Source organism: Streptomyces maremycinicus (genome assembly GCF_001184025.1).
In the GTDB taxonomy this organism is placed as follows: domain Bacteria; phylum Actinomycetota; class Actinomycetes; order Streptomycetales; family Streptomycetaceae; genus Streptomyces; species Streptomyces maremycinicus.
Window position 1 is genome coordinate 112,322 of sequence record NZ_BBYG01000015.1, and the last position, 54,446, is coordinate 166,767.

Sequence of the window (54,446 nt, forward strand, 5' to 3'; positions counted from 1 at the left end):
GCGGCGCGGCTACGAGGCCACGTCGATGGCGGACCTCGTCGAGCACCTGGGGATCGGCCGGGCCAGTCTCTACGCGACCTTCGGCAACAAGCACGACCTGTACCTGAAGGCGCTGGACCGCTACGGCGAGACGTACCAGCCACTGCTCCTGGCCGAGTTGTCGCAGCCGGGACCCGCCCTGCCCGCGGTGCGCGCGGTGGTGCGGCGGTTCGCGGCGGAGGCCACGGAGGACGCGAGCCGCGCGTACGGGTGCCTCGTCACCAACACGGCCGCGGAACTGGCCCCGCACGACCCCGCGGCGGCCCGTCGGGTCGAGCGGAGCTGGGAGCACCTGGAGACGTTGCTGGAGTCGGCGCTGGTGCGCGCGCGGGCGCAGGGCGAACTGCCCGCCGGGCGCGATCCGCGCGGGCTGGCGCGCATGCTGCTGGTCCTGCTCCAGGGAGTGCGGGTGGTCGGCAAGGCCTCGCCCGATCCCGCGCGGGTGCGGGACGCGGCGGAACAGGCACTCACCCTGCTGGACTGACCGCTGGACCTACCGCACCCCGGCCCACGGGAACCGCCCGGGGCGCTTCGCCCGCCCTCATTCTGGAATGAACGGTCTGGAAAGGACTGCCATGTCTCGGAACCGCTTCTCCGGCCGCACCGCCCTCGTCACGGGTGGCGGTTCCGGCATCGGACGCGCCCTCGCCCTGGCCTTCGCCGCCGAGGGGGCCCGGGTCGTCGTGGCCGGGCGCACCCGCGCCTCGCTCGACGAGACGGTCGGCCTCGTCGAACGGGACGGCGGGACCGCGCTCGCCCGGGTCGCCGACGTCTCGCGCGCCGCCGATCTGGACGCGCTCGTCCGGGCGGCCGTCGACCGGTTCGGCTCGCTCGACGTCGCCGTCAACAACGCGGGGATCCTGCGGGCGGGACGGCCCCTCGCGGACGTCGACGAGGCGGACTGGCGGTCCCTGGTCGACACCAACCTGACCGGTGTCTTCCTCGCCCTGCGGGCCGAGATCCGGCAGATGCGGACGCAGCCGGGCGGCGGCGCGATCGTCAACGTCTCGTCCGACATCGGTGTGCACCGGCAGGTTCAGGGACTGACCGCGTACGCCACGAGCAAGGCGGCCGTGACCGCGCTGACCCGTGGTGCCGCGCTGGAACACCTGAGGGACGGCGTCCGCATCAACGCCGTCAGCCCCGGCCCCTCCGGGACGGCCATGTCACTGCGGCCCGGCGAGTCCGAGGCCGAGCGCGCCCTGCGGATGAAGGAGCAGTCCCCGCTGGGCCGGGTGTCGTCGACCGAGGAGGTGGCCCAGGCGGTGCTGTATCTCGCGTCGGACGACGCGGCGTCCGTCGTGGGCGCCGACCTGGTGATCGACGGCGGGGCCGCGCTGTAGGCCGGGCAGCGGCGGGAGGGCGAGCGCCGCGCTCACACGGGGCCCAGCGCTCCCAGCGGATCGTCCAGGACCGGTTGCCAGGCCAACTCGGCCGCGCCGACCAGGCTGTTGTGGTCGAGGGAGCAGGCGAGGATGGGAACTCCGCCGCTGCGGCCCCACAGGCTCCGGTCGGCGACGACGGCCCGCAGCCGGTCGGGGTCGGCGTCCAGGAGGGTGCGGTGCAGCCCGCCGAGGATGATGCGGTCCGGGTTGAGGATGTTCACCAGACCGGCCAGGCCCAGGCCGAGCCGGTCGATCAGGGCCTCGGCGGCCATGCGGACCACCGGGTCCTCGTGCTCCTCGCGGATCAGCTCGTTGGCCTGCTGGAGCAGGGAGCCCTCGGGGCCGGGTTCGCGGCCGGCGGTGGTGAGCAGGGCGAGCGGGTCCGCCTCGACGTCGAGGCAGCCCCGGCTGCCGCAGTAGCAGGGGCGGCCCTCGGGATTGACGGTGAGGTGGCCCACCTCCAGGGCGAGACCCGAACTGCCCGTGTGCAGACGGCCGTCCAGCACCAGCGCGCCACCGACGCCCCGGTGCCCGGTGGCCACGCACAACAGGTCGCGGGCGCCACGTCCGGCGCCGTGCCGGTGTTCGGCGAGCGCGGCGAGATTGACGTCGTTGCCCACGAAGCCGGGGCCGGTGAGACCGGCGGCGCGGATCCGCTCGGCGAAGATCTCCCGCACGGGCGCGCCCACCGGCCACGCCAGGTGCAGCGGGTTCAGCGCCAGCCCCTCGGGCTCGGTGACCGCGGAGGGTACGGCGAGCCCGGCGCCCACACAGGTCCGGCCGGTCTGCCGCAGCAGTTCGGCCCCGGCGTCCACGGCGGCGCCGAGCACCTTGGCGGGGTCGGCGTCGACGGTCTCGCAGCTGGGCGTGGTGGCGACGATGCGGCCGCCGAGACCGACCAACGCGGCCCGGAACCCGTCGGCGTGGACCTGGGCGGCGAGGGCTACCGGGCCTTCTTCGGCGACCTCGAGCCGGTGCGAGGGGCGGCCCTGCGAACCGGCGGCGGCGCCCGGCCGCGCGTCGACCCGGATCAGGCCCAGCGCCTCCAGCTCCGCCGCGACCGCACCGGCCGTCGCACGGGTGACGCCGAGTTCGGCGGTGAGGACCGCGCGGGTGGGCGCCCGCCCGGTGTGCACGAGCTCCAACGCGGGCCCGAGCGCACCGCGCCCCCGGTCCAGCCGCGCTCTCGAGGTGGTCCCATCCCCCGCCGGCCGGGGGTCCGCCTTGCCGCTCATGAGGGCGAGTCTCCCATGATCCGTTCCTCAGGTGGCGTCGGGGAAGCCGCTCACCCGCAGCGTGATGTTCAGCCGTCCCGTCAGGCCGAGGCCGGCCGGCGCCGTGCCCGGCAGGACCCGCGGCACCCCGTGGTACGCGAGCCGCGACGGACCCCCGAAGACGAACAGGTCGCCGCTGCGCAGCTCGACATCGGTGTAGGGCCGGGTCCGGGTCCGCGGGTTGCCGAAGCGGAACACGCAGGTGTCGCCGAGGCTGAGGGAGACCACCGGCGCGTCGGACTTCTCGTCGGCGTCCCGGTGCATGCCCATCCGGGCGTCGCCGTCGTAGAAGTTGATCAGTGCGATGTCGTACGCGGCCGCCGCCGACCGCGCCGGCCTCAGCGCGTCGGCCACCGCGCGCCGGCCCAGCTCGCCCAGCCAGCCGGGGAAGGGCTTGACGGGCGCGCCGTCGCCGTCGCTGACCGTGCGGGCGTAGGCGTACGGATACCAGTGCCAGCCCAGGCACACCTGGCGGGCGGTCATCGTGCCGCCGCCGGGCGTACGGACCGTGCGCAGGCCGGCCGGCGGACGGGCCCAGTCGCGGCAGGCCCCGAGCAGCTCCCGCTGGTGTGCCGGGTCCAGCCAGTCGGGCACGTGCACCGCGCCCGGCGCGACCTGCGCACGTTCGCGCGGAAACAGCTCCGAGTCCATGGGTCCATCATCCGCCATGGGTCCGACACCGGGTCTGAGCTGCTGCTCGGTTAGCCTTGACGCACGATGAACGACCGTATGACGACGCCGTGGGGCGAGGTCACGCTGGCCCGCCACCCCGAGGATCCTCGCGAGACACTGCGCGCCTGGGACGCGTCCGACGCGTATCTGCTCAGACACCTCGCGGAGCAGGACGTCCCGCTGACCGGCACGGTGGTGGTGCTCGGCGACCGCTGGGGCGCCCTGGTCACGGCGCTCGCGGCGCACCGCCCGACGCAGATCACCGACTCCTGGCTGGGGCAGGAGGCGACCCGGGCGAACCTGGCGCGGGCGGGCGTCGAGACCGGTGCGGTCCGGCTGCTCACCACCCAGGACCCGGTGCCGGAGCGGATCGACGTGCTGCTGATCCGGGTGCCGAAGAGCCTGGCGCTGCTGGAGGACCAGCTGCTGCGGCTGGCCCCCGCCGTGCACACGGGGACGGTCGTCGTCGGCACCGGCATGGTGAAGGAGATCCACACCTCGACGCTGCGGCTGTTCGAGCGGATCCTGGGGCCGACCCGGACCTCGCTCGCCGAACAGAAGGCCCGGCTCGTCTTCTGCACCCCGGCCCCGGCCCCGCGAAGGCCCGCGAACCCGTGGCCGTACACCTACGACCTTCCCGACGACGTCGGCGGCGCCCTCTCCGGCCGTCCGGTCGTCAACCATGCCGGGGTGTTCTGCGCCGACCGGCTCGACATCGGTACCCGGTTCCTCCTGAAGCACCTGCCGACGACCAGCGGCACCCGCCGGGTCGTCGACCTGGGCTGCGGCAACGGCGTCGTCGGTACGGCGGTGGCGCTGGCCAACCCGGAGGCCGAGGTGCTGTTCACCGACGAGTCGTTCCAGGCGGTGGCGTCGGCGGAGGCCACGTACAAGGCGAACGGGGTGCCGGGGCACGCCGAGTTCCGGGTCGGGGACGGGCTGGCGGGGGTGGCCGACGGCAGCGTGGACATCGTGCTGAACAACCCGCCGTTCCACTCCCACCAGGCGACGACGGACGCCACCGCGTGGCGGATGTTCACGGGCGCCGAGCGCGCGCTGCGGCCGGGTGGCGAGCTGTGGGTGGTGGGCAACCGGCACCTGGGCTACCACGTGAAGCTGAAGCGGCTGTTCGGCAACAGTGAACTGATCGCCGGTGACCGGAAGTTCGTGGTGCTGAGGGCGGTCAGGCGAGGCTGAGCCCGCCCTCTCGACGTGGCGGTGCTCGGTGTCGTGAGGTGGTGGCCGCCGCCTCCAGCGAGCAGGGGCGGCGGGGGTTCGGCCGGGGCCGCGCGGCCGCCACGGTGGACGCCCTGGTCGCAGGCTCGGCCGCCGACACGGCGACGGTGGCGCGCTGCGAGGAGGCCGGCATCAGGGTCCTCCTCGTCCGGGCCGCGGGCAGCACTCGCGACCGTCGCACGGGGTCGCGCCCACCTTCCACCGCCGCCCGCCGCCAGCCGCCCGCCGGAGCCCGGCGTGTCGCGGTCGGCCGGAGCCAGGCGGCCGGGCGGCCGTCACGCGTTCGCGGCCCGGGCGGCAGAACTAGTCGCCGACGTGGGCGAGTTCGATGTCGTGGTCGTCCACGTCACCGCCGCCGAGGCTGACGCCGGTCGCGCGGGGCGGGTAGCCGGTCGCGATGACCGTGTACTGGCCGCCGTCCAGGTCGGAGAAGGCGTACGCGCCGTCGGTGCCGGTCGTGGCGGTCGCCACGACGTTTCCGGCGGCGTCCACCAGGGTCACCCGCGCGTCCGCCAGCGGAGCGCCCCCGCCGCGTATGGTGCCCCGCACCAGCGCGCCGGGCCGCAGCTCGACATCGACCCGGGTGACACCGCTGACGCCGATCTCGACCGGCAGTGCCAGCGGCCGGTGCTTGGGCGAGCTGACCGCGAGGGTCACCGGGCCCGGCACCAGTTCGGCGACCGAGAACGCGCCGGTACCGTCGGTCCGAGCGGTGGCCAGCACATCGCCGCGCACGTCGGTGAGGATGACCACCGCCCCCGCGACCGGCGACCCGTCGTCCACGGACCGCACCGTGCCGACGAGCCCGCTGGTGCCGCTGAGCAGCACGTCGTACGTCACCGGTGTCGCTGCCACCACCACGGTCGTCGCCTGTGGCTGGTGCCCGTCGGCGGAGGCGATGAGCACATAGGTGCCCTCCCCCGGCGCCTCGACCGCGTAGGAGCCGTCCGTCCCGGCGACCGCGCGGCCCAACTGCCGCCCGCCCAGCGAGATCAGGGTGACCGCCGCGCCGCCCACCGGCACGCCCTCCGCGCCCCGCACGTGCCCGCGCACCGGACGCCCGCCTCCGGCCGGTCCGGAGTCCGCCAGCCCGGGGACGACCGCGACGAGTTCCGCGACCGCGCGGGCCAGCGGCACGGCGACCGCCGCACCCACGACCCGCTCGTCCGGTACGGCGGCGGGCGGTGGAGCGGCGAGCGATACGGCGGGCGCGGGCGCCGGGTCGGCAGGGGCGGGTCCCGCGGCCGACGCGGCCGTATCGGCCGTCCGCCGCCCCGGGATGAACGCGGCGACGACGAACGCCAGGAGGGCCGCTCCGGAGCCGACGGCCATGACCACCTTGAAGCCGTTCTCCGAGGGCAGCGCGGTGCCGTCGAAGGTGGTGGTCAGCCGGGCCAGGAGCACACCGGCGACCGCGCCGGCGGTGGAGGTGCCGATGGACCGCATCAGCGTGTTGAGGCTGTTCGCGGCGGCCGTCTCGGAAGGATCCACGGCGCCCATGATGAGCGCGGGCATGGCCCCGTAGGCGAAGCCGATACCGGCGCCGATGACACAGGAGACCAGGACGAGCTGCCACACCGCGTCCATCAGCACGATGTTGAGGCCGTACCCGGCGGCGACGACGACGGCGCCGAGCATCAGGGTCACCTTCGGACCGCGCGCCTTGGACAGCAGCGCGGAGAGCGGCGCGGTGGCCATCATCACCAGGCCCGTGGGGGCCATCACGAGGCCGGCGACCAGCAGTGACCTGCCGAGGCCGTAGCCCGTCGCCTCGGGCAGCCGGAGCAGCTGCGGGAGCACCAGGGACATGGCGAACATGGAGAAACCGAAGGCCGTCGAGGCGAGGTCGGTCATCAGTACCTGGCGGCGGGCGGTGGTCCGCAGGTCCACCAGGGGTTCCCCGACGCGCAGTTCGAACACGCCCCACAGCAGCAGGACGACGACCGCGGCGGCGAAGAGCCCGAGGGTGGTGCCGCTCCCCCAGCCCCAGTCGGCGCCCTTGGAGGTCGCGAGCAGCAGACACACCAGCCCGGCCGCCATGCCGAGGGCGCCGACCAGGTCGAAGCGTCCGCCGGTGCGCACCGGGGACTCGGGCACGAAGACCGGGACGAGCACGGCGGCGACCGCACCGAGGGCGGCCGACGTCCAGAACAGCGCGTGCCAGTCGAGGTGGTCCGCGATGAGCGCGGCGGCGGGCAGTCCGAGGGCGCCGCCGATGCCGAGGGAGGCACTCATGAGCGCGGTGGCCGAGCCGAGCCGCTCGGCGGGCAGTTCGTCCCGCATGATGCTGATGCCGAGCGGGATGACACCGGAGGCGAGGCCCTGGAGAGCCCGGCCGACGATCATCGGGACGAGCCCGTCGCTGAGGGCGGCCGTGACCGATCCCGCGATCAGCAGGAGCAGGCTGACCAGCAGCATGCGGCGCTTGCCGTGCATGTCGCCGAGCCTGCCCATGACGGGGGTGGCGACGGCGGCCGCGAGCAGGGTGGCGGTGACCGCCCAGGCCGTGTCGGAGGCCGGGGCGTCCAGGAGTTCCGGCAGCTCCGGGACGATCGGGATCACCAGGGTCTGCATCAGCGAGACCACGATCCCGCCGAAGGCCAGCACCACCACGACGAGGCCGGCCCGCGGCGCGGCGGACCCCTCCCCCGGCTCCGCTGAACTGGATTGCGCAGGGGACATGGCCGAGCCTCCGTGGGGCGATGCGGTTCCGCACGACTGCGCAGCATCGTAAGCCCACTTGATTGACTCAAGCAACTAGCATTTTCGGTGTGCGGCACGTGAAGAAACCGGGCAGAGGACTCTGCCCGGCCTCCTCGCGGCACGCTCTACCGCGCGCTCCAGCCGCACGCTCTACGGCGCGAGTCCTACAGCGCGCGCTCCAGCTGGTCGGCCACCAGCTTCACGAACCGTCCGGGCTCCTTCGGCCGACCGCCCTCGGCGAGGACCGCGAGTCCGTGCAGCAGTTCGGCGGTGTCGGCCAGCCCCGTACGGTCCTCCCGCTCGTTGTAGGCCTGGTTCAGACCCTTCACGAGCGCGTGATCGGGGTTGAGTTCGAGGATCCGCAGGGCGCGCGGCACCTCCTGCCCCATCGCCCGGTACATGTTCTCCAGCGCCGGAGTGAGGTCGTGCGCGTCGGAGACGATGCAGGCCGGGGACACGGTGAGCCGGGACGACAGGCGTACCTCCTTGACGTCCTCCCCCAGTTGCTCCTTCATCCAGCCGAGCAGACCGGCGTACTCCTCGCCCTGCTTCTCGCGCTCGCCGTCGGCCTTCTCGTCGTCCTCCCCGCCGAGGTCGACCTCGCCCTTGGCGACGGACCGCAGCGGCTTGCCCTCGAACTCGCCCACCGCGTCGACCCACACCTCGTCGACCGGGTCGGTGAGCAGAAGGACCTCGATGCCCTTCGCCCGGAACGCCTCCATGTGCGGGGAGTTCTCGATGCTCTGCCGGGACTCGCCGGTCAGGTAGTAGACGGCGTCCTGACCGTCCTTCATCCGCTCCAGGTAGCTCTTCAGCGTGGTCGGTTCGTCCGCGCTGTGCGTGGACGCGAACGACGAGACGGCGAGGAGGGTGTCCCGGTTGTCGGAGTCGGTCAGCAGGCCTTCCTTCAGGACGGCGCCGAACTCCCGCCAGAAGGTGGCGTAGCGGTCGGGGGCCGCGGTCATCATGTCCTTGACCGTGGCGACGACCTTCTTGGTGAGCCGGCGCTGCATCATCCGGATGTGCCGGTCCTGCTGGAGGATCTCGCGGGAGACGTTCAGCGAGAGGTCCGCCGCGTCGACGACGCCCTTGACGAAGCGCAGGTAGGACGGCAGCAGTTCCTCGCAGTCGTCCATGATGAAGACGCGCTTCACGTACAGCTGCACACCGCGCTGGTAGTTCTGGTTGTACAGGTCGTGCGGGGCGTGCGAGGGGAGGAACAGCAGCGCCTGGTACTCGAAGGTGCCCTCCGCCTGGAGCCGGACCGTCTCCAGCGGTTCGCGCCAGTCGTGGCTGATGTGCTTGTACAGCTCGTGGTACTCGTCGTCGGACACCTCGTCGCGCGAGCGCGCCCACAGGGCCTTCATCGAGTTCAGCGTCTCGGGCTCGGACGCGGTGCCGGCTTCCCCGTCGCTGTCGGTGGACTCGCCGGTGGCGCCGTCCTCGGTGGTGTCGCCGTCGGCCGCCTTCGGGACCAGCCTGATGGGCCAGGTGATGAAGTCCGAGTACCGCTTGACGATCGCCTTGATCGTCCGCTCCGCGGTGTAGTCGTGCAGCTGGTCGTCGGCGTCGGCCGGCTTCAGGTGCAGCGTGACCGTGGTGCCCTGCGGCGCGTCGTCCACCCTCGCCAGCGTGTAGGTGCCTTCCCCGCGTGACGACCAGCGGGTGCCATGGCTCTCGCCGGCCCGCCGGGTCAGCAGCGTCATCTCGTCGGCCACCATGAAGCCGGAGTAGAAACCGACGCCGAACTGCCCGATGAGCCCTTCGGCCCCGGCCTCCTCCTGGGCCTCGCGCAGCTCCTGCGCGAACTTCGCCGTGCCCGAGTTGGCGATCGTGCCGATGAGCCGGCCGACCTCGTCGTACGACATCCCGATGCCGTTGTCCCGCACGGTCAGGGTGCGGTCGGCCGCGTCGATCTCGATCTCGATGTGCGGGTCGGAGACGTCCACGTCGAGCGTGTCGTCCCGCAGGGCGGCGAGACGCAGTTTGTCCAGCGCGTCGGAGGCGTTGGAGACGAGCTCGCGGAGAAAGACGTCCTTGTTCGAGTAGACCGAATGGATCATCAGCTGCAAGAGCTGACGGGCCTCTACCTGGAACTCAAACGTTTCGGTGGACATGATGGGCGTGTACCTCACAGGTTCCGGTGTCTCCTGGACTGGCGAGAGCCACTGTAAAACACCAAGTCAGCCCGCGACGCTCGCTGTTCGTGATCGGCCGGATGCGGAGATCGACGCGGGGATCGGCGACGGGGATCGGCCGCAGGGATGGGCACGCCGATCAACGCGGCGATCGGCCCGGCGACCAGCCCCGTCGTCAGCACGACCGTCGGCACGGCGGCGTCGCCACGGCCGTCAGCGCGGGATGTCCTCGACTTCCGCGAAGCCGTCCGCGCCCCACCGGAGCCGGGTCAGCCGCTCGGTGGAGGGGCGGGTGAAGACGAGATCGCCCGAGCCTCCCTCGGGAGCGACCTCCGTCCAGCCGTCGAAGCTCGTGGTGAGTTTCGTGTCCCAGCGGGTGAGGTCCCCCGTGCCGACGGCGGCGAGCGACTCCATGGGCGGTTCGCCGTCGTAGCAGTAGTCACCCCAGTCCGCGATGACCGCGACCGTCCTGTCGAACACCTCGAGCGTGAGGCTCTCGCACCGGTCGGTCGCGGTCGCGTACACCAGGCGCGGCGCGCTCCACACGCCCTTGTCCGCGCCCCGGTGCCGCTCCACCAGCCCGCGCCCCTCGACGTACGCCATCCCCACCCGTCGGCCGTCGGGCAGCCCGACCTCCTGGTCGAACCGGGGGGCCGGGGCGGCCGACGAAGCCGGTGCGGCCGCCGACGCGCCGCGGTCCCCCGGTCCGCCGCAGGCCACCGCGACCCCCGCCATCGACAACGCGCCCGCCAGGGCCCACAGCCGCCGCTCTCCGTGCCTCCGCATGCCCTTGTGTTCCCCCGCGTTCTCGCCTGTGACCCGTCCGTGATCCCGTTCCGTGATTTCCTCCGTCGTCTCCTCTGTGCTCCCCTTGTTCCCCTCGCCCGGATCGCGGCAGGCCGGGTCAGGTCCGGTCACGCGCCGTGGGTGACGCGGATCTTGGACTGGCCGTGCGGGAGCTTCTCCCAGTCGTCCATGAAGTCGGCCCGCAGACCGTGCTTGTGGGCCAGGGCCACGAGGGTGTCGGTGCGGTAGTAGAAGTCCTCGCGCAGCACGTGGTGTTCCTCGCCCTCGGTGCGGTCGAAGGTGAAGTCGAACCAACCACCGGGCGCGAGCACCCGGCCCACGTGGGCCAGACACTCCTCGATGACCGGGATCGGCGAGTGTGAGAAGACGCTGTGTGCGTGCACCACATCGAAATGGGCGTCGGGCAGGAACCGCAGCGTCAGATCACGCACCGGCGTCAGCGCGGGCAGCCGCTGCTGGAGTCCCATCTCCACGATCGTGTCCTGTGCGGCCACGAGGATGTCGGGTGAGATGTCGACCCCGTAGTAGTGGCCGGGTTCCAGGTGCCGGATGAACCGCCAGCCGCCCCGCAGGTTGCCGCAGCCGATCTCCAGCATGCGGTGCTCCGGGCGCAGACCGTGCCCGAGCAGGTAGTCGAACTGCATGGCGCCGAGGGCGAGCCACCGTTCGCGGTTGCGGCTGCCGACCGCCGCGTCCGGATCGACGCGGGTGTCGGAGCGCATCACCGCGCGGTAGTACGAGACGTGATCCTGGTGCCGGCGGCTCAGCCACAGGTCCCGGGCGGTGCGGGCGACATGGCGGGGCACACGGTCCGGGTGGCGGAGGGCGTACCCGATGCGGTGACCGAGGGCCGCGCGGTTGACGGTGAGCTTCTTGGCGGGCATGAGGTGACCGGCCTTTCCGAGCGAGGTTCTCGAGATGCGTGACGCCCGCGGGGATCCCGGCGATCGCATCGCGTGTTCCCGGCGATCGCGAGGTTCCCGAACGGCGTCTCCCGCACGCTGCGGGATCCGGTTCCAGCCTCGGGGTGCTCGGGCGTGAGCGCCTCGTCCGACCGTCTCGGTCCATCGGCCGGTTCGGGTGATCCGGATGTCAGCCGATCGGTTGATGCGTCCGGGCGTCCGTCGCGTTAGACACGGAGGATGAGACACACCGATCCGGACGAGCGCTGGCTGGGCACCGTCGTCCACCTCGCGTTCCTCGTGCTGCTCGGCTCGTCCTTCGTCCGCTTCCTGAGCCGCGACCGGGGCGGAACGCACACCGGATGGGTCGTGGCGCTGTACGCGGCCTTCTGCCTGCTCTACGTCCTCGGGCGGTTCCTGGCGCCGGCGCCGCGGCCCGGTTCCGCGCCGACCCCGCGACATTTGGCGTGGCTCGGCTCGGCTTCGGCCGTCTGGGTGATTCTCCTGGCGCTCGCGCCGAGCGCGACCTGGTGTGCCATGCCGCTGCTGTTCGCCGGCCTGCACGCGTTGCCGCCCCGGATCGCGGTGCCGCTCGCGGCCGTGCTCACCGCGCTGGTCGTGGTCTCGGAGGTGCGTGTGGCGGACGGCGCGATCAATCCGAACATGGTCGTGGCCCCGCCGGCCGTCGCCGCGGTGGCCACGGCCGTGCTGGTCCATCTGCACCGGCAGGGGGCCCGGCAGCGCGTACTGATCGACGATCTGGTGCGCACCCGGCGCGATCTCGCGGCCTCCGAGCGCCAGGCGGGTGTCCTCGCGGAGCGTCAGCGGCTGTCCACGGAGATCCACGACACCCTCGCACAGGGCCTGTCCAGCCAGCGGATGCTGCTGCACGCGGCCGAGCGCGTCTGGGAGACGGATCGGGCCGCCGCGCGCGAGCACGTGCGCGAGGCCGCCGAGATCTCCTCCCGGGGCCTGGCCGAGGCCCGCCGTTTCGTGCACGACCTGGCTCCGGCCGACCTCGCCGCGCACTCGCTGCCCGAGGCGCTCACCGTGCTCGCCGCACGGGAGAGCGGGCCCGGCCTGGCGGTGGAGTTCCGGCTCGACGGCGACCCTGGTCCGCTGCCCGAACGGGTCGAAGCGGCGCTCCTGCGCATCGCCCAGGGTGCGCTGGCCAACGTCCGCGAACACGCCGCGGCGACCCGTGGTGTGCTGACGCTGACCTGCCTGGACGACCTCGTCTCCCTGGACGTCGCCGACAACGGGCGCGGATTCACGGCGGAGCGGGGGCGGCCACTGCCGGAGCGGCGACCGGGGCCCGGACCAGGGCCGGGCCCGGAAGCGGACCCTGAACCGGAAGCGGAAGCGGAAGCATGCGGATCGACCCCGCCGGAACGGGACCGCACCCGCGGTCATGGGCTGCCCGCCATGCGGATCCGGGCCCGGCAGGCCGGCGGCACGCTCAGCGTCGAGTCCACCCCGGGCGAGGGCACCGTCGTCACCGTCGCCGTACCCCTGGTCCCGTTCGTCGCCGCCCCTCTCAAGGAGCCCGTGTCGTGAGCACGTCCGTGTCCCCGCCGCCCGTCCGGCTGCTGCTGTGCGACGACCACGCCGTCGTCCGGGCCGGCCTGCGCGCCCTGCTGGCCAGCGCCGACGGCATCGACGTGGTGGGCGAGGCGGGCACCGGCGAGGAGGCGCTCGCCCTGGCCGCCCGGCTCTCTCCCGACGTGGTACTGATGGATCTTCAGCTCGACGGCGGGATGGACGGCGTGACGGCCACGCGGCGGCTGACCGGCGGACCCGAGGCCGGCCCCCGGGTCCTGGTCCTCACGATGTTCGACACCGACGCCGACATCACCCGCGCCATCGAGGCGGGCGCCACCGGCTACCTGCTCAAAGCGGAACGGCCGGACGAACTCTTCGCGGCGATCCGCACCGCGGCGGCCGGCCGCACCGCGCTGTCCGCTCCCGTCGCCGACCGCCTGCTGACCAGGCTGCGCAGCCCACGCCCCACCCTGTCCGCCCGAGAGCACGAGATCCTCGCGCAACTGGCCCGCGGTCTGGGCAACCGGGAGATCGCCCGGGCACTGTTCATCAGCGAAGCGACGGTCAAGACCCATCTCGGGCGGATCTACGGCAAGCTGGGGGTGGAGACACGCTCGGGCGCGGTGGCGGCCGCCAAGGAGGGACGACTGCTGCCGTGACGACGCGGTACGAGGGCGCCGGGAGCGCGGACGGAGACCCCACGACGGCCTTGTTCAGCTCTGGACGACCGCCTAGCCTGATTTTGTGCCGCAAATAAACAAAACCCGAACACAGGATGCGGTGCCGGGTCAGGCCGATGACCTCACCCGGCTCCGTATCGCCCTGACCACGTTCTTCGCCCTCGACGGCTTCATCTTCGCCGGATGGGTCGTCCGGATCCCGGCCATCAAGGAACAGACCGGCGCCTCCCCCAGCACCCTCGGTCTCGCCCTCCTCGGCGTCTCCGCGGGCGCGGTGATCACGATGATGTTCACCGGGCGGCTGTGCAATCGCTACGGCAGCCACCCGGTCACCGTGGTCTGCGCGGTCCTGCTCTCCCTCAGCGTCACCCTGCCCCCGCTCACCCACTCCGCCGCCGCCCTCGGCGCCGTGCTGCTGTTGTTCGGCGCGGCGTACGGCAGCATCAACGTCGCCTTCAACAGCGCCGCCGTCGATCTGGTGGCCGCTCTGCGCAGGCCGGTCATGCCCACCTTCCACGCGGCTTTCAGCCTGGGCGGCATGATCGGCGCCGGTCTCGGCGGGCTGGTCGCGGGATCCCTGTCCCCCACCCGCCACTTGCTGGGCCTCGGGATCATCGGCCTGCTCGTCACCGCGCTCACGGCACCCACCCTGCTCCGGCAGGAACCGCCGCGGCCGCCCGAGCAGGCGAGTGCCGGGACGGTGCAGGCGAGTGCCGGGGCCGGGCAAGCGGCCTCTCCCTCCGGGCCCGCCACGGCCGGTCCCGGGGACCGGGCGCCCGCGAGGACGGCTCCGCATCGGCCGACGCCCCGCACCCGCCGTCTCGTCGTCGTCTTCGGTCTGATCGCCCTGTGCACCGCCTACGGCGAAGGCGCGCTCGCCGACTGGGGCGCCCTGCACCTGCGCCAGGACCTGGGTTCTTCCGCCGGGACCGCAGCGGCCGGGTACTCGTGCTTCGCGCTCGCCATGACGATCGGCCGGCTCACCGGCACCACGCTGCTGGAACGGCTCGGCCGCACCCGTACGGTGGTGATCGGCGGCGGGGTCGCGGCGGCGGGGATGCTGCTCGGCGCGCTCGCCCCGACCCTGTGGGCGGCACTCCTCGGCTACTCGGTCGCGGGGCTCGGGCTGGCCAACCTCTTCCCGGTGGCCGTCGAACGCGCGGGCGCGCTGGCCGGCCCGAGCGGCGTCGCGACCGCCTCGACGCTCGGTTACGGCGGCATGCTCCTGGGACCGCCCGCCATCGGCTTCATGGCCGACTGGTTCTCCCTGCCCGCCGCCCTCACCAGCGTGGCCGTGCTGGCCGGAGTGGCCGCGGCGATCGGCTTCGCCACCCGCCGGGCGACGACCGACCGACTCCTGAGAGATGACACGTGACACCGCACGCCGGAGCCTCACGCTGACGGCTGACGGGCACCCCTCCCTCCCCTCGACCGCACCCCATCCGGCACACTCCCCCCATGAAGACTGCCGAGTTCATCCGCGTCCTGGACCGGGAAGGCCGGTCGCTGGCCTCCGCGGCCGCCGCGGCGGGTCCCGACGCGAAGGTGCCGACCTGCCCGGGCTGGCAGGTCAGGGACCTGCTGCGGCACACGGGAACGGTGCACCGCTGGGCGACGGGGTTCGTGGTCGAGAACAACCCTTCGTTCCGCCCGTTCGGCGAACCGCCGGAGCTCGACGGCGACCCGCTGCTGGACTGGTTCCGCGCGGGCCACCTGCGACTCGTCGACACCCTGTCCGGCGCCCCGGCCGACCTGGAGTGCTGGCACTTCCTGCCCGCACCGTCAGCGCTGGCGTTCTGGGCCAGACGGCAGGCGCACGAGACGGCCGTGCACCGCGTGGACGCGGAATCGGCCCGCGGCCGTACTCCCGAGGAGACCGCCCGCGAGTTCGCCGCCGATTTCGCGGCGGACGGCATCGACGAGTTGCTGCGCGGGTTCCACGCGCGCGCCAAGAGCCGGGTGCGCACCGAGGAGCCCCGGGTCCTGCGGGTGCGGGCGACGGACACGGCCGACGCCGTGTGGACCGTACGTCTGTCGCCGGAGCCGCCCGTGACCGTGCGGAACGCGGAGGGCGACGCCGACTGCGAGGTGTCCGGCCCCGCGGCCCTGCTCTATCTGTCGTTGTGGAACCGGTTGCCGCTCCCGAGCGTCAGCGGGGACGCCGCACTGGCGACACTGTGGCGGGAGACGTCCGCGGTGGGCTGACGACACGTCATGGTCCGACAACCCACTTGGGCCCAGCAACCCGTCCGCAATCTGATGGGCTGTCACGTTCCGCTGACAAGCACGGACTTGATGAGCCGTCACGACTCATTATACCGACAGGCACTGACGGCCCGTCACGACTCGGCGGGCCCGAGACATGCCGACGACCTCCCCGGTCAGTCGGCCAGCATCCGGGTCAACACCGCGCGCTGCACCGGCCGTACGTCGCCGTGCAGCGCGCGCCCCTTCCCGGTGAGCGCGACCCGGACGCCTCGGCGGTCATCCGCGCACATGCCGCGTTCGACCAGGCCGTCCTTCTCCAGACGGGCGACCAACCGGGACAGCGCGCTCTGGCTGAGATGGACCCGCTCGGCGATCTCCTGGACGCGATAACTGCACGAGCCGTCCGGCGCCGCCGACTCCGCGAGGACGTCGAGAACCTCGAAGTCGCTGCCGCACAGGCCATGCCGGTGCAGCGCCCGGTCGAGTTCGCACTGGGTCCGCGCATGCAGCGCCAGCATGTCCCGCCACTGTTCCACGAGTGCCTCTTCGGCCTCGGCCTCGACCTCGGCCTCGGCTCCCGCCTCGCCCTTCTTCGCCGCCATGGGGCGCACCGTAGCAGAGAGCGGCAATTATTGCATCGGAATTAAATGCACTTGCATTCGATGCATACGCATGTACTGTCTGCGTCATGACCTCTCCGCTCCCCTCCCCCGCGTCCCCTCTCGCCGAGGGCCGCTGGACCTCGCGGCTGTGGGGCACCCTGCTGGTGCTGTGCGCCGCGATGTTCCTGGACGCGCTGGACGTGTCGATGGTCGGCGTCGCCCTGCCGTCCATCGGCTCCGACCTCGGCCTGTCCACCTCGACCCTGCAATGGATCGTCAGCGGCTACATCCTTGGCTACGGCGGCCTGCTCCTGCTCGGCGGCCGCGCGGCCGACCTGCTCGGCCGGCGCCAGGTCTTCCTGATCGCCCTCGGTGTCTTCGCGCTGGCCTCACTGCTCGGCGGGCTGGTGGACTCGGGTCCGCTGCTGATCGCGAGCCGGTTCATCAAGGGCCTGAGCGCCGCCTTCACCGCCCCGGCCGGCCTGTCCATCATCACCACGACGTTCCCGGAGGGCCCGCTGCGCAACCGGGCGCTCTCCATCTACACCACCTGCGCCGCCACCGGCTTCTCGATGGGACTCGTTCTCTCCGGCCTGCTCACCGAGGCCAGTTGGCGCCTCACCATGCTGCTGCCCGCGCCGATCGCCCTGCTCGCGCTGGCGGCCGGTCTGAAGCTGCTGCCGCGCAGCGAACGCGAGAAGGACCACAACGGCTACGACGTCCCCGGCGCCGTCCTCGGCACCGCGTCGATGCTGCTGCTGGTCTTCACGGTGGTCCAGGCCCCGGAGTCCGGCTGGACCTCCGCGCGCACCCTGCTGTCGTTCCTCGCCGTGGCCGCCCTGCTGACCGTCTTCGTCCTCGTCGAGCGCCGTTCGGCCGGCCCGCTGATCCGGCTCGGCGTGCTGCGTTCCGGCAGCCAGATCCGGGCCCAGCTCGGCGCGATGGCCTTCTTCGGCTCGTACGTCGGCTTCCAGTTCCTGGCCACCCTCTACATGCAGACCCTGCTCGGCTGGTCGGCGCTGCACACCGCACTCGCCTTCCTGCCCGCCGGCGCGCTGGTCGCGGTGTCCTCGACCAAGATGGGCTCGATCGTCGACCGCTTCGGCACGCCGCGGCTGATCGCGGCGGGCTTCGCCTTCATGGTCGCCGGGTACGCGCTGTTCCTGCGCGTCGATCTCGACCCGGTGTACGCGGCGGTGATCCTGCCCAGCATGCTGCTGATCGGCGCGGCCTGCGCGCTGGTCTTCCCCTCGCTCAACATCCAGGCCACCAACGGGGTGGCGGACCACGAGCAGGGCATGGTCTCCGGACTGCTCAACACCTCGGTGCAGGTGGGCGGCGCGATCTTCCTCGCGGTGGTGACGGCGGTGATCACCGCGGGCGCCCCGGCCGACCCCACCCCGCAGGCCGTCCTCGACAGCTACCGGCCCGGGCTGACGGTGGTGACGGCGATCGCCGCCGTGGGCCTGCTCATCACCCTCCCCGGACTGCGCACCCGGCGCGCCCGGGGCTCGGTCCTCGTCGCCAAGTCCCCCGCCCCGCAGACGTCGTCGGCAGCGGACGCGGCGGCGGACGCGGAGCCCGTGGGAGCCCGCGACTAGGGGGAGACCGTCTCCGGGTGTGCGCCCGGTGGGGCCGATTGCCTCGCCGGGCGTACACCTGTGAGACTCGCCGTATGAGCGGGTACGGGGGCCGGCGCACACAGGCCGAGCGGGATGTGATCACCGTCGAGATCGGCTACGCGCTGTGCAGTGCGGTGTTCGCGGCGGCGGTGCTCTTCGGGGCGGTCGCCGGTCCGGCGCTGCTGTTCGAACTGCCGGACCTCGCGGAGAAGTCGCTGCGGTGGGCGGGCCTGGCGCTCGCTCCCGTGGTGTTCGGGGTCCGGGTGGTCAGCGTGCTCCTGCGTACGCGCAGCGGCGCTCAGCCCAGCCAGCCCGGCCGGACCAGCCCCGACTCGTAGGCCAGGACGACCAGTTGGGCCCGGTCCCGGGCGCCCAGCTTCACCATCGTGCGACTCACATGGGTCTTGGCGGTGAGCGGGCTGACCACCAGCCTTCGGGCGATCTCCTCGTTGGACAGACCGATCCCGACCAGGGCCATCACCTCCCGTTCCCGCTCGGTGAGCCGGCTCAGCGCGTCGGCCGCCGCGGGCTCCTTGGAGCGGGCGGCGAACTCGGCGATCAGCCGACGGGTGACTCCCGGCGAGAGCAGCGCGTCCCCGGCGACCACCGCCCGTACGGCGCGCAGGAGTTCCTCCGGTTCGGTGTCCTTGACCAGGAAGCCGGAAGCGCCCGAGCGGATCGCCTCGAAGACGTACTCGTCCAGTTCGAAGGTGGTGAGCATGATGACCTTGACCTCGGAGAGCGTCTCGTCGTCGGTGACCCGGCGGGTGGCGGTCAGACCGTCGAGGAGGGGCATCCGGATGTCCATCAGGACGACGTCGGGCCGCAGTTCACGCACCGCGCGCACCGCTTCCTCCCCGTCGGCGGCCTCGGCCGCCACCTCGATGTCCGGCTGAGCGTCCAGCAGGGCCCGGAACCCCGCACGGACCAACGACTGGTCGTCGGCGAGCAGTACGCGGATCACCGCGCCGTTCTCGTTCACTGGTTCTCTCCGGCCGTCGTGGGCAGTACGGCGAGGACCCGGAAGCCGCCGTCGGACCGCGGTCCCGCCTCGATCGTGCCACCGAGGGCGGCGGCCCGCTCCCGCATCCCGGCGAGCCCGTTGCCGCTGCCACCCGCGTCGGCACCGGTCGCCGGACCGTCGTCGTCGATACACAGCCGCAGCGTTCCGCCGGCATGTTCAAGCCGCACGCGCGCGTGGCGCGAACCCGAGTGCCGTACGACGTTGGTGAGGGCCTCCTGGACGATACGGAAGGCGGCGAGATCCGTGTGCGGCGACAACCCGGGCGGGCGGCCGGCCACCTCGACCGTGAGGCCCGCGCGCGCCGCCTGTTCCACCAGCTCGGGCAGCCGGTCCAGGCCGGGTGCGGGGGCGCGCGGCGCGTCCCCCGGCGCGCGGAGGCTGGCCAGCACCTGGCGTACCTCGCCCAGCGCTTCCTTGCTGGCGGACTTGATGGTGGTCAGCGCGGTGCGCGCCTGCTCCGGGTCGGAGTCGAGGAGCGCGAGGCCCACGCCCGACTGCACGTTGATCACCGAGAGGCTGTGCGCGAGGACGTCGTGCAGTTCGCGGGCGATCCGCAGCCGCTCCTCGTCGGCCCGTCGGCGGGCGGCCTGGGCGCGCTCGGCCCGCTCACGCGCCCACTGCTCGCGCCGGATCCGCGCCAGTTCCGCGATCGCCACGATCGCCACGGCCCATCCCGCGACGACGATCTCCTGCCCGAAGGGGGCCGGATCGTCTCCCGTGGGCGGCAGCCACCGGTACAGCCAGTGCGCGACCAGCAGATGGACGGCCCACAGCAGGCCCAGAGCCGTCCAGGCGGCCCGCCGGTGCCCGGCGACGACCGCGGTGAAGCAGGCCACGGCCACGGTGAGGAAGACGGGCCCGTACGGATAACCGGCGCCCAGGTAGAGCGCGGCGGCGGACGCCGTGCCGAACGCGACGGCCACCGGGTGTCGCCGCCGCCACAGCAGCAGCGCGGAGGCGAGCACCAGCAGCACGCGCGCGAAGGTGTCGAGCGGCGCCCGCTCACCCTCCTGCGCGTGGGAGGCGAAGGTCGAGCCGACAAGGACGAAGGCCGTGATCAGCACGGTGGACGGCCAGGGCCACCGCGCCGCACCCGAACCCGGGTCCGCCCCGCCCTCCCGACGCTCCCGGGCTTCCCGGGCCTCGTGGCGGCCTGCCCGGTCGCGCAGCCGGGACGGCGGCCGGGGCGACCACCACCGTCCCGGGGCACCGGGCCCCCGCGTCCGCTCCTCTTCCATGTCCGCCACGCTAGACGCCGCCGGGCGCGCCGGACGTCCGCCGGGCGTGGTGACCGGCCGTACTCCCCTGGAAGTACGCCCCGCCCCGAGGCCCTCGACGACCCTCGCGGCCCGGCCCGCGCCGACCGCCATCGTGAACGACTGACCGACTGACCGGCTGACGGACTGACCGGCTGACCGACCGACTGACCGCATGGTCGGCGACGGGTCACGTGGTTCCGGCCGGGACGGGTATGCGCGTGCCCCGATCGGCGGCGCGCCCTAGCGGAGTCCCACCTCCTGGGCGAGGCGGGTGACCGCGAACCGGAAGAACGGTTCGCGCTCCTCCACCACCCGGTTGAACTGCCCGAACAGCTCGAACCCGACCAGCCCGAACAGCTGGGCCCAGGCCGCCACGAGCGCCGCGACGGCCCCCGGCGGAAGGTCGGGGGCGAGGTCGGCCCCGAGCCGGACCGCCTCGGGCACCAGCTCGTCCGTCAGGAGCGGCACCTCCAGCGCGTGGCCCTGGTGCGCGTCCCGCACGATGCCGATGAGGAGCAGGCCGACGCGGGCGGCGGCCGGGACGGTCGTCTGGGGCGCGCTGTAGCCGGGCACCGGCGAGCCGTAGATCAGCGCGTACTCCTGCGGATGCGCCAGCGCCCAGGCGCGCACCGCCTCACCGACCGCCACCCAGCGTTCGACGGGTGCGGCGCCGGCGTCCGTGACCCTCGCGTGCGCCGATTCGGCGGCCTCGCCGAGGGAGTCGTAGGCGTCGATGATGAGGGCGGTGAGCAGGTCGTCGCGGCTCGGGAAGTAGCGGTACAGCGCGGAGGAGACCATGCCGAGCTCACGGGCCACGGCTCGCAGCGAGAGCCTGGCCGCGCCCTCGGACGCGAGCTGTCTGCGGGCCTCCTCCTTGATGGCGGCGGTGACTTCGATCCTGGCGCGGGCGCGTGCCCCTCGAACGATGCTGCTCATACGTACCAGTGTCCCACGAAAGCAGAGCACCGCACCCAAGAGGAATCGGCGCACAAAAAAGAGAGCACTGCTCTTGCTATGGAGCAGCTGTCTGCGGCAGACTTCTCTCAAGCGAGAGCAGTGCTCACACTTTTCGCACCGCACCGCGCCGCACCGCACGATCCCGCGTCGCCCAGCACCACCCGGCATAACCCCATTCCGTCTCGTCCCGGTTCTCTTCAGGAGGCAGCAGCCATGTCCACCCACGTGCAGAAGCCCGGCTGGTTCACCGTCAACGTCTTCAACCGCGCCGTGGCCTGGCTGACCCGCCGGGGTCTGAGCGTGTGGGGATCCCGGGTGCTGGCGGTCCGCGGCCGCAAGAGCGGCGAATGGCGGAGCACCCCCGTCAACCTGCTGACCGTGGACGGCCGGCAGTACCTCGTCGCACCGCGCGGCCACGTCCAGTGGACGCACAACATGCGGGCGGCGGGCGGGGGCGAGCTGCGCCTCGGCAAGAACGTGGAGGAGTTCGCGGCGGTCGAGGTCGCCGACGACGACAAGACGCCGTTGCTGCGTGCCTATCTCAAGCGCTGGAAGGCCGAGGTCGGCGCCTTCTTCAACGGGGTGGGTCCGGACTCCCCGGACGCCGAGCTGCGCCGGATCGCGCCTGACCACCCGGTGTTCCGGATCACCGTCACGAACCGACGGTGATCCGTGCCCCTCGGGTCGGGGGGGGCAGGGGCAGGGTCAGGAGCCGCTCTCCTCGGCCACCGGCTCGGCCGTGGCCGCCTGCCGCCGGTCCACCGCGCTCAGTGCCCGCTGGGCCATCGGGTGGGAGCGGATGAGCTCCCCCAGGGTCGTCCGGCCGCGGGTGATGTCGGTGAACGCCCGCCAGGCGGGGCGGACACCGGTGAGGGCGGCGTGGAACAGTCCGGGGCGGCGCTCGAAGAGCGTGAGCAGCCGCTTGCCGACGCTCATCTCCACGCCGAGGCCGGCCTTGATGGCGAAGGCGTAGTTCAGGGCCTGCCGACGGGCGTCCACCGCGTCGTGCGCCTCGGAGATGCGCACCGCCCACTCGCCGGCGAGCCGGCCCGAGCGCAGGGCGAAGGAGATGCCCTCGCGGGTCCACGGCTCCAGCAGCCCCGCCGCGTCACCGCACACGACGACCCGGCCGCGTGACAGCGGGGAGTCGTCGGCCCGGCAGCGGGTCAGATGGCCGGAGGAGATGCTCGGCTCGAAACCGGCGAGGCCGAGCCGCCCGATGAAGTCCTCGAGGTAGCGCTTGGTCGCCGCGCCCTCGCCGCGCGCCGAGATGACACCGACCGTCAGCGTGTCGCCCTTGGGGAACACCCAGCCGTAGCTGCCGGGCATCGGACCCCAGTCGATGAGGACGCGGCCCTTCCAGTCCTCGGCGACCGTCTCCGGCACCGGGATCTCCGCCTCCAGACCGAGATCCACCTGGTCGAGCTTCACCCCGACATGAGCCCCTATGCGGCTCGCGCTGCCGTCCGCGCCGACCACCGCGCGCGCCAGGAGCGTCTCGCCGCCCTGGAGGACGACCGCGACCGTGCGCCGGTCCGGCACCGCCGAGCCGTGCTGCTCGACCCGCTGCACGGTGACGCCGGTGCGCAGCTCGGCGCCCGCCTTCTGGGCGTGCTCGACGAGCTGGTGGTCGAACTCCGGCCGGTTGATCAGCCCGAACAGCATCTGCCGGGAGCGCCGGGTGCGGGTGAAGCGCCCGTTGTTCGAGAAGGTCACCGCGTGCACCCGGTCGCGGAAGGGGAGTTCGAAGCCGGGTGGCAGCGCGTCACGGGAGGGGCCGATGATGCCGCCGCCGCACGTCTTGTAGCGGGGCAGCTCCGCCTTCTCCAGCAACAGCACCCGCCGTCCCGTGACCGCCGCCGCGTAGGCGGCCGAAGCCCCTGCGGGGCCCGCGCCCACCACGACGACGTCCCACACCTGCCGCGCGTCGTCCGCCGAAGAGTTCTCGTCGTCCGCCGGAGAGTTCTCGCTGCTCACGATGGTCTACTGCTCCTGATCAAGCCGCTTGCCGCACCTGTCCCCCGCATCCTACGGCGGAGATCGCCACGGTCCGCTGTGGGAGGATCGGCGGCGTGCGCGTCCCACATCCTGGCGGGCGCGTACGCTCGCACGGTCACCCGTACGGACCAGTACACACCAGTACAACGTCGCACCTACAAGGAGCGTGCCCATGTCGTCGAATCCGGTCGCCGAGACCGTCGCCTCGCTGCTGCCCAGGGCACGGGCGGAGCTCACCGAGCTGGTGGCCTTCAAGTCGGTGGCGGACTTCGACCACTTCCCCAAGAGCGAGAGCGAGGCCGCCGCGAACTGGATCGCGGACGCGCTGCGCGCCGAGGGCTTCCAGGACGTGGCCCTGCTCGACACCCCCGACGGCACGCAGTCGGTGTACGGATGTCTGCCGGGCCCCGCCGGTGCCCGGACGGTCCTTCTCTACGCCCACTACGACGTGCAGCCGCCGCTGGACGAGGCGGGCTGGGCCTCCCCGCCGTTCGAGCTGACGGAGCGGGACGGCCGCTGGTACGGCCGCGGCAGCGCCGACTGCAAGGGCGGCGTGATCATGCACCTGCTCGCGCTGCGCGCTCTGAAGGCGAACGGAGGCGTCCCGGTCGCCGTGAAGGTGATCGTGGAGGGCTCCGAGGAGCAGGGCACCGGCGGTCTGGAGCGGTACGCCGAAGAACACCCCGACCTGCTGGCGGCCGACACCATCGTCATCGGGGACGCGGGCAACTTCCGCAGGGGTCTGCCGACCGTCACCTCCACCCTGCGCGGTATGACCATGGTGCGGGTCCAGGTCGACACGCTCGAAGGCAATCTGCACTCCGGCCAGTTCGGCGGGGCCGCGCCGGACGCGCTGGCCGCGCTGATCCGGGTGCTGGACTCGCTGCGCGCCGAGGACGGCTCCACGACCGTCGACGGCCTCACCGACGACGCGCGCTGGGAAGGCCTCCAGTACGACGAGGCGCAGTTCCGCCAGGACGCCAAGGTCCTGGACGGTGTCGGTCTGATCGGCTCCGGCACGGTCTCCGACCGTATCTGGGCCCGCCCCGCCGTCACCGTCCTGGGCATCGACTGCCCGCCGGTCCTCGGCGCCACCCCGTCCGTGCAGGCGGGTGCCCGTGCGCTGGTCAGCCTCCGGGTGCCGCCGGGCGTGGACGCGGCCGAGGCGACGAAGCTGCTCCAGGCCCACCTGGAGGCCCACACGCCGTGGGGCGCGCGGGTGAGCACCGAACAGGTCGGTCAGGGCCAGGCGTTCAGCGCCGACACCTCCAGCCCGGCGTACGCGGCGATGGCCGACGCGATGTCGGTCGCCTACCCCGGTCAGGACATGCAGTACGCGGGTCAGGGTGGTTCCATCCCGCTGTGCAACACCCTGGCCTCGCTCTACCCGAAGGCGGAGATCCTCCTCATCGGCCTGAGCGAGCCGGAGGCGCAGATCCACGCGGTCAACGAGAGCGTGTCTCCTCAGGAGTTGGAGCGCCTGTCGGTGGCGGAAGCCCTGTTCCTGCGCAACTACGCGGCCGGCTGAGCCGCGATCGCCGTCACCGGAGGGCCTCACCCACCGGGCGGGGCCCTCTCGGCGTGTCCGGTCGGCCGACGCGGTGGACTCCCGGGAACACGGCCGGTGTCGGAGGACCCGAAGTACCCTCGCGCGCTGCCGAGCGCTCACTCGGTCGTCGGTACGCCCGCCTCCAGATACAGCGCCGCTCCGCGCTCGCGAGCTCGTAGCGCCCAGCGCAGCCGCTCGTAGCGGACCGGCGGCAGGAGACCGGCCGCCTCCTCCTCCGTGACGAAGCGCCAGGCCCGCAGCTCGGGGCCGGGCAGCAGCAGCCCCGCGACCGCGGTGGCGTCGAGGCGTCCGCCGTCGAAGAGGAGGCGCAGTCCCCCGTAGGCGGGGGGCGTCGGCCGTTCCCAGTCGACGACCAGGAGGCGGGGCAGGTCGTCGAGCCGGATCCCGGTCTCCTCCAGGACCTCGCGCACGCCCGCGCGCGCGGGCGCCTCGCCGGGCTCCACCACTCCGCCGGGGAACTCCCAGCCGGGCTTGTACGTCGGGTCGACGAGCAGTACCCGGTCGCGCTCGTCGAAGAGGAGCACCCCGGCGGCCACCGTCTCGGCGGTGGGCTCGGGCGTCTGCACGATGTCGCACACGGCCACGGCGCCGCTGCCCACGGCCTCGGCTATCCGGGCGGCCGTCTGCCGCGGGGTGAGGACTCCGTTGTCGACGGGGTGGGCGTCGGCGGTGAGCCAGGAGGCGAGGGCCACGTGGTACGGCTCGATGTGGTCGTACGACCACTGGCGGATCCGTATCTCGCCGTCGGGGAGGTCCGGGGGGACCTCGCGGGCGGCTATTCGCTCGCGCAGGATCGTTTCCCCCGGGGCGAGGAGCACATGCCGGACGGGGATCCGGCGGGCGGCGAGACCGCCGAAGATCTCGTCGCGGTACTCCTGGCGCAGCAGGGTCATGGGGACGACGAGGGTGCCGCCCAGCTCGGCGAGCAGCGCGGCCGCCGTGTCGATCACGAGCCGTCGCCAGATCGGCAGGTCCTGGAAGTCGCCGGCCTCGGCGAGACGTTTGGGCGGCAGCAGGTACGGAAGTGCTCCGCCGATGACCTCGGGGTCGAAGAGCGTGCTGTTCGGGATCAGGTCGATCAATTCCCGTGCGGTGGTGGTCTTCCCCGCACCGAACGCGCCGTTGATCCAGACGACGGTCACATGTCCCCCTCTTCTGTTGGCCCCCTGTGGCTTGCCCGCTCCACCCTGCCACGGAAACCAGTTCCCGTTGAGGGCGCACGGACGCCGTGGCGTCGGCCCCCTCGCGGTGGGGTGCCCGCGCCACGGCGTCCGTGGCCCTGGACCGGTCCGATCCGTTCCGATCCGATTCGGTCCGGTTCGGTTCGGTCAGATCCGGTCCGATGGGGTTCGGTTCGAACCGGTCCGAACCGGTCCGATCCGTTCGGTCAGTGGTCCTGCCCCAGGGCGTCCTCGTCGATGGCCAGGCTGTCGCTGGCGATGGTGTGGTCGAGCGTGCTGAGGGTGTCGCCCACGTTCAGTCCTTCGAGGTCCGCACCGCCGAGGCCGTGCGAGGGGGAGATCGCCGCGACGACGAAGCCGGTGGCGAGGGAGGCGATGGCGAGCATGCTGCGCTTCTTCATGCGGGGATCAACGCCGCCGACGGGGGCGGGGTCACGCGTCACCCGCGGGATCCACGCGCACGATCGACCGTCACGCGGCGAGAACGCCGTGGTCACCGACGGTTCGAAGGAGCTTCGCCATGCCCTGTGGTCGGCCGCGGGGCGCCCGGACGGCCTGTCCGAGGCGCTGTGGCGGACCGTGGGCAGGTGGGGCGACCGGGACACGGCCTGCGCCGTCGGGGGCCGGGGGGATGGTGTCCCGGACCGGCACGGACGGTGTCCCGGACCGGCACGGACGGTGTCCCGGACCGGCACGGACGGTGTCCCGGACCGGCACGGACGGTGTCCCCGCCCTCCGGCGGCGGTCCCGCGAGGCCGTCCCCGCCTGGAGCGGCTGGGCGGCCGGAACGTTCCTTCCGGGACAACCGCGGCCCCCGTCGCCACCGCCGTCGGTGTCAGACCCCCGCCGCCGTGGCCCCCGCGCTCGCCTCCAGGGCCGCCGCGGCCGCTCCCACCAGGCCCGCGTCCGTGCCCATCTGCGCGGGCGTCACCGTCAGGCGCTGGACGAAGGAGAGGGTGGCGTAGTCGCGGAGCGCCCGGCGCAGCGGGGCGAAGAGCACCTCGCCCGCCTTGCCGACGCCCCCGCCGATCACCGCGATGTCGATCTCGACCAGGGTCGCGGTGGCCGCGATACCTGCGGCCAGGGCCTGGGCGGCCCGTTCGAAGGAGGCCACGGCGACCGGATCGCCCGCGCGGGCGGCGGCGGCCACCGCGGCGGCGGAGGCGTCACCGTCGGGGCCGGCCGTCCAGCCCTTCTCCAGGGCCCGGCGGGCGATGTTGGGGCCGCTGGCGATGCGCTCCACACAGCCGCGCGCGCCGCACGGGCACGGGTCTCCGTCGAGTTCGACGCTGATGTGGCCGATGTGGCCGGCGTTGCCGGTGGGGCCGGGGTGCAGTCGGCCGCCCAGGACCAGACCGCCGCCCACGCCGGTCGAGACCACCATGCACAGCGCGTTGTCGTGGCCGCGGGCGGCGCCCTGCCAGTGTTCGGCCGCCGTGATGGCCACGCCGTCGCCGATGAGCTGGACCGGGAGGTTCCCCGTCGCCGCCCGGACCCGGTCGACCAGCGGGAAGTCACGCCAGCCGGGCACGTTCACCGGGCTGACCGTACCCGCCGAGGCGTCCACCGGCCCCGCGCTGCCGATGCCGACCGCCCGGACGCGCCCCCACAGCGGAGCCGCGGTCAGCTCCGCCAGCGTCTCCTCGACGGCCCGCATGACGGTGTCGCCGTGCTCCTGGGCGGGCGTGGGGCGCTGAGCGCGGGCCAGGATCGTGCCGTCGCCGTCCACCAGCGCTCCGGCGATCTTGGTGCCGCCGATGTCGAGCGCGGCCACGAGGTCGGTGTACATCAGTCTGGTTTCTCCCGGTCCACCATGAAAAGGGCTGGCCGGTCCAGCGATTGGGGGACGCGGGCCGGAAGTGCGGTGGACAGTGTCTCCCGCACTTGACAACGTTGTCCAGGCTCTATGCTCGACGCCACATCCTCATACACACCCTGGGACCCTCGCACCCCCGTGCGCAACATCTCGCGGACGGAGTGCAGGGCCGACCTCCCGTGGACGACAGGACAGGACACAGCATCGTGCCCGAGACGCAGCGCAGGCCCGAGAGCCGCTACGGCAACCGTCCCACCATGAAGGACGTCGCCGCTCGCGCCGGAGTGGGCCTCAAGACGGTCTCGCGCGTGGTGAACGGCGAGCCGGGGGTCACACCCGAGACGGAACGCCGGGTCCAGGAGGCCATCGACGCGCTCGGCTTCCGCCGCAACGACAGCGCCCGGGTGCTGCGCAAGGGCAGCACGGCCAGCATCGGCCTGGTCCTGGAGGACCTCGCCGACCCGTTCTACGGGCCGCTCAGCCGCGCGGTGGAGGAGGTGGCCCGCGCCCACGGCGCCCTGCTCATCAACGGCTCCAGCGCCGAGGACCCGGACCGGGAGCAGGAGCTGGCGCTGGCACTGTGCGCGCGCCGGGTGGACGGCCTGGTGGTGATCCCGGCAGGTGACGACCACCGGTATCTCGAGCCCGAGATCAAGGCGGGCGTCGCCACGGTGTTCGTGGACCGGCCGGCCGGACAGATCGACGCCGACTGCGTCCTGTCGGACAACTTCGGCGGCGCCCGCGAGGGCGTGACCCATCTGGTGTCGCACGGGCACCGCCGGATCGGCTTCATCGGCGACATGCCCCGCATCCACACCGCGGCCGAGCGGCTGCGCGGCTACCGGGCGGCGATGGAGGACGCCGGCATACCGGTCGAGGACGCCTGGATGTCGCTGGGCGCCACCGATCCGCTGCGGGTGCGCCGCGCGGCCGAGGAGATGCTGTCCGGTCCCGCGCCGGTCACGGCGATCTTCTCGGGCAACAACCGGGTGACGGTCACCGTGATCCGGGTGCTCGCCGAGCGGGCCCGGCCGGTCGCCCTGGTGGCCTTCGACGACCTGGAGCTCGCCGACCTGCTCCAGCCGGGGGTCACGGTGGTCGCGCAGGACGCGGCCGCGCTCGGCCGGACCGCCGCCGAGCGCCTGTTCGGGCAGCTGGACGGGACGCTGATCACCCCCGAGCGCATCGAACTGCCCACCCGGCTCGTCACCCGCGGCTCGGGCGAGCTGCCGCCGGCCGACTGAGACGGCCGTGGACGCCCCCGACGCACACCGCAGCCTTCGGGCGCTGGGCCTGGCCGACGCGCCGCGCGACCACCCGCTGAGCTATCCCGGCGCCTGGCCGGCCGGGTCCGGGCTGCTCCTGGGGGACGAGCTGCTGCCGCTGGACCGGCTGACGCATCCCGGCCGCACTCCGGTCGTAGCCGTCGGCTCCAACGCCAGTCCCGCCCAACTGCGCCACAAGATGGACGAGTTCGGGGTCACGTCGGCGGTCCCCATGGTGAAGGCGCGGGTGACGGGACTCGACATCGGCGTCTCCGCGCACGTCAGCCGCCTCGGCTATGTGTCCGCGTCCCCCGTCGCCGCCCCCGCCGTCACACGGGAGCTGTTCGTCATCTGGCTAGACCCGGAACAACTCGCCCTGATCGATGCCACGGAGCCGAACTACGACCGGGTCCTGCTGCCCGCGCCGGGCTTCCGGGTCGAGCTGGAGAACGGCGAGACCCTCCTCGACGCGTTCGCGTACGTGAACCACCATGGCGTGCTGCACGACGGTGACGGCGTCCCCCGCCGCCATCCGGGGCAGCGTGCGCTGATCACCGAACTCCTCGCACGGTCCAGGGCGTTGCGGCAGCTTTTCGGGACGACCCCGGAGGAGTTCTGCACCCGCGCGCGGGCCGACGCACGCCGCTGCGAGCAGGGCACCCGACTGTTCGCGGACGAGAAGTGGGTGACCGCGTCCGGCCTGGAGCACCTGCACGTCCGATAAAATGACCGGACGGCGTCGCGTGTCGGTCACCGACCGGGTGAGGCATGGAGGCGCCCGTGAGTTTGCCTTACGGAGGCATTCCACACATGTCAGTCGAGTTGAACCACACCATCGTCCATTCCCGCGACAACCGGGAGTCCGCCGAGTTCCTCGCCCACATCCTGGGACTCGAAGTCGGTCCCGAGTGGGGCCCGTTCGTCCCGGTGAACACCAGCAACGGTGTCACCCTGGACTTCGCGAGCATCCCGGCGGAGTCGATCGTCATGCAGCACTACGCGTTCCTCGTCTCGGACGAGGAGTTCGACGCGGCCTTCGAGCGGATCGAGCGGGCGGGGATCACGTATTTCGCCGATCCGCACGGCAGGCAGCCGGGTGAGATCAACCACCATCACGGCGGCCGGGGCGTGTACTTCATGGATCCGGCCGGGCACGGCATGGAGATCATCACGCGCCCGTACGAACTCCCGCAGCGGTCGTAGCTCCTGAACGGCGGCCGGTGGAGCAGGGGTCGCGGTATCGCGGTGCGGTACCGGTGCCGGGCGGGGACGCCCCGCCCGCCCTGTTCCTCCGGCCCGCCGCCGCTACGGCGCGGAGACCGTCAGATCTCCGCGGCGCGGCGTGGCGAAGCCCTCCAGGGCCGCCCGGGTCAGCCCGCTCGCTTCGGTCACCTCGGCGAGGTCGAGGGCGCCGCAGTCCAGGCCGCGCAGCAGGTAGCCGCTGAGGGCCTTGGCGGTCGCGGGCTCGTCCATCACGTCTCCGCCGCCCCGGCCGGCGTACCGCGAGAGCCGCTCGGCGGCCTGGGCGAATCCCTCCCGGTAGAAGGCGAAGACGGCCGCGTAGCGGGTGGGGAGGTGGCCGGGGTGCATGTCCCAGCCCTGGTAGTAGGCGCGGGACAGGGCGCGGCGGGTGAGGCCGTAGTGCAGGCGCCAGGCGTCGTGGACCCGCGCGGTGGGGCCGACCGGCAGCACGTTGGTGGAGCCGTCCGAGACGCGGACGCCGGTGCCGGCCGCGGCGACCTGCATGACCGCCTTGGCGTGGTCGGCGGCGGGGTGGTCACTGGCCTGGTAGGCGGCGGAGACACCGAGGCAGGCGCTGTAGTCGAAGGTGCCGTAGTGCAGTCCGGTGGCACGGCCCTCGGCGGCCTGGATCATGCGGGCGACCGTCGCGGTGCCGTCGGTGGCGAGGATGGACTGGCTGGTCTCGATCTGGATCTCGAAGCCGAGCCGCCCGGCGTCGAGGCCACGCGCCCGCTCGAAGGCCTCCAGGAGCCGGACCATCGCGGTGACCTGCTCCGGATACGTCACCTTGGGGAGGGTCAGGACCAGGCCGTCGGGGAGGCCGCCGCTCTCCGTCAGGCCGGTGAGGAAGATGTCGAGGGTGCGGATGCCCCGGTCGCGTACCGCGGCCTCCATGCACTTCGGGCGGATGCCCATGTACGGGGCCGCGGTGCCCTTCGTGTGCGCCTCCGCCACGAGCCGGGCCGCGCGGGCGGCGGCCGCGTCCTCCTCGGCGTCCGGGCGGGGGCCGTAGCCGTCCTCGAAGTCGACGCGGAGGTCTTCGACGGGCTCGCGCTCCAGCTTGGCCCGCACGCGCGTGTACACGGGCTCGGCGAGGTCCGGGGAGAGGCCGAGACAGGCGGCGAAGGAGGCCGGGTCGGGGGCGTGCTCGTCGAGGGCGGCGAGCGCCCGGTCGCCCCAGGAGCGGATCGTGTCGGCGTCGAAGGCGTCGCCGGGGACGTAGACGGTGTGGACGGGCTGGCGGGTCCCGGGGTCGCCGGGGTAGCGCCGGTCGAGTTCGGCGTCGACCGGGGCGAGGGAGGCGCTGATCTCCTCGCTGACGGCGCCCGCGAGGCTCGTCGTGACCGTCTCGTGCTGGCCCTGACCCATTCCCACACCCTCCGGTTTTTCCGCTGTACGGAATCAACAATCCGTAGAACGAAGTTATCCGGGCGGCTTCCGGCAGGTCAACACCCTGTCCACGGCGCGGTCCCTCCGCTCACCGGCACCCCGGCCCCCTCTTCCGTACAGCCGTCCTCACCTTCATCCTGTCTCACAAGGGAGGGAAACATATGACCGGCACCACCGGGCAGACCCGGCGCGCGGGACTGCGCACGGCCCTGGCCGTCCTGGCGACCGTGCCCCTGCTGGGCACGGCGGGGTCGTCCGCCACCCGGCACGAGAGCCCGGCGCGCGGGGCGCTCCAGCCCTCGACCGTGCCGCCGTTGAGGGTCATGACCTTCAACCTGCGCTACCCGGGCGCCAAGGACGGCCACACCTGGCCGGTGCGCCGTCCGGTGATGCGTGCGCTGCTGCGCCGGGCGGCTCCGCACGTCGTCGGCACCCAGGAGGGCCTGCCGGCCCAGTTGCGCGACATCGAGGCCGACCTCGGTCCGCACTACGACTGGATCGGCGAGGGCCGCAGCGTGGAGGACCCGGAGGCGGTGGCCGTCTTCTACGACACCCGTCGGCTCGCCCCGGTCGAGCACGCGCACTTCTGGCTCTCCGACACACCCGAGGTGCTCGGTTCCAACACCTGGGGGGCGGACTACCCCCGCATGGTCACCTGGGTCCGCTTCCGTGATCTGCGCGCCCGGCGGGAGTTCTACGTCGTCAACACCCATCTCGACAACGCCAGCCAGTACGCGCGGATGCGGTCCGCCGACCTGATCGCCGCACGGACGGCCCGCCTGGACCGCTCCCTGCCCCTGCTGCTGACCGGCGACTTCAACGCCGTCGCCCACGCCAATCCGGTCTACGACCGGCTGCTGGCCGCCGGGCTGGTGGACACCTGGGACACGGCACGCGCGCGGGGCGGGGCCTATGCGACCTACCACGGGTACAAGCCGCTGACGCCGAACGGGGACCGTATCGACTGGATCCTGGCGACGCCGGGGGTCACCGTCCACCGTGAGTGGACCGACACCTTCCGCCTGGACGGCCAGTACCCGAGCGATCACCTGCCGGTGCAGGCCACGCTGACCCTGGAATGAGCCGAGGCCCCCGTGACCTGTGCGGTCACGGGGGCCTCGGACAGTACCGCGACTGCCGGGATCAGCCCTTGCGGGTGTTGATCTCTTCGGTGAGCTGCGGGACGACGTCGAACAGGTCGCCGACGACGCCGTAGTCGACCAGGTCGAAGATCGGGGCCTCGGCGTCCTTGTTGACGGCCACGATGGTCTTCGAGGTCTGCATGCCGGCGCGGTGCTGGATGGCGCCGGAGATGCCGTTGGCGATGTAGAGCTGCGGCGAGACGGACTTGCCGGTCTGGCCGACCTGGTTGGTGTGCGGGTACCAGCCGGCGTCCACCGCGGCGCGGGAGGCGCCGACGGCCGCGCCCAGGGAGTCGGCGAGGGACTCGATGAGGGCGAAGTTCTCGGCGCCGTTGACGCCGCGGCCGCCGGAGACCACGATCGCGGCCTCGGTCAGCTCCGGGCGGCCGGTCGACTCACGCGGCGTACGGCCGGTGACCTTGGTGCCGGTCGCCTGGGCGGAGAAGGTCACCGCGAGGGCCTCGACGGCACCGGCGGCCGGGGCGGCCTCGACGGCGGCCGAGTTCGGCTTCACGGTGATGACCGGGGTGCCCTTGGAGACACGGGACTTGGTGGTGAAGGACGCGGCGAACACCGACTGGGTGGCCACCGGGCCCTCGTCGCCGGCCTCGATGTCGGTGGCGTCGGTGATGATGCCGGAGCCGATGCGCAGCGCCAGACGGGCGGCGATCTCCTTGCCTTCGGCGGAGGACGGGACGAGGACGGCGGCCGGGGAGACCGCCTCGACGGCGGCCTGGAGCGCGTCGACCTTCGGTACGACGAGGTAGTCGGCGTACTCGGAGGCGTCGTGGGTCAGCACCTTCACGGCGCCGTGCTCGGCCAGCGCGGCGGCGGTGTTCTCGGCGCCCGCGCCGAGGGCGACGGCGACGGGCTCGCCGATGCGGCGGGCCAGCGTCAGCAGCTCCAGGGTGGGCTTGCGGACGGCACCGTCCACGTGGTCGACGAAGACGAGGACTTCAGCCATGGGATTGCTCTCCTGCGAAACGAAGTTGAGGGGCGGTCGGCGAAGGGCCTTTAGATGAACTTCTGGCCCGCGAGGAACTCGGCGAGCTGCTTGCCGCCCTCGCCCTCGTCCTTGACGATCGTGCCCGCGGTGCGGGCCGGACGCTCGGTCGCGCTGTCGACCGCGGTCCAGGCACCCTCGAGACCGACCTCCTCGGCCTCCAGGTCCAGGTCGGAGAGGTCCCAGGACTCGACCGGCTTCTTCTTGGCCGCCATGATGCCCTTGAAGGACGGGTAACGCGCCTCGCCCGACTGGTCGGTGACCGACACGACGGCCGGCAGGGAGGCCTCGAGCTGCTCGGAGGCGGCGTCGCCGTCCCGGCGGCCCTTGACGGTGCCGTCCTCGACGGAGACCTCGGAGAGCAGGGTGACCTGCGGGACGCCCAGACGCTCGGCCAGCAGGGCCGGGACGACGCCCATGGTGCCGTCGGTGGAGGCCAGGCCGGAGATGACCAGGTCGTAGCCGGCCTTCTCGATCGCCTTGGCCAGCACCAGGGATGTGCCGATGGCGTCGGTGCCGTGCAGGTCGTCGTCCTCGACGTGGATCGCCTTGTCGGCGCCCATGGAGAGGGCCTTGCGGAGCGCGTCCTTGGCGTCCTCGGGGCCCACCGTCAGGACGGTGATCTCCACGTCGTCGTCGGAGTTCTCGGAGATCTGCAACGCCTGTTCGACCGCGTACTCGTCGAGTTCGGAGAGCAGACCGTCCACGTCGTCCCGGTCGACGGTCAGGTCATCGGCGAAGTGCCGGTCGCCAGTGGCGTCGGGCACGTACTTCACAGTGACAACGATCCTCAAGCTCACGCCGGCTCTCCTACTGCATCGTCAGTTTTCGGCTGCCTTCTTCCAGGCAGCATAGGCGCCACAAGCGGCCGATCCCGGTCGGGGCGGCCCGCGCTCCGACCGAAATATTACTCGTCAGTACACCCAGTTCGTTCCCGCTAAGCAAGCGCTTTGAACTGTGACCTTTGCAACGCAGCGTAATCGGAACTCGACGACTTCGCAGGAGAGCCGGGCGTGATCAATCCCGCAGGGCCGTGAACCGGCCCTGGTGGTAGAGCAAGGGACGGCCCGCCCCCTCCGGGTCACCCAGCACCACCTCGGCCAGCACGATGCGGTGATCGCCCGCCGGGACCCGCGCGACGACCCGGCACACCAGCCACGCCAGCACGTCGTCCAGGACCGGGACGCCCTGCGGGCCGTCGCGCCACGCGGTCGGCGCGCCGAAGCGGTCGGCGCCGCTCCTGGCGAAGGTGGCGGCCAGCTCCTGCTGGTGCTCGCCGAGTATGTGGACGCCGACGTGCGCGGCCCGGGACACCGCCGGCCAGCTGGAGGCGCCGGTGCCGATGCCGAAGGAGAGCATCGGGGGCTCGGCGGAGACGGAGCTGAGCGAGGTGGCGGTGAAGCCGGCCGGGCCGTCAGGACCGGCGGCGGTGATCACGGCGACCCCCGCGGCGTGCCGCCGGAAGACGGAGCGCAGGAGATCGGGAGAGGCCAGACGAGGGGAGCCGAGGCCGGGTGTGGCCGTCATGGGGGTGTCCTTCTGCGGGAAGTGGCGGACCGGGCCGTGGGTGCTCAACGGCCCGGACAGCGCGCGCTCGCGGTACGGACCAGGTCGACGTGGACCCGTCCGTGGAGAAGGAGTTCCTCAGGCATACGGTCAGGCTGACGATAGGTGGTGCGCGCAGTCAAGTACGTTCCGGCATCTGGGAGATGCCTCACCGTTGCCCGCGGGCGGCTCACACGGCCTCCCCCAGCGCCGCGATGACGTCCGCCTTGCGGGGCTGGCCGGTGGCGCGCCGCACGACGCGGCCGTCGGCGTCGAGCACCAGCACGGTCGGCGTCTTGAGGATGTCCAGCTCACGGACGAGGTCCAGACGGGCCTCGGCGTCGATCTCTATGTGGGTGACTCCGGGGACCACTCCGGCCACCTCGCCGAGGACCCTGCGGGTGGCCCGGCAGGGCGCGCAGAAGGCGCTGGAGAACTGCACCAGCGTGGCCCGTTCGCCGAGTTCACCGCCCAGCCGGTCCGCCCCGAGCCGTTTGCCGTCGTCGCGCCCGCGCACCCGCACCCTCCCGCTCCGCCGCCTGTGCAGCGCTCCGTAGGCGCTCGCCGCCGCGAGCACCGCCACGCACACCAGCAGTCCGGTCATCAGGTCCTCCAGCGTTCACGAGACTGCAAAGATTCCCGGCTCCAGGAATCGTTTCCGTTGCGGAATGCTTGATTCATGGACATCGATGCGAGGGGCCCGCGCTTCGGGGCCGCCGTGACGACCGTAGTACTCGCGGTCGTGCTGATCAGCGGCAACACCTGGCTGCTGGCGTTGCAGACGCTGGCGTTCGCGCTCGGCGCGGCGGGCGGGGTCGGGCGCTCACCGTACGGCTGGGTGTTCCGCAGGGCCGTGCGCCCGCGGATCGGGCCGCCGACGGACTTCGAGGCGCCGGAGCCGCCGCGGTTCGCGCAGGCGGTGGGTCTGCTGTTCGCGGGCGTCGGACTCGTCGGCCTCACCCTGGGTCCGCACTGGCTCGGCCTGGCCGCGACCGGGGCGGCACTGGCGGCCGCGTTCCTCAATGCCGCTTTCGGGTACTGCCTCGGATGCGAGATGTACCTGCTCGTACGGCGCGTCGCGGTACGCGCGGAGTAAAGGAGGCTTAAAAGCCCGAGGTGGATCAAGGGGGCCGAAGTGACGAGTATCTCGCGGTTCCCGGGCACTGGGGCTGGCTCCCCGGCCGTTATTCGGGCACGATCTGCGAGATGCCGTAAACCTACGGCTGCGTAACTTTGCCGTCGGGAGCGACTCCCCGGCGAAGAGAAGGAAGGGTTCGCCCCGCCCATGGCAGAGATTGTCTACCGCCCCGTCGTCGGCCTCGCCCAGACGTTGTTCAAGGTCTGGGACCTCAAGATCGACTGCAAGGGGTCGGAGAACATCCCGCGCTCGGGCGGAGCCGTGCTGGTCAGCAATCACATCAGCTACCTCGACTTCATCTTCGACGGTCTGGCCGCGCTCCCGCAGAAACGTCTCGTTCGTTTCATGGCGAAGGAGTCCGTCTTCCGCCACAAGATCTCCGGCCCGCTGATGCGCGGCATGAAGCACATCCCGGTGGACCGCAACCAGGGCGAGACGGCCTACGCGCACGCTCTCGAGTCGCTGCGCTCGGGCGAGATCGTCGGGGTCTTCCCCGAGGCCACCATCTCGCAGTCCTTCACGCTGAAGAGCTTCAAGTCGGGCGCGGCCCGGATGGCCCAGGAGGCCGGCGTCCCGCTGATCCCGGTGGCCCTGTGGGGTACGCAGCGGCTGTGGACCAAGGGTCACCCGCGCAACTTCAAGCGCAGCCACACCCCGGTCACCATCCGCGTCGGCGAGGCCATCGAAGCCTCCCGTGACAAGTACGCGGGCGCGATCACCCGGCAGCTGCGCGAGCGCGTCCAGGAGCTCCTGGAGGCCGCTCAGCGCGCCTATCCCGTCCGTCCCAAGGACGCGAACGACACCTGGTGGATGCCGGCCCACCTGGGCGGCACCGCGCCGACGCCCGAGCAGGTCCGCGCGGCCGAGGCACGCTGACGCGACGCGCGCGGCAGTGGGCCCCGGCGGGCCGTCGCCCGCCGGGCCCGTTCCGTGGGACCCCGCGCCCCGCGGGGGCGGCGGCGGCCGATAGGGTCCCGGCCATGCCGGTGAGCCGGGTGCCGGGTCGCCGAGCACCCGTCGGGCCGGACTGTGTTCTGCCGAACGCGCTACGGGGGCGAAGATGCGGCGCTGGGTGAAGGTGACGGTCGCCGCCGCGGCCGTGCTCGCGCTGGGCGGCTGGATCACCCAGCCGTACGTCCACCAGTGGTGGCTGATCCGCACCGCGTGCGACGGGGTGCTGCCCGAGGGCGCCGTCCGCGAGCTGATCCCCGAGGACGCCCGGGTCACGGGCTCCGAGGCGGGCGGGGTGCGGGAGCTCGGCGACCACGGCTGCGAGGTCACCTTCGCGGACGGGCACAGTGGCGACCGGCGGCTGCTCGCCCTGTACGCCTACACCCGGCGCGACGACCAGGACCGTGAGTTCATGGCCGCGTTCCCGCGCAGCGGGTTCGACTCCCAGGCGGCGATGCCGGACGGGCTGCCCGGGTTCGTCTCCCGCGTCGGCACCCTCGAGTTCCTGCTGCCCTGTCCCGGTCTGGGCAAGGACGCCGACGGCCGGCAGCGCAAGCTGCTGGTGCACGCGGGCGTCAGCCACGAGGGCTCCTGGCGCCGGCCCGCCTCCTACGAGGTCGCCGTGGCCTTCGTCAACTCCGCCTCGAAACGCCTGGGATGCGGCGCCGAGCCGCTGACGGCGCCGGAGGAGGTCGGCCCCGCCGACCCCGAGGAGGACGCTCCGGGTACGGTCTCCCCGGCCGCCGCCCGGGACACCGCCTGCGGCTGGCTGGCCGGGGCGGGGCTGCCGGACCCGGCGCACTGGAAGCTCGACGTCCGGCTCACCGACGCGGCGCCGACGGGCAGTTGCGAGGTGACCTTCGACGACGGGGCCTCGTCCGGGCGCCCGGAGGGGATGAACTTCGTCGCCTGGTTCGGGGACTGGAGCAACCGGCTCGTCTCCGACAACGGCTCCGACCGTCCGTCGCCGACCGCCGGCGCCCGCTGCGCCGGCGAGGCCGCCCACTTCGGGCTCGACGCCTCCTCGGACCTCCCGGGCGTCGACCGGGCGAAGCGGCTGGCACTGCTGCGTGCCTTCGCCGCCGCGCAGGCGGAGCGGCGCGGCTGCACCGGCCTCACGGTGGACGCGGGCTGACGCGGAAGTCGTCAGACGGTCAGCCAGAGAGCCCGTACATAGCGGTCGTCGATGGCCTGCCGCATGGCATCGGCCCGCGCCTCGGGGACCTTGCGTGCCGTCGCCCAGGCGGACACCACGCCGAGCAACTGGTGCCGGGCGTCCATCAGGTCGCCGCGCACCCGGGCCGGGTGGCGCGCGGTGATCCCGGCCATCGGCGGGCGGGTGGTCACCTGCGCGGTGTGGGCGGGGTAGACGCCGGGTGTGTGGCGGCGGACGGCGGCGTCGAAGGCGGTGAGGTCGGGGACGGTGCCGTCGCGGGCGTAGCGGGCGCGGTACTTCATCAGGGCGCCGACCCGTTCGGCCATGTGCTCGAGGTCGCTGTCGACCCAGTAGGTGACGGGCGCCTGGTAGCCGTCCCCGGCCGGTTCGGGACGGTAGTCGGGGTCGCGCCCCTGTCCGTCGAGCCGCTCCAGGTAGTAGGCCAGCCAGGCGCGCTCGGCGGCGTAGAGGATCGCGAACGCCTCGGGGTCCCGGGCCAGTTCGGCGATCAGTTCCTCGGGGTCGGCCTCGATGTCCGAGTAGGGCCGGGTGTGTTCGAAGTCGGCGTGTGCCTCGCCGGGGGCGAGGAAACGGCCGTAGGTGGTCCAGCCCTCGTCGTCGGGGCGGGCCTGCTCGGCGGGGACCGCGGGCAGGACGGCGCCGTCGTCGGAGTCGGTGTAGCGGTTCTGGTCGACGACGTACTGGGCGAGCATGCGGGCCACCCCGGGCGCCATCCCGTCGGGCAGTTCGACCCCGTTCAGGGCGGCGGCCACCGCGAAGGCGCTCCGGGCCTGGGCCAGGGTGTGCGGGTTCTCGACGCCGGTGGCGCGGGTGGCCGCGTCCACGATCCGGCCCAGCACCTCGCCGCCGTCGCCGCACGGGCGCTCGTACACGAGGAGTTCGCGTACGGCGTCGAAGCGGGCGAGGTCGTCCCCCGGGTCGAGGGCGCGGGTCGCGGCGGCCGGGTCGCCGGCCAGGGCGCGGGTGGCGGCCGGGAGCTTGCGGCAGGAAGGGGCGTCCTCGGAGCCCGCCAGGACGACCGGGACGGCGCCCGCGGCGGCGAGGAGGACCAGGACCACGGCGGAGCCGAGCAGCGGGTGTCCGCGTAGCCGGGCGACGAGGCGCCACCGCCCGCCACGCGGTTCCCGCGGGCCGCCCGGCCCGGGCGGAGCGTCCTGTCCCGGGTCCTCGTTCGGGTCCGCACCGGCCTGTCTGGTCTGTCCCCCGTCACCCATGCCGGGGAGGTTAGCGACCGCGGCGGCCGGGATCCGCGCCGGGGTGGTCAGAGTGCGGCGGGCAGGGTCCGCCACAGGTGCGGGCGGTCGGGGGCGGCCCGCAGCGCGCCGAGGACGGCCGGGTGCGCGCTCGCGTACAGGCCGGGGTAGTCCACTTCGCCCGCGGCGGGGTCGGGCAGGAAGGCCAGGTGTTCGCCGTCCAGAGAGAAGCGCGCGTCCACGCCCGGTTTGTTGCCGCGTGGATCCTGGCGGTGCCAGGCCCCGTCGAAGCGCACGGCGACGAGCCCGTGGAGCACGTGCCCTTCGCCCTCGTCGTGGGCGAACCGCTGGTAGCAGAGCGCGGTCGGGATGTCCTCGGCCCGCAGCAGGGCGGCCAGGGCGTGGGCCTTGGCGTGGCAGATGCCCGTGCCCTGCTCGAGGACGTCCGAGGCCCGCCAGGTCACGCGCGGGTCGCCGGCGTCCTGCGAGTGGGGAATGGCGTCACGGACGAATTCGAAGGCGAGCCGCGCATAGTCATACGAGTGCTTCGCGTCCTTGGCGAGGCGGGCAGCCGTGTCCCGCACCCGTGGATGATGGTGGTCGATGACGTCGTCAGCGGCCAGATAGGCGGAAAGGTCGGGGTTCTCCTGGATGAGCTCCATGAGGCGAGAGCATAGGAAAGCGATCACCCGAGAGTCAATGACTTTTCAGGTGACCGCATACCTATGCAATCAGGCTGTGTCCGCCGCGTCCGCTACCGCGCCATCTCCTCCTTGACCGCGGCGACGAAGGTGTCCACGTCCTCCTCGGTCGTGTCGAACGCGCACATCCAGCGCACGACACCCGCGGCCTCGTCCCAGAAGTAGAACCGGAACTTCTTCTGGAGCCGCTCGCTCACGTCGTGCGGAAGCCGGGCGAAGACGCCGTTGGCCTGCACCGGGTAGAGGATCTCCACCCCGTGCACGGCCCGCACGCCCTCGGCCAGCCGCTGGGCCATCTCGTTGGCGTGGCGTGCGTTGCGCAGCCACAGGTCCTTGGCCAGGAGGGCCTCCAACTGCACCGACACGAAGCGCATCTTGGAGGCGAGCTGCATCGACAGCTTGCGCAGGTGCTTCATGTGACGGACGGCGTCCTGGTCGATGACGACGACCGCCTCGCCGAACAGCGCGCCGTTCTTCGTCCCGCCCAGCGAGAGCAGGTCGACGCCGACCGCGTTGGTGAACGTCCGCATCGGGACGTTCAGCGAGGCGGCCGCGTTGGCTATCCGGGAACCGTCCAGGTGCACCTTCATGCCGTGCGCGTGGGCGTGGTCGCAGATCGCGCGGATCTCGTCGGGGGTGTAGAGCGTGCCGAGTTCCGTGCTCTGGGTGATCGAGACGACCTGCGGCATCGCGCGGTGCTCGTCGTCCCAGCCCCAGGCCTGCCTGTCGATCAGCTCGGGGGTGAGCTTGCCGTCCGGGGTGGGCACGGTGAGCAGCTTCAGGCCGCCCATGCGCTCGGGCGCGCCGCCCTCGTCGACGTTGATGTGCGCGCTCTCCGCGCAGATCACCGCGCCCCAGCGGTCGGTGACCGCCTGGAGCGCGACGACGTTGGCGCCGGTGCCGTTGAAGACCGGGAACGCCTCCGCCGTGGCGCCGAAGTGGCTGCGGATGATCCCCTGGAAGTGCTCGGTGTAGGCGTCCTCGCCGTACGCCACCTGATGGCCGCCGTTGGCCAGGGCCAGGGCGGCCATCACCTCCGGGTGGGCCCCGGCGTAGTTGTCGCTGGCGAAACCGCGGACCTCCGGGTCGTGATGGCGTCGCGCGTCGGTCTTCGGAGGGTTCACGGCTTCTCGGTGAGCCACAGACGCTGTCCGTTCACTTCGGGGGCGGGCTTCTCCCAGACTCCGGCGATGGCCTCGGCCAGGTCCTTGACGTCGGTGAAGCCCGCGAACTTCGCGTTGGGGCGGTCGGCGCGCATCGCCTCGTGCACCAGTGCCTTCACCACCAGGATCGCAGCCGCGGAGGTCGGGCCCTCGGCGCCCCCGGCCTTGCGGAAGGCGTCGGCGAGCGCGAGGGTCCACGCCTCGGCGGCGGCCTTCGCGGCGGCGTACGCGGCGTTGCCCGCGGAGGGGTTCGAGGCCCCGGCGGCACTGATCAGCACGTACCGGCCGAGCTCGCTGCGCTGGAGGCCCTCGAAGAAGGCGAGCGAGGTGTGCTGGACGGTCTTGACCAGCAGCAGCTCCAGGAAGTCCCAGTCGTCCAGGCTGGTCTTGATGAACGTCTCGCTGCCGCGCCAGCCGCCGACGAGGTGGACCACGCCGTCGATCCGGCCGAACTCCTTCTCGACGCGGTGCGCCCAGTCCCGGGTCGAGTCCAGGTCGAGCAGGTCGACCGGCTCACCGGTGACGGTGGCGCCGCCGGCCCCGTAGCGGGCCGCGTCGACGGCCTCCGCCAGACGCTCGGGGTCGTTGTCCGCTCCAGCGACGATCGCGCCCGCCTCGGCGAGCCTGAGCAGCGTCGCCCGGCCGGCCGGTCCGCCCGCGCCGGCGACCGCGATCACCGCACCATCGAGAGCCCCGTTCCCCATGGTCTTCCCCTTCTGAGCAGTGTTCTCGGTACGCAGGTCGCTCACGCGGCGATCCGCTCGGCGCTGTCGGCCGTGATACCCCGGGTCGAGGCGATCACGCTCTTGAGCTTCTTGGACAGTGCCTCATAGAACATGCTCAGCGGAAACTCGTCCGGAAGCACGTCGTCCACGAGTTTGCGCGGCGGCTGGGTCAGGTCCAGGGCGTCGGGACCCTTGGCCCACTTGGATCCCGGGTGCGGGGCGAGGTAGGCGGAGACCAGCTCGTGGGCGGCGAACCAGTGGACGAGCTTGGGGCGGTCGATGCCGTCGCGGTACAGCTGCTCGATGTCCGCGCACAGCTGGTTGGTGACCTGCGGGGCCCGCTGCCAGTCGATGTGCAGCTTGTTGTCGGTCCACCGGACGACGTCGTGCTTGTGCAGGTAGGCGAAGAGCAGCTGGCCGCCGAGGCCGTCGTAGTTGCGCACCCGGTCCCCGGAGACCGGGAAGCGGAACATCCGGTCGAAGAGGACCGCGTACTGGACGTCACGGGCCTGCGGGACGCCGTCGGCCTCCAGCTTGACCGCCTCCTTGAAGGCGGTGAGGTCGCAGCGCAGCTCCTCCAGGCCGTACATCCAGAACGGCTGGCGCTGCTTGATCATGAAGGGGTCGAAGGGCAGGTCGCCGTGGCTGTGGGTGCGGTCGTGGACCATGTCCCACAGGACGAAGGCCTCCTCGCAGCGCTTCTGGTCGTGGACCATGGCGGCGATGTCCTCGGGCAGCGACAGGCCCAGGACCTCGACGGCCGCGTCGGTCACGCGACGGAAGCGGGCGGCCTCGCGGTCGCAGAAGATGCCACCCCAGGAGAAACGTTCCGGCGCCTCGCGCACGGCGATGGTCTCCGGGAACAGGACGGCGGAGTTGGTGTCGTAGCCGGCCGTGAAGTCCTCGAAGGTGATCCCGCAGAACAGCGGGTTGTCGTAGCGCGTGCGCTCGAGCTCGGCCAGCCAGTCCGGCCAGACCATGCGCAGCACGACCGCTTCCAGGTTGCGGTCCGGGTTGCCGTTCTGCGTGTACATCGCGAAGACGACCAGGTGCTGGAGCCCGTCGCGACGGTCCGCGGCGGGCTGGAAGGCCAGCAGCGAGTCGAGGAAGTCCGGCACCTCGAAGCCGCCGTCGGCCCAGACCCGCAGGTCCTTGACCAGCGCGCGGTGGTAGTCGGCGTCGTGCGGGAGCAGCGGGGACAGCTCCTCGACGGCCTCGACCACCCGCAGGACGGCCTGCTCGGCGTCCGTGCGCGACGGCGCGCCCTCGGCCGTGAAGTCGATCGACCCGTCCTTCGACTGCCAGGGCCGGATCCGCTCCACGGCATCCTTGAGCACGCGCCACGCCGGGTGCTCGACCACCCTCGCCGCCGGAGGAACGTGCTCCCCCGTTGCCGCCTGCACAAGAATTTCCGTCATGTCCCATCCTTCACTGGAGAAGCTCACGTCAGGACACCGTATGCACAGGAGGTTTCCTCCAGCAAGTGGACCCTACGGAAATTATCCTGCGTGTTCGCATCTTCACCGCACTTTTTCCTGCCTGACACCGAGGGAGCGGCTACTTCCGCTTCTGCTGGGTAGGCGGGTCGGATCTTGCGGCGGGGCGGGTACAGGAACCCCCGGTGCACGCGCATGTCCATGGCGCCCCCGGGGCCACTAGGCTGCGTGCTCCTCCAGCCCAGCCGTCGACGGAAGCGAGTCGTCTCTTGAACTTCCTCACCATCGGTCACCGCGGAGTCATGGGTGTCGAGCCCGAGAACACCCTGCGTTCCTTCGTCGCCGCCGAGCACGCGGGCCTGGACGTCATCGAACTCGATCTGCACCTGAGCAAAGACGGTGCACTGGTGGTCATGCACGATCCCGACGTGGACCGAACGACCGACGGGACCGGGCCCGTCGCCGACCAGACGCTCGCGGAGCTGCGGACCCTGGACGCGGGCCGGGGCGAGCGCGTGCCCTTCTTCGAGGAGGTCCTGGACGCCGTGCGGCTCCCGCTCCAGGCCGAGATCAAGGACGTCCAGGCCGCGCGGGCGCTGGCCGAGGTGATGCAGTCGCGCGACCTGGTGGACCGCGTGGAGGTGTCCTCCTTCCACGACGAGGCCGTCGCCGAGATCGCGCGCCTCGTACCCGGGGTGCGCACCGCGCTCATCGGCAGCCGCTACGGCCTCGACATCGTCGACCGCGCCGTGGAGGCCGGCGCGGCGACGGTCTGCCTCAACCTGCGCCGGCTCACGCTGGAGATCGTCGAGGAGGCCCGCAAGCACGGCCTGCGGATCATCGGCTGGGTGGTCAACACCCAGGATCAGCTGCGGCTCGTCCGGGCCCTGGAACTCGACGGCGCGACCACCGACTACCCGGAGATCCGGCGCACGGGCCGGTTCACGGCCTAGCGCGGGTTCCGGCCGTCAGGCCAGTTCCTTGACGAGCAGCTCGAACTGGAGGTCGTCGCGCTGCGGGATGCCGAAGCGCTCGTCGCCGTAGGGGAAGGGGGTCATCCGACCGGTGCGCCGGTAGCCGCGACGCTCGTACCAGGCTATGAGGTCCTCGCGTACGGAGATCACGGTCATGTGCATCTCGGTGACCCCCCAGCTCTCGCGGGCCTGCCGCTCGGCCTCCGCCATGACCGTCTTGCCGAGGCCGGCGCCCTGGACCGAGGGGCTGACGGCGAACATGCCGAAGTAGGCGTGGGCGCCGCGGTGTTCCAGCTGGCAGCAGGCGACGATCCGGCCCTGCCGCTCGACGGTGAGCAGTCGGCCGGCGGGTGCCTTGATGACCGCGAGCACGCCGTCCGGATCGGTCCGCTGCCCGTGCAGGATGTCGGCCTCGGTCGTCCACCCGGCCCGGCTGGTGTCTCCGCGGTAGGCCGACTCGATGAGCGCGACGAGTGCGTCCACGTCGGTGTCGACGGCGTCGCGGAAGGTGAATTCGGTGGCGGCGGTGTCCATGCGGGCGTTCTCCGGTCTCTGACTCGGCTGGGGCACCGACGAGGGTAGACCCTGCGCCGGTAGGCTCCGGCTGCATGGTGCACGTACTCAGCAGTAGGACCCTGCTCCGGCCGACCGACCCCGAGCGCTCCCGTGCCTTCTACGGGGAGCAGCTGGGCCTGGCGGTCTACCGCGAGTTCGGGACGGGGCCGGAGCGCGGTGTCGTCTACTTCCTCGGCGGCGGCTTCCTGGAGGTCTCGGGCCGTTCGGAGGCGCCGCCGGATCCGGCGGTACGGCTGTGGCTCCAGGTGGCGGACGTGGCGGCGGCGCACGACGAGCTGCGTGCCCAGGGGGTGGAGATCGTCCGGCCGCCGGTGCGGGAGCCGTGGGGGCTCGACGAGATGTGGATCGCCGATCCGGACGGTACGCCGATCGTGCTGGTGGAGGTACCGGCGGACCATCCGATCCGCTACCGGCCGGGAATCTGACCCGCTCCTCGACGGCGTACCGCCGGCCGTCGACGACCGCCGTCACCGCATCTCCCCGGGGGACCCGCGCGGCGGCTCTTCCGGTTCATGCTCGGCACTCCGCGCGTCTTCGTCGTCCGCCCTTGGGTTGCCGGGGCGGCGGGGGGACGGGGCCGTCGGCGGTTCGGCCGGGGCGGTCCGGGTGGCGGGGTGTCGAGGGCATCGGTGCAGGCCGGGCCGTGTCCGCCGGGCTCCGGCGGCCACCGGATGCCGTGGAGCGGGCCGGGGCATAGCGTGCTGGAAGGGGTCCCTTTCGGAAGGAACGCCATGAAGCTCGACGCGCCCGTGCCCGGCGGGCCCTGCTGGGCCGAGCTGGGGACGACCGACCTGGAGGCGGCGAAGCGGTTCTACGCGGAGCTCTTCGGCTGGCGCGCGGAGACGGATCCGCGCCAGGAGGCGGGCGGCTACACCGTCGCCCACCTGGGCGAAGCGGCCGTCGCGGCGCTCAGCCCGCTGTACCAGGAGGCACAGCCCTGCGCCTGGAACGTGTCGTTCGCGGTGACCGACGCCGACGTCAGCGCGCGGCTGCTCACGGAGGCCGGGGGCAAGGTGCTGGTCGGCCCGATGGACGTCTTCGAGGTGGGTCGTTTCGTGGTCGCCCTCGATCCGGGCGGTGCCGCGTTCCAGCTGTGGCAGGCGCGGACCTTCCGGGGCGCCGGGCTGTTCAACGCGCCCGGCTCGCTCGGCTGGGTCGAGCTGCTGACCCGCGACCGCCACCGCGCGGAGACCTTCTACACGACGGTGTTCGGCTGGACCGTCCGTTCCTCCGAGAACTACCTGCAGTGGGGCGTCGGCGGCGCGGACTTCGGCGGCATGATCACGATGGACGAGAAGTTCCCGCCCGAGGTGCCCCCGCACTGGCTGCCGTACTTCGCGGTGGCGGACGTGGAGGAGTCCACCCGGACGGCGGTGGAGGCGGGCGGCACCGCGCTCATGGAACCGACCTCGGTGCCGGACGGCCCGCGGATCGCCGTACTGCGGGATCCGCAGGGCGCGGTGTTCGGCGTGTACCGGGCGGGGGACGAGGGGTGAGCGCCGACGGGCCGGGGCGTCCCGTCCCGCGTCGCCCCCGCGCTCAGACCCGCAGCGCCCGCATGCGGCCTTCGAGCCGACTCAGCAACTCGCCCAGCAGGTCGGCGAGTTCGCCCTGCCGGTCGTCGTCCAGGGCGGACAGTACCGCGCTCTCGTAGACGAGCTGCTCGGGCATGATGCCGTCGACGAGGTCCCGTCCGGCGTCCGTGAGCCGGAGGTGGGCGACCCGGCGGTCCCGGGTGTCGACGCGACGGTCGACCAGTCCGCGCTCGGTGAGCTGCTTGAGCCGCTTGGTGACGGCCGCCCCGGAGGAGAAGGTCTCCCGGGCCAGTTCGCCGGGCGTCAGCTCATGGCCGGTGCGGCGCAGCGCGCCGAGCAGGTCGAACTCGGCACGGCTCAGGCCTGCCCGCCGAAGGGGGGCGTCCTCGGCCTGCTGAAGGAGCGCGGCGCAGCGGTTGACGCGGCCGATGATCTCCATGGGGCCGGTGTCGAGATCCGGCCGGACCGTCTGCCACTGCCGTACGACGGCGGCGACGGTGTCGTTCCGTACCGGCTCGACCGGGTCCGCCGGGGCTGCCTGGCCCCCGGGCCCCGCCGGAGCTCCGCTGCCCAGGGCGTCGCCGCCGTCCCGGCCGTCGCCGCTCCTCGGGCCGTCACCGGTGGTCCCGGGGCCCGCGGTCGCCGGTTCCGATCCGGTCTTTGGACCTTCCCCCGTCCCGTCCCCGGCCGCCGCCCGTCTCCGCGTCGCCGTCATCGCCGTACGTCCTCCGCTCCCGTGCTCGCGTCCCGGCCCAGGAGCAGCCCCTGGCGCCGTACCGTCGCCGCGAGCGTACGGTGTCCGGACTGTTCGGCCGCCACGACCCGCTCCTCGGGCAGTGCGCGCTGCCACCACTCGCCGGAGGCGGCGTCGGCGGTGGCGCGCAGATCGACCAGCGCGGCGGCCAGGCCGCGCCGGGCCGACTCCAGCGCGCCGGGGGCGGGGTGCGGCTCCGCCAGGAGGCGGGCGGCCTGCTCGCGGGCCCGTTCGACGGCCGTCAGCGCGTGCCCGAGGCGGTCGCCGGCCCGGCGGTTGGTGACGGCGACTGCGGCGACGAAGCCGACCACGGCGCCGACGAGGGTGTCCACCAGCCGCTCGGTGATCAGCCGGCCCGGGTCCTGCACCTGCGCGAACTCGGTGATGAGCAGGGCCATCGGGGTCACGCAGACGCTGCCGAGCCAGTAGTTGCGGCTGATCAGCGCCTCGGCGCCGAAGTTGAGAGCGAGGCAGATCAGGACGAGGGCGACCTGCGCGAGGTGGGCGAGCGGGACGAGCGCGGCGAAGGCGAGCACGCCGACCAGATTGCCGACGACCCGCTGGATCCCGCGGCTCCAGGTGAGCGTGAGGTTCGCCTGGTAGAGCGAGGCCGCGGTGACCAGGGCCCAGTAGGGGCGGCCGATGCCGAGCGCGAGGGAGGCGTATCCGGCGAGGGCACAGCCGAGGGCGGTGCGGGCGGCGATCGGTGCGAGGGGGCCGAGGCGCAGCCACAGCGGCGGCCGGCCGGTGGAGAGTTCGGCTTCGACGCCGAGGAGTTCGTCGTCGTCCACCAGGTCGTCCGGACGCGGGACCGGGCCGGTACCGCGCAGGTCGCGGGCCCAGTCCCGCAGCCGCGCCGGGTCGGTGTCGGCGGGGGCGGCGAGGGCGATCTCGGCGCGGACGACCAGCCGCTCCAGCGCCCGGCGGCTCTGCGTGGCGCGGGCCGTCAGGAGGGTCTGCCAGGCGGCGTGCACGGCGGCGGCGGCCGCGGCCCGGGTCCGGGCGTGGTCGTCGCCGGTGCCGCCCGTGGCGGCGTGGGACGCGGCGGTGTTCAGGGCGTGGGCGGTGGCCCGGCGCTCGGGGCCGTGCGGCCGCAGCAGTCCGGGCGCCATGCCGATGAGCCAGGCCCAGGCACCGGCGGCGAGAGCCAGGGCCAGATGGCCGGGCACCTGCCCGGGGGTCTGCGGGGTGAACAGGGCGGCGGAGCTGATGAAGGTGAGCACCACGTTCGCGGGCGGACCGAGGCGGGTGGCGTCACAGACCGTCTTCTGCGCGGCCGCGAGCAGGGCGCCGACGGTGACCAGGACGACGGTGTCGTCGGTCAGCGCGGCCGCGAGCAGGGCGACCGCCAGGCCGGCGGTCATACCCAGGACCACCCAGGCCAGGATCCGGGCCCGCGCCGCGTAGGGGCGGTTGTGGGCGTACAGCGCGCACAGGGACCCGGCCATCGTGTACATGGCCAGATCGAGCCGTCCGAGGGCGAGCAGCACGAGGTTCGGCGGGGCGACGGCGGCGATCACGCTCAGGGCGGGCTTGAACCAGATGTCGGAGGGCCTGCCGAGGCGCAGCACTCCGGCGATCGGGAGGCGGCGCCCCCGGCGCTGCCCGCACCGGCGTCCGCTCCGACATCCCGGCCGTCCGTTGTGGTGTCCGGGCTGTCCGCTCCGACGACCGGGCGGCTCGCCATGCCTTCCGCCGTGCTTCCCGCCCGGCTGCCCGCCGTGCGGTTCGGCGGCGGTCGCGGAGCGGGCCGCGGGGCTGGGGTCCTGGGGGGTCGCACTGCTCATACCCACTAATTTAGCATGTGTTTTACTCGTGAACTATCTCGGTGCTCCGTCGAACGCTCCCCGTGTACACCCTTGCGCCCGCGTGCGCACGGTGTGCCGTGGGCATCGCAATCCTCGATTGCGAACGTCGAGCGGGGAGGCGCGCGTGCACGGACCGGCTTCGCCCGGCTGGCTGCTGGTGGCGCTCTGTGCGGCGACCGGGGCCTACTGCCTGCTGCGGATGCGCAGCGGGGTCGAGGAGCAGCGCAGGGCCGCGGGCGGCGAAGCGCTGATGGGCTTCGGGATGGCCGCGATGGCCGTGCCCGCCGCCGCGTTCACGCCGCCCGCGTGGGCCTGGCCGGCCTTCGCGGCGGTCTTCGGCGCGGCCGCGCTGCGTGCCCTGTGGGCGGCCCGCACCAGCGCCCATCACCTGCACCACCTGGTCGGAGCCGGAGCGATGGTCTACATGGCCGCCGTGATGGCCGCCGCGCCCGCGCACCGGCACGGACACGGCGGCTCCGGAGTCCCCCTGCTGACCGGGGTGCTGCTGCTGTACTTCACCGGGTACGTGCTGCTCGCCGGCGTCCGGCTGTTGCCGGTGGCCGGGGCGGCGGGCGCAGCCGTGGCCTGGAGCGACCGGCCCGAGGTGGCGCGGGCCTGCCGGCTGTCGATGGGCATCGGGATGCTGGCCATGCTGCTGACGATGTGAACCCAACTCCGGCGTGGTCTGCGTCACTTCACCGTGGCAAGCCGTACCACCGAGCGGTACGCCGCTCATAGGGTGCTGCCCATGATGGTCCCCGCGGTACTGCTGCTGCTCGGTGCCCTGACCTCCGTGATCGCCCCCCGGCTGATCGCCCGGGCCGACTGGCCGGACCGTGAACCGGTGGTCGCGCTGTGGGCGTGGCAGTGCGTGGTCGCCGCGGTGCTGCTGTGCTGCGCGCTGTCGATGACGCTCAGCGCGGCGGCGGCCTGGCAGGCGGTGCGCGGGCATGTCTTCGCACCGGCTCCGCGCGCGGTGGTCGAGGCGTACGCGCTGGGCGCGACGGGCCCCTGGGCGGCGGCGACCGCGGTGGCGCTCGCGTGCGGCGGACTGTGGACCGGGGCGATGCTCGTGCGGGAGGTACTGCGGAGCCGGTCCGGACGCCGGAGCCGGCACGCCGAACTCCGTTTGCGCGCACCGTTGTTGCCGGGCGAGGAGGCCGCGTCCGGCCGTCTGCTCGTCCTGGAGGGTGAGCGGCCCGACGCCTGGTGGCTGGCGGGCACCGCGCCCCAACTGGTGGTCACGACCGCCGCGTTGCGACGCCTGAAGGGGCGTCAGCTGGACGCGGTGCTGGCGCACGAGCAGGGGCACGCCCAGGCGCGTCACGACTGGCTGCTGAACTGCTCCACGGCACTGGCCACCGGCTTTCCGCAGGTACCGGTGTTCGCCGCGTTCCGCGACGAGATGCACCGACTCGTCGAGTTGTCGGCGGACGACATGGCCTCCCGGCGCTTCGGACGGCTGACGACCGCGCTGGCGCTGGTCGAACTCAACGAGGACCGGGGCGTGTTCGGCCCCTCCCCCGCCCCGCAGTCCCATGTGCCGCTGCGCGTGCACCGGCTGCTCACACCGCCAGACCGCCTCACCGCGGCCCGCCGGTTGCGGCTGACGGCGGCGGCCTCCCTGGTCCCGGTGATCCCGGTACTGGTGACGCTGGTCCCCGCGCTCCGGGCCCTGGGCTGAACCCAGGGCCGGCAGGAGCACCCGCGCTGGAGCCGCGGCCCGGCCGCTCCGCCCCCGCACGCCCCCGCCAGGCCCGCCCCCCGACGACAGCAGGGGCCTCGCCCGTACCGGTCCGAACCGGTGGTCCCGGCAGCCGTCGACATGGCCGGAACCAGTACCGGTACCACGGCGCCGCCGCCGGTAGCCACGACACCTGCGCCCCCGACCCTCGCAACCCGGCTGCCGGACCGCTCCGGACACCGACAGGCCCGGCTCCCCCAGCAGCCGGCCTGACATTCTCACGGCCCCGCCGCCTCTGGCCCGGGGTCACCCCTGGCCCACCCCGGGAGCGTCCCGCCCGCCGACGGCCACCACCTCCTGCCGAGGATCTCCAGCGGAGCCCAAGAATCCGGGGCCAGGAATCCGGGGGAACGGATCCGGGGGAACGATTCTCGGGCCACGACCCCGGGCGAACGCCTACCGGGCCACGACCCCGGGGGAACAACTCCCGGGCCACGACTCCCGGGCCACGGCTCCCGGGCCGCGACTCGGGGCCGGGACGCCCCACTCCGGCAGCGGGATCGGCCGCGCTCGGTGGGCGAGGCAGCAGCGCCGGGGGTCGCTCCCGGCGACCCCGGAGCCAGGCCCGACCGCCGCGAGTTCGCTTCCAGCCCCACCGTTCAGCGAGGATCTCCGTATGCACCATCCGTCCGTCGACTCCCCGCCGCGCCCACCCGGGCCGCGCACGACGCTCCGGACCGCTCTTGTCCTGGGGCTGTGCTCCGTCCTGCTCCTCGTCCTGGTCGCGGCCGACTGGCACCCACTGATCTCCGTCGACGGCGACATCTCCCGCACCACCCATCGCTGGGCCGTCGCCGACCCCGATGTCACCCAGGCCTTCCGTATCCTCACCGACTGGGTGTGGGATCCCCTGACCATGCGTCTGCTGGGGGCGGCGGTCGCCGTGTGGCTGGTGTGGCGGCACGGGGACTGGTGGACGGCCGGGTGGCTGGTCGTCACGGCGGCACTGGGCACCCTGATCCAGCAGTCCCTCAAGGCGGGGGTGGGTCGCGCCCGCCCGGTCTGGCCCGACCCGGTCGACTCCGCCCACTACGCGGCCTACCCCTCCGGGCACGCGCTGACGGCCACGGTGGTGTGTGGCCTCCTGCTGTGGCTGCTGCGCCGGCACGGCGTCTCCCCCGCTGTGTGGCGCACGGCGCTGGCGGTGGCCGTGGTCTCCGTGGTGGGGGTGGGACTGACCCGGATCTGGCTGGGTGTGCACTGGCCCTCGGACGTCCTGGGCGGCTGGCTGCTGGGCGCCCTGCTGGTGACGCTGGCGATCGCGGCCCACCTGCGCTGGCACCGGTGACGGCGGCCGCGACCCCGCCGGGGCGGCGGTACGGCTATGTGGGGCCCGAGGACGTGCGGCGGGCTGTCCTCCCCGGTGCGGGCGGCCGGGTGATCCACCGTGCCGCGGACCTGGACGCGTACGCGGGGACGGAGGAGGAACCGTTCACCTACGTCGTCGGACTCGACGGCCTGCTGCGCCTCGCGCCCCGGCGCAGCGAGCACGTCGCCTGCGCCGACGGCGCGGACGTGCTCGGCGCGGGCGAGATCTCGTTCCGCCGCACCCCGCACGGGCCGCGCGTGCACGAGGTCAGCAACCAGTCCACCGGCTACTGTCCCGACCCCGACTCCTGGCCCGCCGTGGCCGCCGCGCTGGACCGGGCCGGCATCGGCCGTCCCGACGGGTTCACGCACGCGCTGGTGTTCCGGCGCTGCGAGCGGTGCGGAGAGAACAACGTGGTCCGTGAGGGGGTCTTCGTCTGCGTGTTCTGCGACGGCGATCTTCCGGCCGAGTGGAACCTGACCGTGCGGGACACGTGAACGCGACGAGGTCGGCGGGGAGTGCGGGGACCACGGAGGCTCTCGGGTTTCTAGACTCGACCCCATGCGCATGACAGCCGTGTTGTTCGACTTCTCCGGGACCCTGTTCCGCATCGAGTCCGCCGAGTCCTGGCTGCGGGCGGTGCTGGAGGCGGCGGGCGTGGCGCTGCCCGCCGCGGAGCTGGCGGAGACGGCACGGGCGCTGGAGAGAGCCGGCGCGCTGCCCGGCGGGGCGAGTCCGGTGCGGCTGCCCGCAGGGGTCGCGGACCTGTGGCGGGTGCGGGACGAGAGCGCCGAGCTGCACCGGGCCGCGTACACCGGTCTGTCCCGTCAGGTGCCGCTGCCGGACCCGGCTCTGCACGACGCCCTGTACGAACGGCACCGGATCCCCGCGGCCTGGGCGCCCTATCCCGACGCCCTCGACGTGCTGAGCGGGTTGCGTGCGCGCGGGCTCCGGGTGGGTGTGGTCAGCAACATCGGCTGGGACCTGCGGCCGGTGTTCCGCGAGCACGGCCTCGACCGGTACGTCGACGCGTACACGTTGTCGTACGAGCACGGCTTCCAGAAGCCGGACCCCCGGCTGTTCACGGCCGCGTGCGCGGCGTTGGACGCCGATCCCGGCGGGACCCTGATGGTGGGCGACGACCGGCGCGCGGACGGTGGCGCGGCGGCGCTGGGCTGCGCGGTGCACTTCGTGGACCACCTGCCCGCTGCCGAACGCCCGGACGCGCTGCGGACGGTGCTGGACCTGGTGGGACGACCCGACGACCACGGCGCGCTCCCCGCCGACGGTCGCCTGAGGCCACCATGACGGGAAAAGCGCGCCCACTCTGGACGATCCCCCGCGTCGCCCAGAGCAGGCGGCAGCCCGGTGTGCTCCGAAAGGGAACCCCACCGGGTTGTCCTGAGTATAGTTGGCTGGCAGCCAGTCAACGCAGGAGTTCCCAGGATGTCCCCGCGCAGCGCCTCGGTCAATGAAGAATTGCGGCGCCGCTCCCGGGAGCGGCTCCTTCAGGCCGCCGTGGAGCTGGTGAGCGAGCGCGGGTACGAGGCGACGACGCTCGGTGACATCGCGGACCGGGCCGGCTCGGCGCGCGGTCTGGTGTCGTACTACTTCCCCGGCAAACGGCAGCTGGTCCAGTCGGCGGTGCACCGGCTCATGCACCGCACGCTGGAGGAGGCGCTGGAGCGGGAGCCGCGCACCGAGGACGGCAGGGAGCGGATGGCGCGGGCCATCGACGGCATCCTGGGCCTGGCCCGGGACCGTACGGTGCTGATGCGCCAGCACATGGCGGGCCTCTTGCAGGCCGAGGGGTTCGTGCAGTGTCCGGAGCAGCAGCGGCTGGCCGAGCTGCTGCGGGACACCGCGGCCCGGCGCGGGTCGCAGGACGTCGACCACGACTACCCGATGCTGCGTTCCCAGCTGATGGGCGCGGTCTACGCGATGGTGCTGCCGAACGTGCCCCTGCCGCTCACGACCCTGCGCGCCGAACTGTTCGCGCGCTACCGGCTCGACTGGGAGCAGGGGGTCCCGCCGGACGCCGAGGCGTCCGGCGGGAGGTGT

Annotated in this window: 55 protein-coding genes (2 of these 55 running past the window's edge); 28 read left to right on the forward strand and 27 right to left on the reverse strand. The window is 72.8% G+C overall.

Annotation, left to right across the window (positions count from 1 at the left end; all coding sequences use genetic code 11):
- Positions 1 to 523 carry the 3' portion of a TetR/AcrR family transcriptional regulator gene (locus AOQ37_RS21275; RefSeq protein WP_062646187.1) on the forward strand. The gene continues 62 nt to the left of window position 1, outside the view, so the window shows 523 of its 585 coding nt (coding positions 63-585); its start codon lies beyond the left edge, outside the window; the stop codon is at positions 521 to 523.
- A 91-nt stretch (positions 524 to 614) separates the two neighbouring features.
- Complete coding sequence (locus tag AOQ37_RS21280) at positions 615 to 1,382, forward strand: SDR family NAD(P)-dependent oxidoreductase (protein WP_062646188.1); 768 nt, start codon at positions 615 to 617, stop codon at positions 1,380 to 1,382.
- A gap of 32 nt (positions 1,383 to 1,414) precedes the next feature.
- On the opposite strand, the gene AOQ37_RS21285 is transcribed toward AOQ37_RS21280, so the two are convergent.
- Positions 1,415 to 2,659 (reverse strand): ROK family protein, encoded by a 1,245-nt coding sequence (locus tag AOQ37_RS21285; RefSeq protein ID WP_062646189.1) that lies wholly within the window; start codon positions 2,657 to 2,659, stop codon positions 1,415 to 1,417.
- A 27-nt stretch (positions 2,660 to 2,686) separates the two neighbouring features.
- Complete coding sequence (locus AOQ37_RS21290; RefSeq protein ID WP_062646190.1) at positions 2,687 to 3,349, reverse strand: alpha-ketoglutarate-dependent dioxygenase AlkB family protein; 663 nt, start codon at positions 3,347 to 3,349, stop codon at positions 2,687 to 2,689.
- Between the two features lie 78 nt (positions 3,350 to 3,427).
- Between AOQ37_RS21290 and AOQ37_RS21295 the strand changes: the two genes are divergently transcribed.
- Complete coding sequence (locus tag AOQ37_RS21295) at positions 3,428 to 4,567, forward strand: methyltransferase (protein WP_062646191.1); 1,140 nt, start codon at positions 3,428 to 3,430, stop codon at positions 4,565 to 4,567.
- A 342-nt stretch (positions 4,568 to 4,909) separates the two neighbouring features.
- On the opposite strand, the gene AOQ37_RS21300 is transcribed toward AOQ37_RS21295, so the two are convergent.
- The 4 genes from AOQ37_RS21300 to AOQ37_RS21315 all read right to left on the reverse strand — a co-directional run bounded on the left by AOQ37_RS21300 (position 4,910) and on the right by AOQ37_RS21315 (position 11,138).
- On the reverse strand, positions 4,910 to 7,288 hold the full coding sequence (locus tag AOQ37_RS21300) for an MFS transporter (protein WP_062646192.1): 2,379 nt from the start codon (positions 7,286 to 7,288) through the stop codon (positions 4,910 to 4,912).
- A gap of 185 nt (positions 7,289 to 7,473) precedes the next feature.
- Positions 7,474 to 9,426, reverse strand: coding sequence for a molecular chaperone HtpG (htpG, locus tag AOQ37_RS21305; protein WP_062646193.1), 1,953 nt, complete (start codon positions 9,424 to 9,426; stop codon positions 7,474 to 7,476).
- A 234-nt stretch (positions 9,427 to 9,660) separates the two neighbouring features.
- Complete coding sequence (locus AOQ37_RS21310; RefSeq protein ID WP_234436972.1) at positions 9,661 to 10,233, reverse strand: hypothetical protein; 573 nt, start codon at positions 10,231 to 10,233, stop codon at positions 9,661 to 9,663.
- A 128-nt stretch (positions 10,234 to 10,361) separates the two neighbouring features.
- Complete coding sequence (locus AOQ37_RS21315; protein WP_062646194.1) at positions 10,362 to 11,138, reverse strand: class I SAM-dependent methyltransferase; 777 nt, start codon at positions 11,136 to 11,138, stop codon at positions 10,362 to 10,364.
- A gap of 258 nt (positions 11,139 to 11,396) precedes the next feature.
- Here AOQ37_RS21315 and AOQ37_RS21320 point away from each other — a divergent pair, with 258 nt between their 5' ends.
- The 4 genes from AOQ37_RS21320 to AOQ37_RS21335 all read left to right on the forward strand — a co-directional run bounded on the left by AOQ37_RS21320 (position 11,397) and on the right by AOQ37_RS21335 (position 15,583).
- Complete coding sequence (locus AOQ37_RS21320; protein ID WP_062646195.1) at positions 11,397 to 12,713, forward strand: sensor histidine kinase; 1,317 nt, start codon at positions 11,397 to 11,399, stop codon at positions 12,711 to 12,713.
- The gene (locus tag AOQ37_RS21325; protein ID WP_107085261.1) at positions 12,710 to 13,357 is read left to right on the forward strand and encodes a response regulator; all 648 of its coding nucleotides are present in this window, start codon (positions 12,710 to 12,712) and stop codon (positions 13,355 to 13,357) included. Before AOQ37_RS21320 ends, AOQ37_RS21325 begins: the two co-directional genes overlap by 4 nt.
- A 121-nt stretch (positions 13,358 to 13,478) precedes the next feature.
- Entirely contained in the window at positions 13,479 to 14,753 is a 1,275-nt protein-coding gene (locus AOQ37_RS21330; RefSeq protein ID WP_062646196.1) for an MFS transporter, read from the forward strand.
- 83 nt (positions 14,754 to 14,836) lie between these two features.
- Positions 14,837 to 15,583, forward strand: coding sequence for a maleylpyruvate isomerase family mycothiol-dependent enzyme (locus tag AOQ37_RS21335; RefSeq protein ID WP_062646197.1), 747 nt, complete (start codon positions 14,837 to 14,839; stop codon positions 15,581 to 15,583).
- 176 nt (positions 15,584 to 15,759) lie between these two features.
- Here AOQ37_RS21335 and AOQ37_RS21340 read toward each other — a convergent pair whose 3' ends face one another.
- Positions 15,760 to 16,188, reverse strand: coding sequence for a MarR family winged helix-turn-helix transcriptional regulator (locus AOQ37_RS21340; RefSeq protein WP_062646198.1), 429 nt, complete (start codon positions 16,186 to 16,188; stop codon positions 15,760 to 15,762).
- A gap of 86 nt (positions 16,189 to 16,274) precedes the next feature.
- Here AOQ37_RS21340 and AOQ37_RS21345 point away from each other — a divergent pair, with 86 nt between their 5' ends.
- Together AOQ37_RS21345 and AOQ37_RS21350 are read left to right on the forward strand one after the other, a co-directional pair.
- Positions 16,275 to 17,789, forward strand: coding sequence for an MFS transporter (locus AOQ37_RS21345; protein ID WP_062646199.1), 1,515 nt, complete (start codon positions 16,275 to 16,277; stop codon positions 17,787 to 17,789).
- A 74-nt stretch (positions 17,790 to 17,863) separates the two neighbouring features.
- A complete protein-coding gene (locus AOQ37_RS21350; RefSeq protein WP_062646200.1) occupies positions 17,864 to 18,148 on the forward strand; it encodes a DUF6332 family protein in 285 nt (94 codons plus the stop codon).
- Here the strand turns inward: AOQ37_RS21350 and AOQ37_RS21355 are convergent.
- Entirely contained in the window at positions 18,109 to 18,774 is a 666-nt protein-coding gene (locus AOQ37_RS21355; protein WP_062646560.1) for a response regulator, read from the reverse strand. The genes AOQ37_RS21350 and AOQ37_RS21355 overlap by 40 nt on opposite strands.
- Before the next feature lie 14 nt (positions 18,775 to 18,788).
- The gene (locus AOQ37_RS21360) at positions 18,789 to 20,072 is read right to left on the reverse strand and encodes a sensor histidine kinase (RefSeq protein WP_078890319.1); all 1,284 of its coding nucleotides are present in this window, start codon (positions 20,070 to 20,072) and stop codon (positions 18,789 to 18,791) included.
- Between AOQ37_RS21360 and AOQ37_RS40495 the strand changes: the two genes are divergently transcribed.
- Positions 20,071 to 20,217, forward strand: a complete 147-nt coding sequence (locus AOQ37_RS40495; RefSeq protein ID WP_159401364.1) for a hypothetical protein — start codon at positions 20,071 to 20,073, stop codon at positions 20,215 to 20,217. The genes AOQ37_RS21360 and AOQ37_RS40495 overlap by 2 nt on opposite strands.
- A gap of 116 nt (positions 20,218 to 20,333) precedes the next feature.
- Here the strand turns inward: AOQ37_RS40495 and AOQ37_RS21365 are convergent, their stop codons facing one another.
- Positions 20,334 to 21,029 (reverse strand): TetR/AcrR family transcriptional regulator, encoded by a 696-nt coding sequence (locus tag AOQ37_RS21365; protein ID WP_062646202.1) that lies wholly within the window; start codon positions 21,027 to 21,029, stop codon positions 20,334 to 20,336.
- Positions 21,030 to 21,263: 234 nt separating this feature from the next.
- Here AOQ37_RS21365 and AOQ37_RS21370 point away from each other — a divergent pair, with 234 nt between their 5' ends.
- A complete protein-coding gene (locus AOQ37_RS21370) occupies positions 21,264 to 21,719 on the forward strand; it encodes a nitroreductase family deazaflavin-dependent oxidoreductase (protein WP_062646203.1) in 456 nt (151 codons plus the stop codon).
- A gap of 36 nt (positions 21,720 to 21,755) precedes the next feature.
- Here AOQ37_RS21370 and AOQ37_RS21375 read toward each other — a convergent pair whose 3' ends face one another.
- Entirely contained in the window at positions 21,756 to 23,027 is a 1,272-nt protein-coding gene (locus tag AOQ37_RS21375) for a geranylgeranyl reductase family protein (protein WP_062646204.1), read from the reverse strand.
- A 193-nt stretch (positions 23,028 to 23,220) separates the two neighbouring features.
- On the opposite strand from AOQ37_RS21375, the gene AOQ37_RS21380 reads away from it, so the two are divergent.
- The gene (locus AOQ37_RS21380) at positions 23,221 to 24,576 is read left to right on the forward strand and encodes a dipeptidase (RefSeq protein WP_062646205.1); all 1,356 of its coding nucleotides are present in this window, start codon (positions 23,221 to 23,223) and stop codon (positions 24,574 to 24,576) included.
- 137 nt (positions 24,577 to 24,713) lie between these two features.
- On the opposite strand, the gene AOQ37_RS21385 is transcribed toward AOQ37_RS21380, so the two are convergent.
- The 3 genes from AOQ37_RS21385 to AOQ37_RS21395 form a co-directional block, all read right to left on the reverse strand.
- A complete protein-coding gene (locus AOQ37_RS21385; RefSeq protein ID WP_062646206.1) occupies positions 24,714 to 25,760 on the reverse strand; it encodes an NUDIX hydrolase in 1,047 nt (348 codons plus the stop codon).
- Positions 25,761 to 26,005: 245 nt separating this feature from the next.
- Positions 26,006 to 26,200 carry a hypothetical protein gene (locus tag AOQ37_RS21390; protein ID WP_062646207.1) on the reverse strand — a complete coding sequence of 65 codons (195 nt, stop codon included), beginning with the start codon at positions 26,198 to 26,200 and terminating at the stop codon, positions 26,006 to 26,008.
- 434 nt (positions 26,201 to 26,634) lie between these two features.
- Positions 26,635 to 27,588, reverse strand: a complete 954-nt coding sequence (locus AOQ37_RS21395) for an ROK family protein (RefSeq protein ID WP_062646208.1) — start codon at positions 27,586 to 27,588, stop codon at positions 26,635 to 26,637.
- Between the two features lie 233 nt (positions 27,589 to 27,821).
- Between AOQ37_RS21395 and AOQ37_RS21400 the strand changes: the two genes are divergently transcribed.
- The 3 genes from AOQ37_RS21400 to AOQ37_RS21410 all read left to right on the forward strand — a co-directional run bounded on the left by AOQ37_RS21400 (position 27,822) and on the right by AOQ37_RS21410 (position 30,083).
- A complete protein-coding gene (locus AOQ37_RS21400; RefSeq protein WP_062646561.1) occupies positions 27,822 to 28,859 on the forward strand; it encodes a LacI family DNA-binding transcriptional regulator in 1,038 nt (345 codons plus the stop codon).
- Between the two features lie 7 nt (positions 28,860 to 28,866).
- The gene (locus tag AOQ37_RS21405; protein ID WP_062646209.1) at positions 28,867 to 29,604 is read left to right on the forward strand and encodes a hypothetical protein; all 738 of its coding nucleotides are present in this window, start codon (positions 28,867 to 28,869) and stop codon (positions 29,602 to 29,604) included.
- An 86-nt stretch (positions 29,605 to 29,690) separates the two neighbouring features.
- A complete protein-coding gene (locus tag AOQ37_RS21410; protein ID WP_062646210.1) occupies positions 29,691 to 30,083 on the forward strand; it encodes a VOC family protein in 393 nt (130 codons plus the stop codon).
- A 102-nt stretch (positions 30,084 to 30,185) separates the two neighbouring features.
- On the opposite strand, the gene AOQ37_RS21415 is transcribed toward AOQ37_RS21410, so the two are convergent.
- On the reverse strand, positions 30,186 to 31,490 hold the full coding sequence (locus tag AOQ37_RS21415) for a DUF6986 family protein (protein ID WP_062646211.1): 1,305 nt from the start codon (positions 31,488 to 31,490) through the stop codon (positions 30,186 to 30,188).
- A gap of 182 nt (positions 31,491 to 31,672) precedes the next feature.
- Here AOQ37_RS21415 and AOQ37_RS21420 point away from each other — a divergent pair, with 182 nt between their 5' ends.
- Positions 31,673 to 32,593, forward strand: coding sequence for an endonuclease/exonuclease/phosphatase family protein (locus AOQ37_RS21420; protein WP_062646212.1), 921 nt, complete (start codon positions 31,673 to 31,675; stop codon positions 32,591 to 32,593).
- Between the two features lie 61 nt (positions 32,594 to 32,654).
- On the opposite strand, the gene AOQ37_RS21425 is transcribed toward AOQ37_RS21420, so the two are convergent.
- From AOQ37_RS21425 to AOQ37_RS21440, 4 genes are all read right to left on the reverse strand, one after another.
- Positions 32,655 to 33,617 (reverse strand): electron transfer flavoprotein subunit alpha/FixB family protein, encoded by a 963-nt coding sequence (locus AOQ37_RS21425; RefSeq protein WP_062646213.1) that lies wholly within the window; start codon positions 33,615 to 33,617, stop codon positions 32,655 to 32,657.
- A 50-nt stretch (positions 33,618 to 33,667) separates the two neighbouring features.
- Positions 33,668 to 34,456, reverse strand: coding sequence for an electron transfer flavoprotein subunit beta/FixA family protein (locus AOQ37_RS21430; protein ID WP_028806184.1), 789 nt, complete (start codon positions 34,454 to 34,456; stop codon positions 33,668 to 33,670).
- 217 nt (positions 34,457 to 34,673) lie between these two features.
- Entirely contained in the window at positions 34,674 to 35,183 is a 510-nt protein-coding gene (locus AOQ37_RS21435) for a flavin reductase family protein (protein ID WP_062646214.1), read from the reverse strand.
- 208 nt (positions 35,184 to 35,391) lie between these two features.
- On the reverse strand, positions 35,392 to 35,805 hold the full coding sequence (locus AOQ37_RS21440) for a TlpA family protein disulfide reductase (RefSeq protein ID WP_062646215.1): 414 nt from the start codon (positions 35,803 to 35,805) through the stop codon (positions 35,392 to 35,394).
- 75 nt (positions 35,806 to 35,880) lie between these two features.
- Between AOQ37_RS21440 and AOQ37_RS21445 the strand changes: the two genes are divergently transcribed.
- The 3 genes from AOQ37_RS21445 (at position 35,881) to AOQ37_RS21455 (ending at position 38,425) form a co-directional block, all read left to right on the forward strand.
- Entirely contained in the window at positions 35,881 to 36,297 is a 417-nt protein-coding gene (locus tag AOQ37_RS21445) for a DUF4395 domain-containing protein (RefSeq protein ID WP_062646216.1), read from the forward strand.
- A 189-nt stretch (positions 36,298 to 36,486) separates the two neighbouring features.
- On the forward strand, positions 36,487 to 37,215 hold the full coding sequence (locus AOQ37_RS21450; RefSeq protein ID WP_062646217.1) for a lysophospholipid acyltransferase family protein: 729 nt from the start codon (positions 36,487 to 36,489) through the stop codon (positions 37,213 to 37,215).
- 184 nt (positions 37,216 to 37,399) lie between these two features.
- The gene (locus AOQ37_RS21455) at positions 37,400 to 38,425 is read left to right on the forward strand and encodes a hypothetical protein (RefSeq protein WP_062646218.1); all 1,026 of its coding nucleotides are present in this window, start codon (positions 37,400 to 37,402) and stop codon (positions 38,423 to 38,425) included.
- A gap of 11 nt (positions 38,426 to 38,436) precedes the next feature.
- On the opposite strand, the gene AOQ37_RS21460 is transcribed toward AOQ37_RS21455, so the two are convergent.
- From AOQ37_RS21460 to AOQ37_RS21480, 5 genes are all read right to left on the reverse strand, one after another.
- Positions 38,437 to 39,681, reverse strand: a complete 1,245-nt coding sequence (locus tag AOQ37_RS21460; RefSeq protein ID WP_159401365.1) for a hypothetical protein — start codon at positions 39,679 to 39,681, stop codon at positions 38,437 to 38,439.
- A gap of 47 nt (positions 39,682 to 39,728) precedes the next feature.
- Positions 39,729 to 40,322, reverse strand: a complete 594-nt coding sequence (locus tag AOQ37_RS21465) for a transglutaminase domain-containing protein (RefSeq protein WP_062646220.1) — start codon at positions 40,320 to 40,322, stop codon at positions 39,729 to 39,731.
- 92 nt (positions 40,323 to 40,414) lie between these two features.
- A complete protein-coding gene (locus AOQ37_RS21470) occupies positions 40,415 to 41,485 on the reverse strand; it encodes a threonine aldolase family protein (protein ID WP_062646221.1) in 1,071 nt (356 codons plus the stop codon).
- The gene (locus tag AOQ37_RS21475; RefSeq protein WP_062646562.1) at positions 41,482 to 42,228 is read right to left on the reverse strand and encodes an SDR family NAD(P)-dependent oxidoreductase; all 747 of its coding nucleotides are present in this window, start codon (positions 42,226 to 42,228) and stop codon (positions 41,482 to 41,484) included. The genes AOQ37_RS21470 and AOQ37_RS21475 overlap by 4 nt, the downstream gene beginning before the upstream one ends.
- A gap of 41 nt (positions 42,229 to 42,269) precedes the next feature.
- Positions 42,270 to 43,667: a DUF6421 family protein gene (locus tag AOQ37_RS21480; protein ID WP_062646222.1), complete on the reverse strand. Its 1,398-nt coding sequence runs from the start codon at positions 43,665 to 43,667 to the stop codon at positions 42,270 to 42,272.
- A gap of 287 nt (positions 43,668 to 43,954) precedes the next feature.
- Here AOQ37_RS21480 and AOQ37_RS21485 point away from each other — a divergent pair, with 287 nt between their 5' ends.
- Positions 43,955 to 44,638: a glycerophosphodiester phosphodiesterase gene (locus tag AOQ37_RS21485; protein ID WP_062646223.1), complete on the forward strand. Its 684-nt coding sequence runs from the start codon at positions 43,955 to 43,957 to the stop codon at positions 44,636 to 44,638.
- A gap of 15 nt (positions 44,639 to 44,653) precedes the next feature.
- Here AOQ37_RS21485 and AOQ37_RS21490 read toward each other — a convergent pair whose 3' ends face one another.
- The gene (locus AOQ37_RS21490; protein ID WP_062646224.1) at positions 44,654 to 45,193 is read right to left on the reverse strand and encodes a GNAT family N-acetyltransferase; all 540 of its coding nucleotides are present in this window, start codon (positions 45,191 to 45,193) and stop codon (positions 44,654 to 44,656) included.
- Between the two features lie 74 nt (positions 45,194 to 45,267).
- Here AOQ37_RS21490 and AOQ37_RS21495 point away from each other — a divergent pair, with 74 nt between their 5' ends.
- Positions 45,268 to 45,660 (forward strand): VOC family protein, encoded by a 393-nt coding sequence (locus tag AOQ37_RS21495; RefSeq protein WP_062646225.1) that lies wholly within the window; start codon positions 45,268 to 45,270, stop codon positions 45,658 to 45,660.
- 306 nt (positions 45,661 to 45,966) lie between these two features.
- Complete coding sequence (locus tag AOQ37_RS21500) at positions 45,967 to 46,731, forward strand: VOC family protein (RefSeq protein ID WP_062646226.1); 765 nt, start codon at positions 45,967 to 45,969, stop codon at positions 46,729 to 46,731.
- Positions 46,732 to 46,774: 43 nt separating this feature from the next.
- Here the strand turns inward: AOQ37_RS21500 and AOQ37_RS21505 are convergent, their stop codons facing one another.
- On the reverse strand, positions 46,775 to 47,344 hold the full coding sequence (locus tag AOQ37_RS21505; RefSeq protein ID WP_062646563.1) for a MarR family winged helix-turn-helix transcriptional regulator: 570 nt from the start codon (positions 47,342 to 47,344) through the stop codon (positions 46,775 to 46,777).
- 137 nt (positions 47,345 to 47,481) lie between these two features.
- Positions 47,482 to 49,095, reverse strand: coding sequence for an FUSC family protein (locus tag AOQ37_RS21510; protein ID WP_062646227.1), 1,614 nt, complete (start codon positions 49,093 to 49,095; stop codon positions 47,482 to 47,484).
- Between the two features lie 361 nt (positions 49,096 to 49,456).
- On the opposite strand from AOQ37_RS21510, the gene AOQ37_RS21515 reads away from it, so the two are divergent.
- The 6 genes from AOQ37_RS21515 to AOQ37_RS21540 all read left to right on the forward strand — a co-directional run.
- Entirely contained in the window at positions 49,457 to 49,999 is a 543-nt protein-coding gene (locus AOQ37_RS21515; RefSeq protein WP_062646228.1) for a DUF5134 domain-containing protein, read from the forward strand.
- 81 nt (positions 50,000 to 50,080) lie between these two features.
- A complete protein-coding gene (locus AOQ37_RS21520; protein WP_062646229.1) occupies positions 50,081 to 51,016 on the forward strand; it encodes a M56 family metallopeptidase in 936 nt (311 codons plus the stop codon).
- Positions 51,017 to 51,692: 676 nt separating this feature from the next.
- Positions 51,693 to 52,364: a phosphatase PAP2 family protein gene (locus AOQ37_RS21525; protein ID WP_062646230.1), complete on the forward strand. Its 672-nt coding sequence runs from the start codon at positions 51,693 to 51,695 to the stop codon at positions 52,362 to 52,364.
- On the forward strand, positions 52,361 to 52,882 hold the full coding sequence (locus AOQ37_RS21530; protein ID WP_062646231.1) for a hypothetical protein: 522 nt from the start codon (positions 52,361 to 52,363) through the stop codon (positions 52,880 to 52,882). Before AOQ37_RS21525 ends, AOQ37_RS21530 begins: the two co-directional genes overlap by 4 nt.
- Positions 52,883 to 52,952: 70 nt before the next feature.
- Positions 52,953 to 53,693, forward strand: a complete 741-nt coding sequence (locus AOQ37_RS21535; RefSeq protein WP_062646564.1) for an HAD family hydrolase — start codon at positions 52,953 to 52,955, stop codon at positions 53,691 to 53,693.
- A 138-nt stretch (positions 53,694 to 53,831) separates the two neighbouring features.
- On the forward strand, positions 53,832 to 54,446 hold the 5' portion of the coding sequence (locus AOQ37_RS21540) for a TetR/AcrR family transcriptional regulator (protein WP_062646232.1). 93 nt of this gene lie beyond the right edge of the window; the window shows 615 of its 708 coding nt (coding positions 1-615); it begins with the start codon at positions 53,832 to 53,834; its stop codon lies off the right edge, out of view.

Coding starts and splice junctions, on each gene's coding strand:
- AOQ37_RS21420 (WP_062646212.1), top strand. CDS start 31,673: ATGACCGGCACCACCGGGCAGACCCGGCGCGCGGGACTGCGCACGGCC.
- AOQ37_RS21500 (WP_062646226.1), top strand. CDS start 45,967: ATGAAGCTCGACGCGCCCGTGCCCGGCGGGCCCTGCTGGGCCGAGCTG.
- AOQ37_RS21300 (WP_062646192.1), bottom strand. CDS start 7,288: ATGTCCCCTGCGCAATCCAGTTCAGCGGAGCCGGGGGAGGGGTCCGCC.
- AOQ37_RS21365 (WP_062646202.1), bottom strand. CDS start 21,029: ATGAGCAGCATCGTTCGAGGGGCACGCGCCCGCGCCAGGATCGAAGTC.
- AOQ37_RS21450 (WP_062646217.1), top strand. CDS start 36,487: ATGGCAGAGATTGTCTACCGCCCCGTCGTCGGCCTCGCCCAGACGTTG.
- AOQ37_RS21455 (WP_062646218.1), top strand. CDS start 37,400: ATGCGGCGCTGGGTGAAGGTGACGGTCGCCGCCGCGGCCGTGCTCGCG.
- AOQ37_RS21345 (WP_062646199.1), top strand. CDS start 16,275: ATGACCTCTCCGCTCCCCTCCCCCGCGTCCCCTCTCGCCGAGGGCCGC.
- AOQ37_RS21390 (WP_062646207.1), bottom strand. CDS start 26,200: ATGAAGAAGCGCAGCATGCTCGCCATCGCCTCCCTCGCCACCGGCTTC.
- AOQ37_RS21415 (WP_062646211.1), bottom strand. CDS start 31,490: ATGGGTCAGGGCCAGCACGAGACGGTCACGACGAGCCTCGCGGGCGCC.
- AOQ37_RS21295 (WP_062646191.1), top strand. CDS start 3,428: ATGACGACGCCGTGGGGCGAGGTCACGCTGGCCCGCCACCCCGAGGAT.
- AOQ37_RS21310 (WP_234436972.1), bottom strand. CDS start 10,233: ATGCGGAGGCACGGAGAGCGGCGGCTGTGGGCCCTGGCGGGCGCGTTG.
- AOQ37_RS21495 (WP_062646225.1), top strand. CDS start 45,268: ATGGTGCACGTACTCAGCAGTAGGACCCTGCTCCGGCCGACCGACCCC.
- AOQ37_RS21475 (WP_062646562.1), bottom strand. CDS start 42,228: ATGGGGAACGGGGCTCTCGATGGTGCGGTGATCGCGGTCGCCGGCGCG.
- AOQ37_RS21460 (WP_159401365.1), bottom strand. CDS start 39,681: ATGGGTGACGGGGGACAGACCAGACAGGCCGGTGCGGACCCGAACGAG.
- AOQ37_RS21315 (WP_062646194.1), bottom strand. CDS start 11,138: ATGCCCGCCAAGAAGCTCACCGTCAACCGCGCGGCCCTCGGTCACCGC.
- AOQ37_RS21340 (WP_062646198.1), bottom strand. CDS start 16,188: ATGGCGGCGAAGAAGGGCGAGGCGGGAGCCGAGGCCGAGGTCGAGGCC.
- htpG (WP_062646193.1), bottom strand. CDS start 9,426: ATGTCCACCGAAACGTTTGAGTTCCAGGTAGAGGCCCGTCAGCTCTTG.
- AOQ37_RS21440 (WP_062646215.1), bottom strand. CDS start 35,805: ATGACCGGACTGCTGGTGTGCGTGGCGGTGCTCGCGGCGGCGAGCGCC.
- AOQ37_RS21350 (WP_062646200.1), top strand. CDS start 17,864: ATGAGCGGGTACGGGGGCCGGCGCACACAGGCCGAGCGGGATGTGATC.
- AOQ37_RS21535 (WP_062646564.1), top strand. CDS start 52,953: ATGACAGCCGTGTTGTTCGACTTCTCCGGGACCCTGTTCCGCATCGAG.
- AOQ37_RS21290 (WP_062646190.1), bottom strand. CDS start 3,349: ATGGACTCGGAGCTGTTTCCGCGCGAACGTGCGCAGGTCGCGCCGGGC.
- AOQ37_RS21360 (WP_078890319.1), bottom strand. CDS start 20,072: ATGGAAGAGGAGCGGACGCGGGGGCCCGGTGCCCCGGGACGGTGGTGG.
- AOQ37_RS21285 (WP_062646189.1), bottom strand. CDS start 2,659: ATGAGCGGCAAGGCGGACCCCCGGCCGGCGGGGGATGGGACCACCTCG.
- AOQ37_RS21335 (WP_062646197.1), top strand. CDS start 14,837: ATGAAGACTGCCGAGTTCATCCGCGTCCTGGACCGGGAAGGCCGGTCG.
- AOQ37_RS40495 (WP_159401364.1), top strand. CDS start 20,071: ATGTCCGCCACGCTAGACGCCGCCGGGCGCGCCGGACGTCCGCCGGGC.
- AOQ37_RS21320 (WP_062646195.1), top strand. CDS start 11,397: ATGAGACACACCGATCCGGACGAGCGCTGGCTGGGCACCGTCGTCCAC.
- AOQ37_RS21280 (WP_062646188.1), top strand. CDS start 615: ATGTCTCGGAACCGCTTCTCCGGCCGCACCGCCCTCGTCACGGGTGGC.
- AOQ37_RS21520 (WP_062646229.1), top strand. CDS start 50,081: ATGATGGTCCCCGCGGTACTGCTGCTGCTCGGTGCCCTGACCTCCGTG.
- AOQ37_RS21435 (WP_062646214.1), bottom strand. CDS start 35,183: ATGACGGCCACACCCGGCCTCGGCTCCCCTCGTCTGGCCTCTCCCGAT.
- AOQ37_RS21380 (WP_062646205.1), top strand. CDS start 23,221: ATGTCGTCGAATCCGGTCGCCGAGACCGTCGCCTCGCTGCTGCCCAGG.
- AOQ37_RS21480 (WP_062646222.1), bottom strand. CDS start 43,667: ATGACGGAAATTCTTGTGCAGGCGGCAACGGGGGAGCACGTTCCTCCG.
- AOQ37_RS21410 (WP_062646210.1), top strand. CDS start 29,691: ATGTCAGTCGAGTTGAACCACACCATCGTCCATTCCCGCGACAACCGG.
- AOQ37_RS21525 (WP_062646230.1), top strand. CDS start 51,693: ATGCACCATCCGTCCGTCGACTCCCCGCCGCGCCCACCCGGGCCGCGC.
- AOQ37_RS21490 (WP_062646224.1), bottom strand. CDS start 45,193: ATGGACACCGCCGCCACCGAATTCACCTTCCGCGACGCCGTCGACACC.
- AOQ37_RS21445 (WP_062646216.1), top strand. CDS start 35,881: ATGGACATCGATGCGAGGGGCCCGCGCTTCGGGGCCGCCGTGACGACC.
- AOQ37_RS21370 (WP_062646203.1), top strand. CDS start 21,264: ATGTCCACCCACGTGCAGAAGCCCGGCTGGTTCACCGTCAACGTCTTC.
- AOQ37_RS21395 (WP_062646208.1), bottom strand. CDS start 27,588: ATGTACACCGACCTCGTGGCCGCGCTCGACATCGGCGGCACCAAGATC.
- AOQ37_RS21425 (WP_062646213.1), bottom strand. CDS start 33,617: ATGGCTGAAGTCCTCGTCTTCGTCGACCACGTGGACGGTGCCGTCCGC.
- AOQ37_RS21465 (WP_062646220.1), bottom strand. CDS start 40,322: ATGGAGCTCATCCAGGAGAACCCCGACCTTTCCGCCTATCTGGCCGCT.